Source organism: Chryseobacterium endophyticum (assembly GCF_056333165.1).
Genome location: NZ_JBWGXE010000009.1, coordinates 115,344 through 173,014 on the forward strand (window position 1 = coordinate 115,344; position 57,671 = coordinate 173,014).

Annotated in this window: 62 protein-coding genes (2 of these 62 cut by a window edge); 25 read left to right on the forward strand and 37 right to left on the reverse strand. The window is 40.9% G+C overall.

Annotation, left to right across the window (positions count from 1 at the left end; all coding sequences use genetic code 11):
* The 10 genes from AC0N32_RS17530 to AC0N32_RS17575 form a co-directional block, all read left to right on the forward strand.
* Positions 1 to 959: the 3' portion of a DUF4861 family protein gene (locus AC0N32_RS17530; protein ID WP_476395136.1), read on the forward strand. Its footprint begins 10 nt before the window's first position; the window shows 959 of its 969 coding nt (coding positions 11-969); the start codon falls outside the window, past its left edge; the stop codon is at positions 957 to 959.
* 12 nt (positions 960 to 971) lie between these two features.
* Positions 972 to 2,237, forward strand: a complete 1,266-nt coding sequence (locus AC0N32_RS17535) for a glycoside hydrolase family 88/105 protein (RefSeq protein WP_476395137.1) — start codon at positions 972 to 974, stop codon at positions 2,235 to 2,237.
* A gap of 48 nt (positions 2,238 to 2,285) precedes the next feature.
* Positions 2,286 to 3,929, forward strand: coding sequence for a glycoside hydrolase family 43 protein (locus AC0N32_RS17540; RefSeq protein WP_476395138.1), 1,644 nt, complete (start codon positions 2,286 to 2,288; stop codon positions 3,927 to 3,929).
* Between the two features lie 37 nt (positions 3,930 to 3,966).
* Positions 3,967 to 4,812 (forward strand): rhamnogalacturonan acetylesterase, encoded by an 846-nt coding sequence (locus AC0N32_RS17545; RefSeq protein ID WP_476395139.1) that lies wholly within the window; start codon positions 3,967 to 3,969, stop codon positions 4,810 to 4,812.
* Position 4,813: 1 nt separating this feature from the next.
* Positions 4,814 to 6,484, forward strand: a complete 1,671-nt coding sequence (locus AC0N32_RS17550; protein ID WP_476395140.1) for a glycoside hydrolase family 28 protein — start codon at positions 4,814 to 4,816, stop codon at positions 6,482 to 6,484.
* 103 nt (positions 6,485 to 6,587) lie between these two features.
* Entirely contained in the window at positions 6,588 to 7,526 is a 939-nt protein-coding gene (locus AC0N32_RS17555; RefSeq protein ID WP_476395141.1) for an alpha/beta hydrolase, read from the forward strand.
* Positions 7,527 to 7,642: 116 nt separating this feature from the next.
* Positions 7,643 to 8,620, forward strand: a complete 978-nt coding sequence (locus tag AC0N32_RS17560; protein WP_476395142.1) for a pectinesterase family protein — start codon at positions 7,643 to 7,645, stop codon at positions 8,618 to 8,620.
* Between the two features lies 1 nt (position 8,621).
* Positions 8,622 to 9,362, forward strand: a complete 741-nt coding sequence (locus AC0N32_RS17565) for a rhamnogalacturonan acetylesterase (RefSeq protein WP_476395143.1) — start codon at positions 8,622 to 8,624, stop codon at positions 9,360 to 9,362.
* 109 nt (positions 9,363 to 9,471) lie between these two features.
* Complete coding sequence (locus tag AC0N32_RS17570; RefSeq protein ID WP_476395144.1) at positions 9,472 to 9,813, forward strand: cupin domain-containing protein; 342 nt, start codon at positions 9,472 to 9,474, stop codon at positions 9,811 to 9,813.
* 240 nt (positions 9,814 to 10,053) lie between these two features.
* On the forward strand, positions 10,054 to 11,169 hold the full coding sequence (locus tag AC0N32_RS17575) for a pectate lyase family protein (RefSeq protein ID WP_476395145.1): 1,116 nt from the start codon (positions 10,054 to 10,056) through the stop codon (positions 11,167 to 11,169).
* A 71-nt stretch (positions 11,170 to 11,240) separates the two neighbouring features.
* Here the strand turns inward: AC0N32_RS17575 and pelA are convergent, their stop codons facing one another.
* Positions 11,241 to 12,263 (reverse strand): pectate lyase, encoded by a 1,023-nt coding sequence (gene pelA, locus AC0N32_RS17580; RefSeq protein WP_476395146.1) that lies wholly within the window; start codon positions 12,261 to 12,263, stop codon positions 11,241 to 11,243.
* A gap of 12 nt (positions 12,264 to 12,275) precedes the next feature.
* Positions 12,276 to 13,460 carry a DUF4861 family protein gene (locus AC0N32_RS17585; RefSeq protein WP_476395147.1) on the reverse strand — a complete coding sequence of 395 codons (1,185 nt, stop codon included), beginning with the start codon at positions 13,458 to 13,460 and terminating at the stop codon, positions 12,276 to 12,278.
* Between the two features lie 183 nt (positions 13,461 to 13,643).
* Here AC0N32_RS17585 and AC0N32_RS17590 point away from each other — a divergent pair, with 183 nt between their 5' ends.
* Positions 13,644 to 15,203 carry a sigma-54 interaction domain-containing protein gene (locus AC0N32_RS17590; RefSeq protein ID WP_476395148.1) on the forward strand — a complete coding sequence of 520 codons (1,560 nt, stop codon included), beginning with the start codon at positions 13,644 to 13,646 and terminating at the stop codon, positions 15,201 to 15,203.
* A gap of 40 nt (positions 15,204 to 15,243) precedes the next feature.
* Here the strand turns inward: AC0N32_RS17590 and AC0N32_RS17595 are convergent, their stop codons facing one another.
* From AC0N32_RS17595 to AC0N32_RS17665, 15 genes are all read right to left on the reverse strand, one after another.
* Complete coding sequence (locus AC0N32_RS17595) at positions 15,244 to 15,870, reverse strand: TMEM175 family protein (protein WP_476395149.1); 627 nt, start codon at positions 15,868 to 15,870, stop codon at positions 15,244 to 15,246.
* Positions 15,871 to 16,057: 187 nt separating this feature from the next.
* The gene (locus AC0N32_RS17600; RefSeq protein ID WP_476395150.1) at positions 16,058 to 17,407 is read right to left on the reverse strand and encodes a sigma-54-dependent transcriptional regulator; all 1,350 of its coding nucleotides are present in this window, start codon (positions 17,405 to 17,407) and stop codon (positions 16,058 to 16,060) included.
* A 5-nt stretch (positions 17,408 to 17,412) separates the two neighbouring features.
* Entirely contained in the window at positions 17,413 to 19,698 is a 2,286-nt protein-coding gene (locus AC0N32_RS17605; RefSeq protein WP_476395151.1) for a tetratricopeptide repeat-containing sensor histidine kinase, read from the reverse strand.
* Between the two features lie 56 nt (positions 19,699 to 19,754).
* Positions 19,755 to 21,998 (reverse strand): histidine kinase dimerization/phosphoacceptor domain -containing protein, encoded by a 2,244-nt coding sequence (locus AC0N32_RS17610; protein WP_476395152.1) that lies wholly within the window; start codon positions 21,996 to 21,998, stop codon positions 19,755 to 19,757.
* Between the two features lie 65 nt (positions 21,999 to 22,063).
* Positions 22,064 to 22,729 carry a YoaK family protein gene (locus AC0N32_RS17615; protein ID WP_476395153.1) on the reverse strand — a complete coding sequence of 222 codons (666 nt, stop codon included), beginning with the start codon at positions 22,727 to 22,729 and terminating at the stop codon, positions 22,064 to 22,066.
* 4 nt (positions 22,730 to 22,733) lie between these two features.
* Positions 22,734 to 23,207: a Dps family protein gene (locus AC0N32_RS17620; RefSeq protein ID WP_476395154.1), complete on the reverse strand. Its 474-nt coding sequence runs from the start codon at positions 23,205 to 23,207 to the stop codon at positions 22,734 to 22,736.
* 1 nt (position 23,208) lies between these two features.
* On the reverse strand, positions 23,209 to 23,634 hold the full coding sequence (locus AC0N32_RS17625) for a DoxX family protein (RefSeq protein WP_476395155.1): 426 nt from the start codon (positions 23,632 to 23,634) through the stop codon (positions 23,209 to 23,211).
* 11 nt (positions 23,635 to 23,645) lie between these two features.
* Positions 23,646 to 25,553 (reverse strand): amidohydrolase, encoded by a 1,908-nt coding sequence (locus tag AC0N32_RS17630; RefSeq protein WP_476395156.1) that lies wholly within the window; start codon positions 25,551 to 25,553, stop codon positions 23,646 to 23,648.
* Positions 25,543 to 26,286, reverse strand: a complete 744-nt coding sequence (locus AC0N32_RS17635) for a M17 family peptidase N-terminal domain-containing protein (protein ID WP_476395157.1) — start codon at positions 26,284 to 26,286, stop codon at positions 25,543 to 25,545. Before AC0N32_RS17635 ends, AC0N32_RS17630 begins: the two co-directional genes overlap by 11 nt.
* A 21-nt stretch (positions 26,287 to 26,307) precedes the next feature.
* Entirely contained in the window at positions 26,308 to 27,696 is a 1,389-nt protein-coding gene (locus AC0N32_RS17640) for an alginate export family protein (RefSeq protein WP_476395158.1), read from the reverse strand.
* Between the two features lie 19 nt (positions 27,697 to 27,715).
* A complete protein-coding gene (locus AC0N32_RS17645) occupies positions 27,716 to 28,348 on the reverse strand; it encodes a hydrolase (RefSeq protein ID WP_476395159.1) in 633 nt (210 codons plus the stop codon).
* Between the two features lie 86 nt (positions 28,349 to 28,434).
* On the reverse strand, positions 28,435 to 29,346 hold the full coding sequence (locus tag AC0N32_RS17650) for an alpha/beta fold hydrolase (RefSeq protein WP_476395160.1): 912 nt from the start codon (positions 29,344 to 29,346) through the stop codon (positions 28,435 to 28,437).
* A gap of 125 nt (positions 29,347 to 29,471) precedes the next feature.
* A complete protein-coding gene (locus tag AC0N32_RS17655; protein ID WP_476395161.1) occupies positions 29,472 to 29,960 on the reverse strand; it encodes a MaoC family dehydratase in 489 nt (162 codons plus the stop codon).
* Positions 29,961 to 30,003: 43 nt separating this feature from the next.
* The gene (locus tag AC0N32_RS17660; protein WP_476395162.1) at positions 30,004 to 30,825 is read right to left on the reverse strand and encodes an alpha/beta fold hydrolase; all 822 of its coding nucleotides are present in this window, start codon (positions 30,823 to 30,825) and stop codon (positions 30,004 to 30,006) included.
* Positions 30,826 to 31,095: 270 nt separating this feature from the next.
* Complete coding sequence (locus AC0N32_RS17665; RefSeq protein ID WP_476395163.1) at positions 31,096 to 31,446, reverse strand: nuclear transport factor 2 family protein; 351 nt, start codon at positions 31,444 to 31,446, stop codon at positions 31,096 to 31,098.
* A 268-nt stretch (positions 31,447 to 31,714) separates the two neighbouring features.
* Between AC0N32_RS17665 and AC0N32_RS17670 the strand changes: the two genes are divergently transcribed.
* From AC0N32_RS17670 to AC0N32_RS17685, 4 genes are all read left to right on the forward strand, one after another.
* The gene (locus AC0N32_RS17670) at positions 31,715 to 32,281 is read left to right on the forward strand and encodes a Crp/Fnr family transcriptional regulator (protein WP_476395164.1); all 567 of its coding nucleotides are present in this window, start codon (positions 31,715 to 31,717) and stop codon (positions 32,279 to 32,281) included.
* Between the two features lie 74 nt (positions 32,282 to 32,355).
* On the forward strand, positions 32,356 to 33,252 hold the full coding sequence (locus AC0N32_RS17675) for an NmrA family NAD(P)-binding protein (protein ID WP_476395165.1): 897 nt from the start codon (positions 32,356 to 32,358) through the stop codon (positions 33,250 to 33,252).
* Between the two features lie 6 nt (positions 33,253 to 33,258).
* Complete coding sequence (locus AC0N32_RS17680; protein ID WP_476395166.1) at positions 33,259 to 33,942, forward strand: alpha/beta fold hydrolase; 684 nt, start codon at positions 33,259 to 33,261, stop codon at positions 33,940 to 33,942.
* Between the two features lie 54 nt (positions 33,943 to 33,996).
* Complete coding sequence (locus tag AC0N32_RS17685; RefSeq protein WP_476395167.1) at positions 33,997 to 34,167, forward strand: alpha/beta fold hydrolase; 171 nt, start codon at positions 33,997 to 33,999, stop codon at positions 34,165 to 34,167.
* Positions 34,168 to 34,305: 138 nt separating this feature from the next.
* Here AC0N32_RS17685 and AC0N32_RS17690 read toward each other — a convergent pair whose 3' ends face one another.
* Positions 34,306 to 34,863, reverse strand: coding sequence for a GNAT family N-acetyltransferase (locus AC0N32_RS17690; RefSeq protein ID WP_476395168.1), 558 nt, complete (start codon positions 34,861 to 34,863; stop codon positions 34,306 to 34,308).
* 290 nt (positions 34,864 to 35,153) lie between these two features.
* On the reverse strand, positions 35,154 to 36,017 hold the full coding sequence (locus tag AC0N32_RS17695) for a lamin tail domain-containing protein (RefSeq protein WP_476395169.1): 864 nt from the start codon (positions 36,015 to 36,017) through the stop codon (positions 35,154 to 35,156).
* Positions 36,018 to 36,287: 270 nt separating this feature from the next.
* On the opposite strand from AC0N32_RS17695, the gene AC0N32_RS17700 reads away from it, so the two are divergent.
* The 3 genes from AC0N32_RS17700 (at position 36,288) to AC0N32_RS17710 (ending at position 39,540) form a co-directional block, all read left to right on the forward strand.
* Entirely contained in the window at positions 36,288 to 36,899 is a 612-nt protein-coding gene (locus AC0N32_RS17700) for a DNA alkylation repair protein (RefSeq protein WP_476395170.1), read from the forward strand.
* A gap of 125 nt (positions 36,900 to 37,024) precedes the next feature.
* On the forward strand, positions 37,025 to 38,272 hold the full coding sequence (locus tag AC0N32_RS17705) for an MFS transporter (RefSeq protein WP_476395171.1): 1,248 nt from the start codon (positions 37,025 to 37,027) through the stop codon (positions 38,270 to 38,272).
* Positions 38,273 to 38,286: 14 nt separating this feature from the next.
* Entirely contained in the window at positions 38,287 to 39,540 is a 1,254-nt protein-coding gene (locus AC0N32_RS17710; protein ID WP_476395172.1) for an arsenic transporter, read from the forward strand.
* Positions 39,541 to 39,588: 48 nt separating this feature from the next.
* Here the strand turns inward: AC0N32_RS17710 and AC0N32_RS17715 are convergent, their stop codons facing one another.
* From AC0N32_RS17715 to AC0N32_RS17775, 13 genes are all read right to left on the reverse strand, one after another.
* Positions 39,589 to 40,026, reverse strand: coding sequence for a nuclear transport factor 2 family protein (locus AC0N32_RS17715; protein WP_476395173.1), 438 nt, complete (start codon positions 40,024 to 40,026; stop codon positions 39,589 to 39,591).
* An 84-nt stretch (positions 40,027 to 40,110) separates the two neighbouring features.
* Positions 40,111 to 40,866 (reverse strand): alpha/beta hydrolase family protein, encoded by a 756-nt coding sequence (locus AC0N32_RS17720; RefSeq protein ID WP_476395174.1) that lies wholly within the window; start codon positions 40,864 to 40,866, stop codon positions 40,111 to 40,113.
* A gap of 129 nt (positions 40,867 to 40,995) precedes the next feature.
* Positions 40,996 to 41,709, reverse strand: coding sequence for a lysostaphin resistance A-like protein (locus AC0N32_RS17725; protein WP_476395175.1), 714 nt, complete (start codon positions 41,707 to 41,709; stop codon positions 40,996 to 40,998).
* A gap of 73 nt (positions 41,710 to 41,782) precedes the next feature.
* Positions 41,783 to 42,364 (reverse strand): Crp/Fnr family transcriptional regulator, encoded by a 582-nt coding sequence (locus tag AC0N32_RS17730; RefSeq protein WP_476395176.1) that lies wholly within the window; start codon positions 42,362 to 42,364, stop codon positions 41,783 to 41,785.
* 146 nt (positions 42,365 to 42,510) lie between these two features.
* On the reverse strand, positions 42,511 to 43,206 hold the full coding sequence (locus tag AC0N32_RS17735; protein WP_476395177.1) for a VIT1/CCC1 transporter family protein: 696 nt from the start codon (positions 43,204 to 43,206) through the stop codon (positions 42,511 to 42,513).
* 2 nt (positions 43,207 to 43,208) lie between these two features.
* Complete coding sequence (locus tag AC0N32_RS17740; RefSeq protein WP_476395178.1) at positions 43,209 to 43,976, reverse strand: phosphatase PAP2 family protein; 768 nt, start codon at positions 43,974 to 43,976, stop codon at positions 43,209 to 43,211.
* A 6-nt stretch (positions 43,977 to 43,982) separates the two neighbouring features.
* A complete protein-coding gene (locus AC0N32_RS17745; protein ID WP_476395179.1) occupies positions 43,983 to 45,152 on the reverse strand; it encodes a DUF3570 domain-containing protein in 1,170 nt (389 codons plus the stop codon).
* Positions 45,153 to 45,182: 30 nt separating this feature from the next.
* Complete coding sequence (locus AC0N32_RS17750) at positions 45,183 to 45,353, reverse strand: DUF4266 domain-containing protein (protein ID WP_476395180.1); 171 nt, start codon at positions 45,351 to 45,353, stop codon at positions 45,183 to 45,185.
* Between the two features lie 172 nt (positions 45,354 to 45,525).
* Positions 45,526 to 46,452: an FAD:protein FMN transferase gene (locus AC0N32_RS17755; RefSeq protein ID WP_476395181.1), complete on the reverse strand. Its 927-nt coding sequence runs from the start codon at positions 46,450 to 46,452 to the stop codon at positions 45,526 to 45,528.
* A 1-nt stretch (position 46,453) separates the two neighbouring features.
* A complete protein-coding gene (locus AC0N32_RS17760) occupies positions 46,454 to 46,900 on the reverse strand; it encodes a thioredoxin family protein (protein WP_476395182.1) in 447 nt (148 codons plus the stop codon).
* Between the two features lie 60 nt (positions 46,901 to 46,960).
* The gene (locus tag AC0N32_RS17765) at positions 46,961 to 47,356 is read right to left on the reverse strand and encodes a hypothetical protein (RefSeq protein ID WP_476395183.1); all 396 of its coding nucleotides are present in this window, start codon (positions 47,354 to 47,356) and stop codon (positions 46,961 to 46,963) included.
* A 138-nt stretch (positions 47,357 to 47,494) separates the two neighbouring features.
* A complete protein-coding gene (locus AC0N32_RS17770; RefSeq protein ID WP_476395184.1) occupies positions 47,495 to 47,710 on the reverse strand; it encodes a hypothetical protein in 216 nt (71 codons plus the stop codon).
* 62 nt (positions 47,711 to 47,772) lie between these two features.
* Positions 47,773 to 48,009 carry a hypothetical protein gene (locus tag AC0N32_RS17775; RefSeq protein WP_476395185.1) on the reverse strand — a complete coding sequence of 79 codons (237 nt, stop codon included), beginning with the start codon at positions 48,007 to 48,009 and terminating at the stop codon, positions 47,773 to 47,775.
* 161 nt (positions 48,010 to 48,170) lie between these two features.
* Between AC0N32_RS17775 and AC0N32_RS17780 the strand changes: the two genes are divergently transcribed.
* The 4 genes from AC0N32_RS17780 to AC0N32_RS17795 all read left to right on the forward strand — a co-directional run bounded on the left by AC0N32_RS17780 (position 48,171) and on the right by AC0N32_RS17795 (position 50,973).
* Complete coding sequence (locus AC0N32_RS17780) at positions 48,171 to 48,470, forward strand: hypothetical protein (protein ID WP_476395186.1); 300 nt, start codon at positions 48,171 to 48,173, stop codon at positions 48,468 to 48,470.
* A 330-nt stretch (positions 48,471 to 48,800) separates the two neighbouring features.
* Positions 48,801 to 49,862, forward strand: coding sequence for a 3-oxoacyl-ACP synthase III family protein (locus AC0N32_RS17785; protein ID WP_476395187.1), 1,062 nt, complete (start codon positions 48,801 to 48,803; stop codon positions 49,860 to 49,862).
* Between the two features lie 230 nt (positions 49,863 to 50,092).
* A complete protein-coding gene (locus AC0N32_RS17790) occupies positions 50,093 to 50,287 on the forward strand; it encodes a cold-shock protein (RefSeq protein WP_476395188.1) in 195 nt (64 codons plus the stop codon).
* A 164-nt stretch (positions 50,288 to 50,451) separates the two neighbouring features.
* A complete protein-coding gene (locus AC0N32_RS17795) occupies positions 50,452 to 50,973 on the forward strand; it encodes a hypothetical protein (protein ID WP_476395189.1) in 522 nt (173 codons plus the stop codon).
* 21 nt (positions 50,974 to 50,994) lie between these two features.
* Here the strand turns inward: AC0N32_RS17795 and AC0N32_RS17800 are convergent, their stop codons facing one another.
* The 4 genes from AC0N32_RS17800 to queG all read right to left on the reverse strand — a co-directional run bounded on the left by AC0N32_RS17800 (position 50,995) and on the right by queG (position 54,900).
* Complete coding sequence (locus AC0N32_RS17800) at positions 50,995 to 52,287, reverse strand: cryptochrome/photolyase family protein (RefSeq protein ID WP_476395223.1); 1,293 nt, start codon at positions 52,285 to 52,287, stop codon at positions 50,995 to 50,997.
* Between the two features lie 8 nt (positions 52,288 to 52,295).
* Positions 52,296 to 52,763 carry an SRPBCC family protein gene (locus AC0N32_RS17805; protein WP_476395190.1) on the reverse strand — a complete coding sequence of 156 codons (468 nt, stop codon included), beginning with the start codon at positions 52,761 to 52,763 and terminating at the stop codon, positions 52,296 to 52,298.
* Positions 52,764 to 52,922: 159 nt separating this feature from the next.
* The gene (locus AC0N32_RS17810) at positions 52,923 to 53,600 is read right to left on the reverse strand and encodes a TIGR02117 family protein (RefSeq protein WP_476395191.1); all 678 of its coding nucleotides are present in this window, start codon (positions 53,598 to 53,600) and stop codon (positions 52,923 to 52,925) included.
* Positions 53,601 to 53,952: 352 nt separating this feature from the next.
* Positions 53,953 to 54,900, reverse strand: a complete 948-nt coding sequence (gene queG / locus AC0N32_RS17815) for a tRNA epoxyqueuosine(34) reductase QueG (RefSeq protein WP_476395192.1) — start codon at positions 54,898 to 54,900, stop codon at positions 53,953 to 53,955.
* Between the two features lie 72 nt (positions 54,901 to 54,972).
* Here queG and AC0N32_RS17820 point away from each other — a divergent pair, with 72 nt between their 5' ends.
* From AC0N32_RS17820 to AC0N32_RS17830, 3 genes are all read left to right on the forward strand, one after another.
* On the forward strand, positions 54,973 to 56,187 hold the full coding sequence (locus AC0N32_RS17820; protein WP_476395193.1) for an outer membrane beta-barrel protein: 1,215 nt from the start codon (positions 54,973 to 54,975) through the stop codon (positions 56,185 to 56,187).
* A 64-nt stretch (positions 56,188 to 56,251) separates the two neighbouring features.
* A complete protein-coding gene (locus tag AC0N32_RS17825; protein WP_476395194.1) occupies positions 56,252 to 56,551 on the forward strand; it encodes a rhodanese-like domain-containing protein in 300 nt (99 codons plus the stop codon).
* A gap of 27 nt (positions 56,552 to 56,578) precedes the next feature.
* Positions 56,579 to 57,199, forward strand: a complete 621-nt coding sequence (locus tag AC0N32_RS17830) for an HD domain-containing protein (RefSeq protein WP_476395195.1) — start codon at positions 56,579 to 56,581, stop codon at positions 57,197 to 57,199.
* A gap of 9 nt (positions 57,200 to 57,208) precedes the next feature.
* Here the strand turns inward: AC0N32_RS17830 and AC0N32_RS17835 are convergent, their stop codons facing one another.
* Positions 57,209 to 57,671, reverse strand: partial view of an alpha/beta fold hydrolase gene (locus AC0N32_RS17835; RefSeq protein WP_476395196.1) — the 3' portion only. The gene runs 335 nt beyond the window's last position; only the last 463 of its 798 coding nucleotides appear in the window; its start codon lies beyond the right edge, outside the window; its stop codon occupies positions 57,209 to 57,211.

Consider the following 57,671-nt stretch of genomic DNA (forward strand, 5'->3'; position numbering starts at 1 on the left):
TCTTTGTCAATACGACATTGACGGCCCAGACTGCTGTGGTTGAAAAAATCAGGAAAAATTCTGATTCACCCTTTTCCTATGCAGAACTTTCTGTTAAAGAAGGCGGAAAATGGGAAGGAAATAAATATATAGGCGGAACTTTCAAAAACATTCAGGGACTGACGCTGCCTGCTTCCCATACCGACCATTCTACCTACATCAGGTATGAGGGAATCGGTCTGGAAAACAACCAGATTGCCTACCGGCTTTACCTCGACTGGAGAAATGCGACCGATATTTTCGGTAAAAAAGTAAAGACGCTCGTGCTCCCGGGTGTGGGCCAGGACGGCTTTGAATCTTACCATCATGAAGCGGCATGGGGACAGGACATCCTGAAATCCGGACGTACCATCGGTATCGGTTCGTATGGGCGGTATGACGATCAGAATGATTTTGTGGAAACCTTTAAAACCGTTCAGAATACCGTGGCTAAAGTTTTTAACGCAAAAGACCAGTCCTACGCCACGATAGACTACCAGGGCTGGAAAACCTGGGGAGATGCCATTGACCTGAAATCCAGGCTTACGATCTTCAGCAGAGATCGATTTGTAAAGGTTGACCTGAATGTCAGCAAACCGGTTTCCGGTTTATGTACAGGCATTGTGGCCTTTAAAAATATACCCGTCAAACAGCAAATAAGCCAAAATAAAAAATGGGCTTATGTAGCCACCTACGGAAATCAGACTGAAACCAAAAAGGACGACGCTCTGGGAATGGCCGTTTTTTACCCTGTCAAAAGCTTTGACTCCTATGTAAAGACAAAATCTACCCATACCATCGTTTTCAAAAAATCTGAAAACGTCTCCTACTATTTTATGGGAGCATGGTCTATGGAACCGGGCGGCCTTAAAACCGAGGAAGATTTTTACAGGGACCTCGACAAGAAACTTGATATCTTAGACCAAAACGATCAACTTTAAAGCTAAACCCGTATGAATTTCATTCAGAATCATATTAAAATATACGCCATAACCGCTTTATGCTCGGGAATATTTTTTTCCTGTGCCCAAAAAGTGACTGCTACGGTTTCCCCTGAAAAACAGGCAGCGACCACCTTAAGAGACAGGATTCCGGCAGATCTTCCATGGTCACAGAGAATGCTGCTCTCCGAAATGAAACGCTTTCCCGAAGCCTGGATGCTCGACTACAATAAAACTCCCAAATGGAGCTACCCCACCGCCATTGTTCTTGAAGGTGCCGAAAGAATCTACGAACTGACCGGAAACAAGGAATATTACCGTTATATTTCCACTTTTGGCGATACGATGGTAAAAGAAGACGGAACGATTGTCTCATACGATCTTTCCAAATACAATATCGATATGCTGAATTGCGGAAATGTTCTCATTTATCTTTATCAGCAGGAGAAAAAAGACAAATACCTTAAAGCCCTGAAAACCCTTCGTTCACAGATCGACGGACAGCCGAGAACTTCGGAAGGCGGTTTCTGGCACAAGAAAATATATCCCAACCAGATGTGGCTGGATGGCCTCTACATGTGCGAACCTTTCTATGCGCACTACACAAGCGTTTTCAGCAAGGGGAAAGATGCAGAAAAAGCGTATGATGATATTGTAAACCAGTTTGATTTGATCCAGAAACACCTCCTTGACAAGAAAACAGGACTGCTCTACCACGCCTGGGACGAAAGCAGGGAACAGCAGTGGGCCGACAAAAAAACCGGGCTTTCCCCTAATTTCTGGTCCAGAGCCATGGGATGGTACGGAATGGCCATGGTCGATGTACTCGATTACCTGCCGAAAAATCATCCGGGAAGAGCGAGAATATTATCTTACCTGAAATCATACTGTGACGCCGTGATTAAAGTTCAGGACCAAGAAACCGGATTATGGTACCAGGTTCTTGATAAAGGCCATGAAAAAGGAAATTATCTGGAAGCTACCGGATCATCCATGTTCGTATATACCATGATGAAATCGGTTAACAAAAAATATCTTCCCGATTTCTATAAAACTTTTGCCCAAAAAGGGTATGACGGGATCATTAAACATCTGATCACAGTAGATGAAAACGGAATGGTAAATCTCAACCGCTGCTGCGCCGTTGCAGGCCTCGGCGGAAACCCTTACCGTAGCGGTTCCTACGAATATTACGTCAATGAAGAAATCCGGTCCAACGATCCGAAAGGAACCGGCCCTTTCATCCTGGCGAGCCTTGAATTTGAAAAGCCGCGTTAAGAATTGAATTAAAATCCGTATTCACTTGAGCAAGATTAAAATTAAGGTATGAATTCAAGAATTATTTTAAATATAACAGCAGTTGCACTATTGTCGTCAGGCTCAGCATTCCTTACTGCCCAGGAAAAAGAATATGTTTCTGAGGTCTGGACTGCCGATCTGGGTAAAAGCTATAAAAACCCCGTTCTGTATGCAGATTATTCTGATCCCGATGTGATCCGGGTCGGGAATGACTATTATATGACCGCTTCGAGTTTCAACGAGGCTCCCGGGCTGCCCATCCTGCATTCGAAAGACATGGTGAACTGGAATCTGGTGAATCATGCGGTGGAGGACGTTTTGCCTGCTGATTATTTTTCAGTACCGAAACGCGGTGACGGTATCTGGGCACCCAGCATGCGTTTCCACAACGGAGAATTTTATATCTACTGGGGAGATCCTGATTTCGGGATTTACATGGTAAAAACTAAAGATCCCCTGAAAAAATGGGAAAAACCGGTCTTAATCATGGAAGGCAAAGGTCTGATTGACGCCTGTCCGTTTTGGGATGACGACGGGAAAGCCTATCTGGTTCATGGATGGGCAGGAAGCCGTGCGGGGGTAAAAAGCCTGCTCACTATCAACACCATGAATCCGGAAGGAACAAAAATCCTGGATAAAGGCATACATGTTTTCGACGGTCACGAGGCCCACCCCACCGTTGAAGGCCCGAAAATGTACAAACGAAACGACTATTATTATATTTTTGCCCCTGCGGGCGGGGTTGCGACCGGCTGGCAGCTGGCCTTAAGATCAAAAAATATTTACGGTCCTTACGAAGAAAAAATTGTCCTTGAGCAGGGTAACTCCAAAATCAACGGACCTCATCAGGGTGCCTGGGTAGATACGCCGTCGGGAGAAGACTGGTTTTATCATTTCCAGGATGTCGACGCCTATGGAAGGATCATTCACCTGCAGCCTATGAAATGGGAAAACGACTGGCCCGTCATCGGAACAGACACCAATAAAAACGGCATTGGCGAGCCGGTTCTCACCTATCGGAAACCGAATGTGGGAAAAACCTACCCTATTATCACCCCTCCCGAAACCGACGAATTTGATGATGAAAAAATCGGGATGCAATGGCAGTGGAGTGCCAATGAAAATATCATCTGGTCATCCAAAATACCGGGGCAGAAGTTTTTAAGGCTTTTCTCCATAAAAGTTCCTGAAGGAGAAAAAAACCTATGGAATGTCCCCAACCTTTTAACCCAGAAATTTCCTGCACCCAACTTTGCAGCTTCCACGAAGGTAAAGCTTGTTCCCGAAGAAGCTAAGGAAGGAAAAACGGCCGGATTACTGGTCATGGGCCTGGACCACGCTTCCCTTGTCGTGACCAACAAACCTGACGGATTTTATGTTCAATTGAGAAAAGCCGAAAAAGCAGATAAAGGCGGCGAAGAAAAAATTTTATTTGAAACCAGATTGAAAGGAAATGAAGCCTACCTCAAAGTACAGGTACAGGAACCAAACGGTCTGTGCCGGTTCAGCTACAGTGAAAACGGCCGGGATTTTACAAAAGCCGGAGAATTTTTTCAGGCCAGACCCGGAAAATGGATCGGTGCGAAAGTCGGGCTGTACAGCATCAGCGCTTCCAAAGCACCGCGAGGCGGATATGGAGACTTCGAATGGTTCAGGATCACCAAAAAATAAATGCCTTTTTAATGCACAAAGATTTTATTTAAAACTCATGACAAAAACATCATATATTTTAGTTTCTTTTTTAATCAGTCTTTTGCTGCTGTCGGGTTGCCAATCACAAAATAAAACTCAGAAGGCAGCAGCAAAACCTGATCAAAAGGTGACGCATATTTACCTCATCGGAGATTCTACCGTGGCAGACTATACCGGAGATTACGAACCCGGCAAGGACTATATGAAGGTCCGTTATCCCATCACCGGCTGGGGCCAGGTATTCCAGCCTTTTTTTACCAAAGACAGCCTGAGATTACTCAGACCCGCTATCAAAAAAGATTCTGTGAAAGTGATCGACCAGGCACATGGCGGCAGAAGTACGCGGACTTTTTTCCAGGAAGGACGGTGGCGGTATGTCTATGAGCATCTTCAGCAGGGAGATTACGTCATGATACAGTTCGGACACAATGACAGCTCCGAGAAGCACCCCGAAAGGTTTGTGAATATCCAAGGTTACAAGGAATTTTTACGTTTATTTGTAGATCAGACCCGTCAGAAAGGCGCAAATCCGGTTATTATCACGCCGGTTGCCCGCAATTATCCATGGAAAGACGGCAAGCTGGAAAATGTTCACGGTGAATACTGGCAGGCCCCGATCGATGTAGCCCGGGAAATGGACGTTCCGCTGATTGATCTCAATAAACTTTCCATGGAATATTTTACACGAAAAGGACAGGATTACACTACGAATCATTACTTTATGAATCTGCCGGAAAACGTATATGAAGCCTATCCCCAGGGACAGAAAGACAACACCCATTTTCAGCCGGAAGGTGCCCAGGCAGTTGCGTCTCTGGTCTATCAGGAATTTAAAAAAATAATGACAACTCAAAAAAAATAATATGAAGAAGTCTCTTAAAGCGATCGTTTTTGCAGCAGCCATGCTGTTTTCTAGACAGATGATACATGCGCAGAACCTGGATATTTACAAAAATATTGAGTTTAAAATGCCCCAGGTGATAGAAACATCTTTTCCGGCAAATACCGCTTCGATCATTGAATTCGGAGGAGTGGCCGGCGGAACGGTGAAAAATACGGAAGCCTTCAGAAAAGCCATCGACGCCCTCAGCAAAAAAGGCGGCGGTAAACTCGTAGTTCCGCGCGGAATGTGGCTTACAGGCCCTATTATACTCAAAAGCAACATCAACCTGCATGTGGAGGAAGGCGCTTTTGTGGTTTTCAGCAAAGATAAAAACGATTATCCGCTGGTGGACGTGAGCTTTGAGGGGCTTAATACCATACGCTGCCAGTCTCCCATTTCAGCAAAAAACGCCACCAATATCGCCATTACCGGAAAAGGAGTGATCGACGGAAGCGGTGAAGCATGGAGAGCTATTAAGAAAAGCAAAGTCTCCGAATCCGAATGGAAAGAGATCGTAAAATCCGGCGGTGTTTTATCTTCCGACGGCAAAAACTGGTACCCTTCCGAAAGCTACCGGAAAGGGCTTGAAAGCAGTTCCAATTTTAATGTTCCTGATAAAATATCGAAGGACGAGCTTAAAAATGTTAAAGATTTCCTCCGTCCTGTGATGGTCAGCCTGGTCGGTTGTGACAAAGTACTTCTGGATGGTCCTACTTTCCAGAATTCCCCGGCATGGAACCTCCATCCTTTGATGTGCACCAATGTCATTCTCAGAAACCTTACGGTAAGAAACCCATGGTTTTCCCAAAATGGCGACGGGGTCGACCTGGAATCCTGTAAAAATGTGCTGATCTACGACAATACTTTCGATGTCGGCGATGACGCGATCTGCATCAAATCGGGGAAAAATGAGGATGGCCGGAAAAGAGGAATGCCTACCGAAAACGTCATCATTAAAAACAATGTGGTGTATCACGGTCACGGCGGTTTTGTCGTAGGGAGCGAAATGTCCGGCGGCGCCAGAAACATCCAGGTTTCCGACTGCACGTTTATCGGAACGGATATCGGGCTGCGTTTTAAAACCACACGCGGGAGAGGCGGCATCGTTGAAAATATTTACATCAAAAATATCGACATGATCAATATTCCGACGCAGACGATCGGCTTCAATATGTTTTATGAAGGTGCATCCCCGGTTCTGGAAGACGGGCAGAAGCAGGAAGGCAACAAAACACCCGAAAAAGTATATTCCGTAACGGAAGAAACGCCGATTTTCAGGAATATTTTCTTTAAAAATATCAGTGCGGCAAACTCCTACGAAGCCATTACGCTATTCGGTTTAGCTGAAATGAACCTTAAAAATATCGTGATCGAAGATTCGCAGTTTGACACGAAGAAAGCATTAACCATAGGAGATGCCGACGGGATTCAATTAAAAAATGTTACCCTTAAATATTCCGAAGGGACGGGGGCAACCATTTACAACAGTAAAAACATCAACCTCTCCACGGTAAAGTTTGAATCTGACAGGAAACCCTATATCAAAGTTCTCGGCGCAAAAACCGGCGCAGTACTTTTACCGAAACAGGCAGGTGCTGATAAAAACTTTGTTTCCGTGGGATCCGATGTTGCTAAAAATGCAGTTAAATAAATTGATCGACACCTTAGAAACATCCAAAAGCATTAAAGGGTAAATGATTAATAACCAACCTTTTTTAATGTACGCTGATTTTAGGGGTTAAAAATTCTGACCGATGATCTTTAACAGAAAACATACTTATATTTCTATTTTTTTTATGGGGACAATGGCATTCGGGCAGGTAAGCCGTCCGAATGCTACTCCTTATACCAACGAAGGCACCTTCGAAAAATTAAAAAAGAAATATCCCTTCATTACCCCGATCGACAGGCCTGTTCCGAAGAATATCCTGGTCGATGAAAATGGCGAATATTCCAATATCGGCGGACTTTCATTAAAAGCCGACATCTACTACCCTTCCGACCGATCGAAAAGCTATCCCGGAATTGCCATGGTACACGGCGGCGGATGGATCTCCGGAAGTAAAGAAAATGAAAAATATATGGCGATGGAACTGGCTTCTCACGGCTATGTCGTGATCGCCATAGGCTACAGGCTTGCAGATGCAGCCAAGTTCCCCGCTGGCATTAACGATATTGAGACCGGCATCCGATGGCTGAAAAAGAACCATAAAAAATATTCCCTCGACCCGAAAACTATATTCGTTTACGGTGAATCGGCCGGTGCCCAGATGGCTACGCTGGTTGGCGTAAAACCCGAAAATAAAATCAAAGCCATCATTAATGTAGACGGAATCGTATCCTTCATTCATCCTGAGGCCGAAGAAAGCACCTATGCCGCGTACTGGCTGAACGGCGACCGGGAATCCAACCTGAAAAACTGGACGGAAGCGTCGCCACTGGAATATGTAACCCGGAAAACACCGCCCACACTCTTCATCAACAGTTCACAACCGAGGTTCCATGCCGGAAGAGACGATATGATGAAAAAGCTGGAAAGCTTCGGCACTTATACAGAATTTCACGAGATCAAAGACACTCCGCACTCTTTCTGGTCGGCGGAACCCTGGTTTTCGGAAACCCTGAAACATACCCTGGACTTTTTAAACAGGATAAAAAATAAAAGAACCCGAACCGAAGATTTTCCTCACTAGATTTTAGATCTTCTTAACCAGACTGAAAGTTTCAGATCTTTTTTAACCGAACTTCGAAGCTAAGAACCTTTGTCCCTTAATTTTAATGAAATTTATTTCAAAATAATATTCAGTTCATGAAAAAATTCTTTTTAATTCTATTTATTTCGATGGCTGGTTTTCTGTCTGCAAAAGATGATCCTTACCTCAAAATTACGGTTGCCAAAGATGGAAGCGGAGATTTCAATTCGATTCAGAAAGCCATTAATTCCATACGGGATTTAGGTCCGGCTGAAGCATTGGTTTTGATAAAATCAGGAACTTATAATGAAAAAATTGTGATCCCGTCTTCCAAACATAAAATCATCCTGCAGGGTGAAAATAAGGACACTACCATCATCACCAACAATGATTTTTCAGGAAAAACCGATGTTTTTAAGGAGAAGATGACTACATTCAACTCCTATACCTTACTGGTCATGGGAGATGATATTACAATCACTAATCTGACTATCCGGAATTCATCCTGTAATGAAGGACAGGCGGTGGCACTTCACGTCGAAGGTGACCGGTTTATCATTAAAAATTCCAGGATCTCGGGCTGCCAGGATACGGTGTACAGCGCCACCAGTCACAGTCGGCAATATTTTGAAAACTGCTTCATTGAAGGCACTACCGATTTTATTTTCGGACAGGCTACCGCGGTTTTTAAAGACTGTACAATCAAAAGCCTCGCAGATTCTTACATTACCGCTGCCGCAACAGATCAGAACCGTGCGTACGGTTTTGTTTTCCTCAATTGCAAGCTTATCGCAGAAAAAGACGTCACCAAAGTATTCCTGGGAAGGCCATGGCGGCCGTATGCCAAAACCGTTTTCATCAATACCGAAATGGGAAAACACATCGTGCCTGAAGGCTGGAACCCGTGGAAAGGGGATAAAATGTTCCCGGATAAAGAGAAGACAGCCTACTATGCAGAATACGGAAGCACAGGCGATGGCGGAAATACCTCCGGGCGCATGGACTGGTCTCATCAGCTGAGGTCTAAAGATCTTAAAAAATATACACTCACTGCCATTTTCAACGGCTGGAACCCTGAACAACCTTTAAAATAACATGATGAAAAGAAATCTCATCGCAGTCTTAATTTTCCTGTCCGGGATCGCATTCGCCCAGCAGAAGCCCACTTTATACCTCATCGGAGACTCTACCATGGCCGATAAAGAGAATCCTGACAAAAACCCGGAACATGGCTGGGGACAAATGCTGCCGGCACTGATGACCAAAGACATTGTCATACAAAATCATGCCACCAACGGACGAAGCTCCAAAAGCTTCAGAACGGAAGGCAGATGGAACAAGGTGCTACAGCAACTGAAAAAAGGTGATTTTGTCATCATCCAGTTTGGGCACAACGACCAGAAAATAAATGATTCTTCCCGTTTTACCAATCCTTACACCCAATACAGGGCCAACCTGGAGCGGTACGTGAGAGAAACCAGGGCCAAAGGGGCAACACCCGTTCTGATGACCTCTATTGTGCGGCGTAATTTCAATGAAAACGGTGTTCTTGTAGACACCCATAAAGAATACCCACTGGTGGTACGACTGGTGGCAGACGACCTTAAAGTTCCTTTTGTCGACCTTCAGTTGCTGACCGAACAGCTTGAAATATCCTACGGTCCGGAAAAATCAAGAAAACTCCATCTGCATTATAAGGAAGGAGAAGATCCCTATTATCCTAAAGGTAAGGATGATGACACCCATCTTTCAGAACTGGGCGCAACCCTCGTGGCTCAAATGGCAGCCAGGAGCCTGAAATCCCTAAAATCAGGATTGGAGAAATACATTAAATAAATCGTTGATTTATATTTTCATGGCGGAAATTGTTATTCAAAAACCGTTTTTGAATCAGCATATCGGTTCAGAATTATTTTGAACTTCATTACACTTAAAAATTTTAAAAATGAATTTTAAAAAAGACCCTTTTTTTGACGGCAATTCGGAATGGGAAGACCTCGGAGACGGGATCTCGAGGCAGTTTGTGGGCTATAACTCCCAGATCATGATGGTGATTGTACAATTTGAGAAAGATGCGGTGGGTGCTTTACATCAGCATTTTCATTCACAGATCACGTATGTGGCTTCGGGGAAATTTGAAGTGAGTGTAAACGGGGAAACAAAAATTCTGGCAAAAGGGGACGGATTTTTTGCACAGCCGAATATTCTCCATGGCGTTAAATGCCTTGAACCGGGTCAGCTTATTGATGCTTTTACGCCCTTCAGGGAAGATTTCCTGGAATCATAAGTTTAATCCGTATCAAACAATAGATATAAAAAGATCGAGCCGTATTTATTCGATAGATAATATTTGGATTCATAGAAAACCTTTGCAATATATTTTTTTTAAATATATAAAATGCAACCGGTTGAACATAAATAATATTTAACATTATAATTATATAAATATTAATTATTTAAAATATAAATTAAATTAATATAAATGATCTAATTTTGAATCCGAAACAACATCAAATAATTTACTGCTATGAAAACAAAAACAAAAGCTGCCATCCTTACGGTAGCTCTGAGCTCGCTCTTTGCCTTTACCGGCTGCGGACAGGAGGACATTAAATCGGAAATTACCGATAATCCAGGCACTTCTGCGCTTAAAAATGAAATGGTTGCCAACGCCATTATCCCTTTAGCCAACTGTCTGGCACCGGGCTGGGCCTCCCAAAACGGAGGAACGACCGGCGGAGGAACAGCCGCTGAAACCACCGTCACCAATTATGCACAGCTGAAATCCGCAATCGAGAACACCTCGGTGAAAGTCGTTAAAGTAACCGGAACGATTACCATTACCGCCAGGCTTTCACTACAGGATCAGAACGGGAAAACCATCTACGGAACCATCGGTGCCAAGCTCGTTTCCACCAATCAGACCAAGGACGGTTCAGGAATCATCAACATTAAAAGATGTAACAACATCATCGTCAGAAACCTCATTTTTGAAGGTCCCGGAGCCTATGACACCGACGGCTGGGACAATGCAATCCTGGATGACTGCCGCAATGTATGGATCGATCACTGCGAATTCCGTGACGGGGTAGACGGAAATTTCGACATCAAAAACAAATCGGATTATGTGACGGTTTCCTACACCAAATTCCATTACCTGAAAGCCCCGAAACCAGGAGGTTCCGGCGGTACGGACGACCACAGGTTCTCTAATCTTATCGGTTCCAGCGACGGTGCCACCGCAGATGCCGGAAAACTGAATGTTACTTTCGTTCGTTGCTGGTGGGCACCGGGATGCAGGGAGCGCATGCCAAGAGTTCGATACGGCAAAATCCACATCCTTAACAGCTACTTCAACAGCTCGGTGAGCAATAAATGCATTGCTGCCGGAAAACAGGCCAACATTCTCGTGGAAAGAAATGTTTTTGAGAATGTAAAAGAGCCGATCAACCTGATGAGCGGATTTACAGCCGTAACCCAGACCGGAAACAGCTTTATCAACGTTACCGGAAACACTTCGGGAAGCGGAACGGCATTCAGCACGCCTTATTCCATTAACAAGCTGAATGTTGGTGACGTAAAAGCGGATGTTGTGGCAAAAGCCGGAGCAACCTTAAGCGGAAATGTCTGCGATTCTTTTTAGGAATTTAAATACTAGTTGGATAAAAAAACCCGGACTGAGCGCACTCAGTCCGGGTTTTATCAATTTAAAGATCATTCGGAAAGACTGTTGGCCTTCAGCCATTTGGGATATTCTTTATCCAGAAGCTTTTGGGCAAAATCACCGAACCAGCTGTAGCCGTTCCTTCTTTCTTCGGAAACTTCGTTGTAATTGTACTTTACGCTTCCGTCGCGGTCTCCAAACAAAGGCCTGTTGTCGTAGATATCATAAAACCTGGCCCAGATCACGGCGTTTTTATCTTCGGCCAGCACTCTTACCGTTTTTCCGTTTTGCTTTGCAACATTGTAGCTGTATCCTTCAATATCATTTTCTCTGAACCATTGAATGGCCGATTTTACGGATCTTTCAATCTCCGGGGTTACCGGCTGCATCATCAGGAAGCGGACAATCCCCACAGATTCGGCAGTAGCCAGGGAAATCGGTTCAAAAGCACGGGCTTTATCCGGTTGAAGGGTAATTTCGTTGTACTGATCGGCCCAGATCGTCGGTTTTCCTTTCTGGAGGACCTGCGTTTTAAGAATACACTTAATTCCTTTTTGAACGGCTTCTTCTGCTTTCTCTTTTAATTTTCCGCCTATGGCAGCAAAGTCATTTTTAGCATTTGCCGTGTTATAAAGAACCGTGAGCGCGTTGATCATTGCGTTATCGTTGTAGGTAATCTGCTTTCGGTAAAGGCTTGTATTGGGATAATACTGGGGAAATCCGCCATTGTCATACTGCATGGTGAGAAGATAGCGGATTCCTTTTTCTGCCGCTTTGAGGTAGGCTTCATTTTGTGTTTCCGAATAGGCTTTCATTAAAGCGTTGATTTCCCGTGATGTGGCATTATTATCAATGGTCGCATGATCGTCGCCGGTGGCCCTGATTTTCCTTAACATATTCTTATCGACCGCCAGATTATAATTGACCACGGATTTATCCTCCAGCTGTTTGCCCCAGCCTCCTACAGGAAGCTGATACAGCAGTATTTTTTCAGCCAGGGTATCTTTTTTTACCTGTGCGGAGAAAGGGATGGCAAATAATATCACGGCGAGGGTGCAGATTTTAAATTTCATTTTTTAGAATTTTTATTTAACCTTGATGATTAAAGGATAGCGAATGATACGGGACTGCTGTTCAAGCATTTTTTCCCAATCTTCTTTTGTTTTTACGTGGCCGCTTTTCTGCCAGGCAAATCCGGCATAATAGACCAGCGTATTACGAGGCTTAGTGATTACATACAGATTGCTTTCATCAGGAAGATCCGATCTGAAAACCACGGATTTGTCAACGATCTTTGGGTCTACAACGATTCCTTCTCCTACAAAAGCGTCATCAATCTTTTCCCAATGGAGATAATATCCGGCTTTATCGTTTACTTTCGTTTCGCCTTCGTTTTTATGCAATGTAATGCCTATGGCGTAATTGGGAACCGGTTTTTGTGATTTGAAATGCGATTCGAATTTAGAAAAATTTGAGCCCAGATCCAGGGAAATCCTTTTGGTTTCCGTGACCCCAAATTCGCTCCACGGAGCGTAGGTAAGTTCAAAAACCGTACGCAGAGGACCTTCCGCAATGGTTTTAGCAGTTACAAAATTTTGCGATACCTGGATTTTTTCGTCGGTTCGTATTCCGATTCCTCCTGTTCCGCGGCTATTTCCGACGTGGTACGGATCATAGCCTTCTCCTCTTGTGTCTTTGTGATAGTACATCGGGTCCGAAAGATAGCCTTTATACCATCTATTGATTACCGGAAGCGGCGTTCTCTTGAGCCAGATATCCACACCGCTGGAGAGGGTACTGCTTTTTATGCCCTGCAATGCTTCTGCCTGTCCTTTGGGGCCATACATCCTGAAAGCCACGCGGTCGTTTTCCCAGGCATAATCATCCACCCTTTCGGGCACCAGTCTTGAATAGGTGGAAATTTCAGATTCCGGAAGCGACCGGGCAGCATCCGCTGTAATCCTGTATTGTATGGTTTCACCGGCACGGACATCGGCCTGAAACAGCAATTCTTTATCCTTTCCGTTATTTTCTCCTGCGATCCACTGGAGAGGAATTACTTTCCCTTCAGCATCAATGATCCGGAGCGAGGCTTCATCGTTTTTACTTAAAAATGATGTGAGTTCGGAAACCGGTACCGAAACGACTTCCTTTCGTGGAAATCCCAGCGTATTGGTTACCTGAATTATTTTTTGAGCTTTCATCTCTCCGGCAAATGCGCAACCGATTGCACAAATGAAGCCGGAAATGGATTTTTTAGATTTAAACATAATCGAATCAGTTCAATGAGTCTCAAAAATAAGAAAAAATAAAATACCGGGCATAAAAATAAACGATCTGCTAAATCCAACCGCTGAAGGTATCCTGAGGGCTATATTTAAGTAATGACTGCCCATCTTTTACCAGGATTTTCCTTCCGATTTCATATCTTTAACCTTTAAATATCTTATTCAATGCGTAAAGGCTCTGATCAGAACGCTGAACTTATCGACAGACTGCGGGCAATGCAGTCAGAGCTGGTTCTTGTTTCCAAATTAACGAAGGACTTATCTTCTATTTTAAGTAAAGATCAGTTAACGGCGTTCTTCCAGCGGACTTTAAAGGCTGAATTTACCTATGACGGTCTCAGTTTAATCACGAATAGCGGTGATACATATAACCTCTTTTACAGTTCAGGAAATATTCAGCATTCCGGCAGCAGCCATCCTTATTTTCAGAAATGTATAGAATCGGCAGAGCCCCGGTTTTTTGATCTGAAGGAGATTTCAGGATCCCAGCAAGATTTATTTAATTCCGCTAAAAACTCAGGGATGCGCACAGCGGTTGGGTTTTGCTTACCTGCTTTTGAGAAAAATATCAACCTGCTTTTTCTTTTTTATAAAAATTTTATCAGCCCAGATGAATTTCCCGAGAGACTTTTAAAAGGTATTTCCACCCAACTTTCCATTACGATCAGGAATATAAATTTTACCGAAAGATTTAAAAACATCCAGGAATCGGCTTTACCTCCTTCATGGGAAACAGAAAACAGGGAAATGCAAAACGCTGACCCTGGATTTTACGGAATTGTCGGTACGAGTGCGGTCATGCAGGAAATTTTCAGTCAGATTTCACAGGTTGCCCCTTCCCAATCTACTGTGATCATTTATGGCGAAACGGGAACGGGAAAAGAATTAATTGCACAGGCCGTTCATCAGCTTTCGGAATATTCGCATAAAAAAATGATCCGAATCAATTGTGCGGCCATTCCTTCCAACCTTATCGAATCGGAATTGTTCGGGCATGAAAAAGGCAGTTTTACCGGCGCTACAGAACAGCGGAAAGGAAAGTTCGAACAAGCCCATAACAGCACCATATTCCTGGATGAGATCGGTGAACTTCCCATTGAATTACAGGGAAGACTGCTCAGGGTTTTACAGGAAAGGGAAATAGAGAGAATCGGCGGAGACAGGCGCATTAAAGTCAATGCAAGAGTGATTGCAGCGACCAACCGGAATCTTGAAAAGGATGTCGCAGAGGGAAAATTCAGGAGTGATCTTTATTACCGGCTGAATGTTTTTCCCATCCATCTTCCGGCATTGCGTGAAAGAAAAGAAGACATTCCGCTGCTGGCGGAGTATTTTTTGGCGAAATTATATTTAAAGACAGGAAAGAAAATCCATGGCTTTTCCCGTAAAGTACTGCAGTCGATGCTGGAACACAGCTGGCCGGGAAACATCCGTGAGTTGGAAAATACGATTGAAAGGAGCATGCTGACTGCAAAGGATAAAACCATTAAAGAAATGGGTTTTCCGCAATTATCTCAACCATACGATGTACAAGATTTCCAGATTAAAACCCTTCAGGAATTTGAAAAAGAATACATTCTGAAAGTGCTTGAGAAATGCAACGGAAAAATTTTCGGAGAGCATGGAGCTGCAAAATTGTTGGGACTTCCACCGACAACATTAATTTCAAAAATGCAGAAACTGGGGATTGAAAAAAAACATTCTTTTAAAGATCATCCATTATAGTCTAAACATGTTCATTTCAACTGAATTAGATTTTAAAGATTTACTTTTTATTTTCACGATCCATCTCGATTTTACCGGAAGATAAAGCCCAGAAAATCCAAAGTCCCAAAATGATTAATAAAGATACAGCAGGAATCCAAAAGGAAAATGCTAAAGCAATAATATAGATCGGCAGCCCATACAGATAATTATTGTGAATTTTGAGGACGGCAGCGTCGGAAATCCCGGGACGCAGATGTTTTTTATCTTTGCTTGCCAAATACCAAAGTAAATTGAAGGCTAAATTGATTAATACGAAAATCCCGGTATACATTGCAACGACGACCGACGATGCTTCTCCGTCAAAATACTGCGCCAATAACGCCGTAGGATAAGAAACGGCCGAAACCAAAAAGAGAATGAGCCCGTTTGCAAACATAATGCCTGTGGTACGGCTGTAAATCTGCTTAAAGATTTTGTGGTGATTGACCCACATGATGAAAATACTGAAGAATGAAAGGATAAATGCGAGAAAGGTAGGCCATTGGTTTTTAATAAAGATCAGCAGATCATTTCCGTTTTTTATCGAATCTTTTTCCGGGACGTGGAGATCCAACACCAAAAGTGTGATGGCAATGGCAAAAACGCCGTCGCTGAACCCTTCAATTCTGCCTGTTTCTTTTTCCATGATTTTTTGATTTTATGTTAAATTAAAATGCGGGTTTATTTGAATTAATCCATTTTTAAATACAGAGGATATCTTCAAGACGATTGAAGATTGAGTACGAATAAATTTTGTTTAAAACCTTTAGGCGTAGTGTCAGAAAGCGGACTATAATCCGCTCCCCTTCAATAGCACTTATGATGAATAAATGTTACCTGTAGCCTTTATCAATTCCCAGCTTCTTCATTTTCGAATATAACGTCTGCGGCTGGATTTTCAGTAATTCCGCGGCACCGCCGGTTCCCGAAACTTTTCCGTTGCAGCTTTGGAGGGCATTCATGATGTGATCCCTTTCCATCTCTTCCATAGATTTCAACGGACCTGGATTTACCGTTTGTACTTCGACGGTTTTGGGAAGGTCAAAATTTTCTATCGTGTTGGTTTTGGCCAAAAGAACAGTTCTTTCCATCAGATGTTCCAATTCACGGATATTTCCGGGCCAATGATAATTTAATAATTGTTCGGATGCATGTTCGCTGATGGCCGTAATATTTCGCCTGGAAGCAGCAGCATATTTATTCATGAAAAAAGTGGCGAGCAGTTCGATATCTTCTTTTCTTTCCCTTAAAGGCGGCAATTCGATCGGGAAAACATTCAGCCGGTAATAAAGATCCAGCCTGAACCGACCTTCTGCCACTTCTTTTTCCAGCGAACGGTTGGTTGCGGCCACGATTCTCACATTGACTTTAATCGTTTTATTTCCGCCTAATCTTTCGATTTCTTTTTCCTGTAAAACTCTTAATAATTTAACCTGGGAATCTAAGGGCAGCTCTCCGATTTCATCCAGAAAGATCGTTCCTCCGTCTGCCTGCTCAAATTTTCCGATCCTTTGAGTGTTGGCTCCGGTGAAGCTTCCTTTTTCATGCCCGAACAGTTCCGATTCAATTAAAGAGTGCGGCAGTGCCGCGCAGTTTACCACTACAATGGGCTTCGATTTACGGTCTGAAAGTTCATGAACCGCATGGGCAACTTTTTCTTTTCCCGTGCCGCTTTCCCCGATCACGAGAACGGAAGTATCCGTCGGTGCCACAACTTTCACTTTTTCAATCACCTGCTGAAGGGCTTTGCTCTTTCCGACAATGCCCTCAATAGCTTCATGGCCCGGATTTTTAAGAAAATCATCCCCTTTTTCAACATCAAAACGATATCTGGCAATATCGAGCATCACGATCAGATCGCGCTCCCGAAAAGGCTTCACCATAAAACCGTAGGGCTGTGTTTCTTTTACGGCCTCCAGCGTTGTCTGGTTGGTATTGGCGGAAATATAGAGAAAAGGAAGCTTCATCTCACGGAGTTCCCACGCCAGGTCGATCCCTGTAAGATCGCCTTTCAGCATAATATCGAGAAGCACCCAATCCGGACGTTTTTCTGCAATCGATTTCCTTGCCTGCACGACAGAAGATGCAATACCGGTAATGCTGTAGCCCGCTTTTTTAAGCATGATTTTAAGATCGTTGGCTACGATAAATTCATCTTCTACAATTAAAATTTTTTCTTTCATTATGATTAAATCTCCACTTCCTGGTCGGGAGCTGCAATTTTTATATTTTTCCTAAAGGTTACGCTGATCCTCAGACCATTTTTATTTTCAATGGAGAAATTTCCGTCGAGCTGATCGGTGAGACCGCGCATGAGGTTCATTCCCAGCGAGTCGGTTTCATCAATATCAAAATCTGCTGGGAGACCCACGCCATCATCGGAAATAATCAATTCACAATTATCATTTCCTGCATTTTTAAAAGATACGAATACCTCACCTCTTCTCCCATCCGGAAAAGCATACTTTGTGGTGTTGATCACGGCTTCGTTAATAATCAGACCCATTGGGACTGCCTGTGCGACATCTAAAAACACTTTATCAATATCCAAATTAAACTTAATCTTATTATCAGAAGAATAGCATTCTTTGATATACCCGATCAATTCATAAATATACCACGACATATCGATGGTAGAAAGATTATCGGACTGGTATAGTTTCTGATGAATCAGCGACATGGCGTGCATCCTGTGCTGGCTGTTTTGGATGGCCATGAGCGCGTCCTCATTATCCAGGTAAGCCGACTGTGTATTCAGAAGGCTGATCACAATCTGCAGATTGTTTTTTACCCGGTGATGAATTTCTTTTACCAGCCATTCTTTTTCAGCAAGAAGCTTTTTGAGCTGTTCGTTCTGTTCATCGATCTGCTTACGTTTCAGTTCCAGATTTTTATTCGCATTCGTCTTTAGCCTTGAACGGTTATACAGCAAAGCAGCAAAAAGAATCAGTACCAGCAGGCTTCCGATAAATACATACCTCATGATCGTATCGTTGGCGATCCGTGTCTCCTGCAATTTGCCTTTCTGGGTGAGCAACTGTATATTTTTATCTTTTTTTTCGGTATCAAACTGAATCTGTAAACTGTTGATCTGTTTACTTTTTTCACCGTTGAAAACTGAATCTGAAAATTTCTTATACAGCTGATAATGATTAATGGCATCCAGATATTTTCCCTGCACGGAATCTGCCTTGAACCAAACGAAATAATTTTCCGAACGGAGCATATTGTTACCGCTTTTCCTGGAAAGTGAATCAAAAAGCTTCGCTTTCGGGTAAAAAGCTTTGAAATTTTTAGTCTGGTAATGATAAAATATAAAACTTCTGAGCATCGATAGCCGCTGATTGTTCTTTTCAGCATATTCCCCGTAGTAATTGACCAGTTTTTTATAATACACCTCAGCATTCTTAAACTGCTTCAGAATGGTATAGGTACTAAAGATGATGTAATCTTCTCGCTTCTCAAATTCTTTGTCATCAATCGGATAGAGCGCCTTGTATTCCTTTATCATATCAATCGCTTCCTGAAATTTCCTTTGCCTGATCAGCATGGTAGACATATTATTGGCTACCGTCCGTACGTAGCCGTTATCTTTATTTTTTTTGGCCACGTCCAGAGCTTTTTCCCAGTATCTCATGGCATCATCATTCTGCCTGAGGTAATAATAGACCATTCCCAAACTGGTGTAAATAGAGCTTAGCTGTACTGACGTATCTTTAACACTGATCGCTATTTTCTCTGCCAGGAGCGCGTACTTTAAAGCTTCTTCGTAATTAGCTTTGTCGATATAGACATTGGCAAGAGCACTGTAAACACCCTGTAATTCCCTATATTTCAAACCATTATATACAGCCAGTGACTGCTTCAGTAACTGTATGGATTTATCAGCATTGTCGTTATTCATATAAATTTCTCCCAAATCCTTCAGTACGGAGCCTTGTTTTAATTTTGCTCCCGAAGATTTATACAGCTCTAATGCCTTCTCTTTAAGCTTAATTCTTACCTCAAAATTCTTCGGATCGTTATCGTAGGTAAAAGAGAGCTCTTCATATCCTTCGCCTGCCTGTTGGGTAAATTTATTGTTTTCAAAATAAGAGATCGCTTTCCTGATCTTTGAAACCGCAATGTTTTTATTTGCTCTTTCTCTTTCAATTCTACCATCCAGAAGCATCGACTTTCCCACGTTAAGCTTATTTCCGGCCTTTATATTAATCTGTTCCGCCTGTTGATTAAAAAATGCAGCACTATCGAGATCTTTTTTAAATTCTCCGGGCTTTGTTAAATAATACTCCGCCAACTTCAATAATGTTTCGGCTTTTTCATTATCATTATGTGCTGCAGCAAGCTGTTTTCTCAGAACTCCGGAATTTTCTCTCGTTTGCCCGTTTAAACATACACTTAAAAGCATCAGAATAATTGAAAAACAAAAGCTTTTCAAAAGTTTTTTTAAGATAGAATCAGATGTAAAATTCATTTTTTAAAGATAATTTATTATCTCATATTTTAAGTTTGGTCCTTACTTTTTTATTACTACAGATCCTTATCGATCTTATTTTGACAAAAAATTACATTTATTTTCAGTCCATTGTCGTTTTCAAGAGAGAACGTTCCGTCAAGCTGCCCGGCCAATCCCTGCATAAGATTCATTCCAAGTGATTCTGATGCATCAATACGCACGTTTTCGGGAATCCCTACTCCATTATCTGCAATCTCAAGCATGTATCTGTCCTGATCGATCTGCTTAAACTGAACCTTTACTTCACCGTTTCTCTTTTCCGGAAATGCATATTTCATGGTATTGCTCACCCCTTCATTAATGATTAAGCCAATCGGCAGTGCCTGCGCAGCATCCAGAAATACCGGCTCGAGATCCAGCACAAACTGTACGTTTTTGTCTGAAGAATAACATTCTCTGATATACGAAACCAACGCATTAATATACCAGAACATATCAATAACTGAAAGATTTTCGGATTGATACAGTTTCTGATGGATCAAAGATATAGTATGCATTCTCTGCTGGCTGTTCCGGATTGCCGTCAACGCATACTCATTTTCCAGGTATGCCGACTGTGTATTCAAAAGGCTGATCACAATCTGTAAGTTGTTCTTTACCCGGTGATGGATTTCTTTGAGAAGCCATTCTTTTTCACCAAGCAGTTTTTTAAGCTGTTCGTTTTGTTCGTCAATATGTCGGCGTTTTATTTCCAATTTTATGTTTGCCCTGCTTTTTAATCTCGACCGATTATACCACAAAACAGCAAAGAGAAACAAGACCCCTAAAACTCCGGCAAATACATAGCGCATTATCTGATCATTGGCAATGCGGGTTTCCTGCAACCCGGCTTTCTGCTTCAGTAACTGTATATTTTTATCTTTCTGCTCGGTATCAAACTGAACCCGCAACCCGTTAATCTGCCGGCTTTTTTCACCGTTAAAAACAGAATCCGAATATTTTTTATATAATTGATAATGTCTGATGGCATCTTTGTATTTTCCCAATGTACTGTCTGCCTTAAACCAAATCAGATGATTTTGCGAGCGAAACAAATCGTTTCCGGTTTTAGCAGTGAGGGAATCAAACAATATTGCGCTTTTATAGAAAGATTTGTACTCTTTTTTATGAAAACGGTACATTAAAAAGCCATACAGCACGGAAATACGTTCGTTAGCATTTTCTGCATAATAGCCGTAGTAACTGACCATTTTCCTATAATATACTTCTGCATTTTTCAGCTCTCTCATTATTACGTAGGTCTTAAAAAGAACACCATCCTCATACATTTCAAACTCTTTATTTTCATGCGGATAGAGTTTTTTGTACTGTTTAATCATACTGATACCCTCATGATATTTTTGTTGCTCAATCAATGCTACCGCAATATTGGTAGCTGCTGTTCTTATAAATGAAGTATCATTGTTCCTCTTAGCAATACGTAAAGCTTTTTCGTAATAGTCTATCGCTTTATGAAAGTCTGCCAGATAGTAGTAGACAATGCCTACCTGATTATAAATTGCGCTTACATCCGGCGACTGATCGCCAACTTTTTCAGCTGTTTTCTCGGCAAGATGCGCATACCGCAACGCTTCCTTATAATCGCCTTTATCGACTTGCGCCAGAGACAAGAGCTTGTAAACCATCTGTACACTTGCATATTTTGCAGACTGAAAGGTAGCTAAAGACTGCTTCAGTACAGCAACCGCTTTGTCAGGATCTTCTTTAATGCCGTAAATCTCACCCAGATCTTTCAGAACATTTGCTTTCTTTAATACTTTATGAGAGCGTTCAAAATAATGGATGGCTTTTTCCTTCAGCTTAATTTTTTTGATAAGATTTTCATGATCGTTATTAAACATATAAGAAAGTTCGCTGTATACGTCACCTGCCTGCTCATCCATTTTATGAGCCAGAAAATAGTTCAGTGAATTTTTCATTTTCGCCGTTGCAATTCCCCATCGGGCTCTTTCTTTATCAATACGTGCATCCAGAAACATCACTTTTCCCTTGCCTAAAGGATCACCCGTGAGCATACTCAGTTTTGCAGCTTCTTTATTGCACAATTCGGCACTGTCAAGGTCTTTTTTATACTCTCCTGCTTTTGTAAGATAGTATTCTCCCAGTCTTAAAAATAAATCTGTTTTCTCTTTACTGTTACCTGAAAGTGAAATCTTCCTGAGCAACATGACCGGATTTTCTTTGGTCTGAGCATTGGCCTGCGCACTTAAAAATATAAATGCACCACAAATACAAGCCAGCTCAAACCAAGTTTTCATAAAATCACTGAAAATCAAATATTAATTAAAGATAATTCATTATGGCTGAATTATTTCTTTCTATGCTAAACTTTACGGTGATAAAAATAGCAAACCATCATCGCCAAACCCGGAAAAATTAAAGTCCAAAGCCCCAGCTGTTTCCCTGCAAAGGCGCCTAAAAAGCAACCTACCAGAAACCCGAGGATGAGAAAAAGCTGTTTTTTCAGACTCGTCAGTGCTTCAGCATCATTAAACCGGGTTTTCAGAAGAGTTCCGAAATCCAGGGAAGCCTGCGTTACATTTCCGGTCATCATGGTTGTCGGGCCGTATGTTTCTTTCGCATATAATTTACCGAAAGCATTTTGGAGGCCCATGGCAAAAACCGTCATCATAACCACAGAATACATCATGAATTTATCAAATATTCCATAATAACTGAGGACCGCCACGATAATGCCGCCCAGCAGCAGCAGCAAACCTTCCCAAAACAAGATCGTATAATGATTCAGTACTTTTCCTGCAATTCTGCCGCCTACGATTACCGCCAGGATAAAGACCGGAAAAGTGAGTAATTTTATCCACGCATTCATATCTGAACCTTTCACAAACTGGTATGCAAAAACGATAAAGTTACCCGTAACGTGAGCAGAAAATATGGAATCCGCCGCGACAAAAGTTACGGTATCGCAATATCCTGCAATTATCGTTAACAGTAAAGTGACAAAGCCAATATTATGTTTGATTTCCATATCTTTATTTTAAATGTGACCGCAGCATCCACGCCATTTTCTCATGCGTTTCCATCAATCCGGTGATGTAATCGCTGGTTCCCGCATCTTTGAATTCTACGGCAAAGTTTTCAATATTTTCACGGAGATGAATCAGGATGCTTTCATGATCAGACAGCAATTCTTTGATGTACGTCAGGCTGTCATTCGACTCCAGGTGAGATTCCGATAAATGCGTTAACGACAAATATTCTCTCAAGGTCGCCGGAGCATAGTGCCCTAACGTTCTGATTCTTTCTGCCAGGTTATCGATAATTTCGTCCAATTGTCCGTACTGTGCTTCAAAAAAGAGATGCTTGTTGTAAAAGTCTGCGCCTTCCACATTCCAGTGTGCTTTTCTGGTTTTGGTGTAGAGTACAAATTCGTCGGCTAAGGTTTTAACCAGTATTTCAGCAACTTTTGCTAAATTTTCATTTTTAATTCCAATTGAAGTTTTCATTTTAAATAAGATTTAATAAATAATAATCGAGTGAATATTTTCCTGCTCCCAAGGCAAGAATTAATAATAAAGACAGCGTGTACATATACGGAACATCGCGTACTTCTAAAGAATCTTTTCTGTGTACAACAAAATAGCCTATCGCCGTAACCCCGATGGTCGGCAACACGGCCAGTCTTGTCCCCAATCCCAAAATAATTAAAAAAGGCACCACCGTGTCGGCAAGCGAAGCAACCAAAGCATTCATTTTATCAGGAAGGCCAAGCGGATTCGGGATCACTTCCTTTTTACCGTTTTCCACTCTGAATTTCTTCAATCCATGAACGCGGAACAGTTCAATTCCCAAAAGCATCCTGAATACTAAAAATGCAGCATCATTAAATGAAGAACCCAGATCTGATGTAAGAATATGTTTTAAAATTTCCATAATTTATCTTTTTAAAAAGCAAAACAAGAGCAGCCCAATGCGCCCCAAAAGGCATGATAATTATTAACCGGAAGCGTACTCATTCTCGCATGGTCGTGATTGTGGTGATGCACATCGCAGCTTCCCGCACAGCTGTGAATTTGTGAGTTCAAAGGTGCTTTCAGCTGTGACTTTGCATTTTTCTCTATTTCTTTTTGAAAATGACCGCCGGCAGGATAATAACCGTTGTATAAATTGGTCGGTGACCAGTCCGGGAGAACAGGAATCGATGGTGGCGCAAATGAAGAAAATTCACCTTTTGCATACACTATTTTTCCATCCACAACCGTCATTTCCGCTTCAATATTTTTGATGTCTTCATCTTCAACCGTGAAATAGTCATGATTCAGAACGGCTAGGTCGGCAAACATTCCCACCTGAATGTCCCCTTTCTTCTGCTGTTCCTGAGAAAACCATGCGCTTCCTTTGGTGTATAACTCCAGAGCGGTGGCGCGGTCTAATCTGGTTTCGTGGTACAGCTGAAGTCCACCGACCGTTTTCCCGACCGTCAGCCAATACATGGAAACCCATGGATTATAGCTGCTGACTCTCGTGGCATCCGAACCACCGCCGACGGGCACTTCCATCTCGAGCATTTTTTTTATGGGCGGTGTGCTTTCCGCTGCGGCAGAACCGTAACGGTCTGTAAAATATTCGCCCTGATAAGCCATTCTGCTCTGAACTGCGATTCCGCCGCCGAGCTTTTTCACCCTTTCGATATTGTTCTCGTCTATCGTTTCGGCGTGATCGAAAATCCACGGTAAACCATTGAACGGAATATCCTGATTCACTTTTTCAAAAACATTTAAAAACCTGGTGATACTTTCGTTATACGTCGCATGAAGCCTGAAAGGCCAGCGGTTTTCCACCAATAAACGGACAACTTTTTCCAGATCGGCTTCCATATTCTCAGGCAGATCGGGTCTTGGCTGAAGGAAATCCTCAAAATCCGCCGCCGAAAACACCAGCATTTCTCCGGCTCCGTTATGTCGGTACATATCATCGCCCTGGTAGAGCTTTACCGTATCGATCCAATCGCTGAAATCTTCGAATTCGTGTTTCGGTTTTTGGGTAAATAAATTGTAAGCGATTCTTACGGTGAGCTGTTTTTTCTCATTCAGTTCATTCACCACCTGGTAATCATCGGGGAAATTCTGGAAACCTCCGCCGGCATCGATCACGCTGGTGATTCCGAAACGGTTAAGTTCGGTCATAAAATGCCTGGTAGAATTCAGCTGATGCTCATAAGAAAGTTTCGGACCCTGCGCCAATGTCGAATATAAGATCATGGCATTCGGCGTTGCTATAATTAATCCTGTGGGTTCACCGTTTGCATCTCTTTCAATATGCCCGCCAGCCGGAGCCGGCGTATTTTTGCTGAATCCGACAGCTTTCAGCGCTGCCCTGTTCATGAGCGCCCTGTCGTACAGATGCAGGATAAAAACCGGGGTTTCGGGAGCTATCGCGTTAATTTCTTCCAAAGTCGGCATTCTTCTTTCCGCAAACTGGAACTCTGACCATCCGCCAACGACACGAACCCACTGCGGAGAAGGCGTACGATCAACCTGGTCTTTCAGCATTCTCAGGGCATCGGCTAAAGACGGAACACCGTCCCATCTTAATTCAAGATTATAATTTAATCCGCCACGAATCAGGTGGATATGGGAATCATTGATGCCGGGAACGACTCTTTTTCTTTTAAGATCGATCATTTTCGTGGAGTCACCGGAAAACCGCTCGGTTATGCCCTCATTTCCCACCGCTATGATTTTGCCGTCTTTAATGGCTATTGCGGAAATATCCGGAGTTTCTTTACTGAAGCTGTGCACTTTTCCGTTATATAAAATAAGATCTGCTACCATGGTTTTGTTATTGAGCATTTAGTTTTGAGATCGCTTCTTGAATTCCGCCTCCCGCTGTGGTAAAAAATGCCGGGCCAGCCAATAAAATCAGCTTCTGCAGTTCCATTTTCTCCGATAAATGTTTTTTATCTAAATACGATTGAGCACGATAGGCATCAAAAGCTCCGAGCACCACATTTTCTGCCACCAGAGCAGTCGGAGAGTCTATCCCCGCATCCTTGAGATCGCTGGCAAAAGACACCGTTTTCACCTGTTGATTCAATGCTTCCCGCATGGCTACGCTTCCTACTTCTTTCATTAATTCAGGGTCGAAAGACTCTCTTTTCCCTAACCCGATCAGCAATAATTTTTTGGAGGATAAACTTCCTTTTGGCGGTACAATAAGCAACGTTTCCAGAGCATGGCCTTTAAATTTGCCTGTTTTCCGGATATCGGTAATGGCTCCTTTTAGAGCTTCGTCGAGGTGAACCATCCCGTTGAGTTCTTTAGGCAGCGCAGGCGCATTAAAAATATCGCCCTCCGTATATTCGAAGACACAGGCGATCTGTAAATCGGCTACCGCTGCTGAAGGCCCCTGGACAAGCCCGACTACGGAAACGCCATCTACGGTTCCCCAGACTTTTGATGTGCCAACCGCTGTTTTCATTTCGGTAGCCTGTGCTGAAACAAAGCCCGTTGATGAAGTTGCCAGGATCAATGCAGCAAACATTGCTTTGGACCAGTTGAAATATTTTGAAATTGATTTTTTCATAATAGAATGATTTAATGTTAATTAAAATTTAAAACCTAATCGAATGTTATAAAAGACCCCGCTTTTGGCATTCGGAATGATATCTTCGATGAAGGCCCCCTTATGGAAATACTGCAGCCCGCTCACCAGAGAAAAATAACGATTGAAACTATAGGTGAAATTGGTTAAATAGGCCGTTCCGATGTATCTTTTGTCTGAGGTGCTTCCGGGACGATTGAGCATTCCGCTGGGACGGTAAACCCCGTCGTTCAGGGAATATCTCCAGTTGAAGACGGCATCCATCTGTATTTTAAGTTTCCGGGTTAAATCCAGTGTGATGTAAGGATGAATATCGATCAGATTTACCGGGCCCACCTGCGGGCTGAAGCCAAAATAGCCGCCTTTGGGATAGAGAGGATTAAAGGTATTCATTTTACCGTCTCCTTTTGACCGGTCGCCGGAAATGTAATCGTTGCGCAGGTTAATGCTTGGGCTGAACTTCACATTTTCGAACAGATATCCAACGTCTATGGAGCCTGTCCATGCCCTGATATTGTCATTTCCGAAGGTTCCGAACTGATAAGCCGCTTCGAGGTTATAGATAAATCCGCCGCCGTATTTCCAGAGCCTTCCTCCGATGGTATGGCGCTTTTCTCTTGCTGTTCCTGCTTCAAATACCGATTCGTCTCTCCTGATCCCGAGATAATAGAGATCAAGATTTCCGGCCGCCGGAATAATGATTTTGGCATAAGCTCCCCAAAGATTGAGCTGTTTTGAAATCTTATTGTCAAAAATACCTGTGTTAATGCTGTCCGCCATCATCGCAAATGCATCAACGGAGACATTTCCATGAGTAAACATCACTTTGGCACCGGTAAAGGAAAGCCTTGCATTCGGTCCTTCCCTGACGGAGATCAAACGTCCCGAACCGTAATCCAGTTCCTGCCGCCCTATCCTGAACGTGAGTTTCTGATTGTTTTTGTGAATGACATCCGCATCAATAAACAAATTCTGAATGCTGAGCTGATCTTCATCAATTCCCCGTGAACCGTTTTTCCGGCCGTTTTGTAAGGCACTCCGGACCTGGGAAAATACCCTGATGTTTTTTCCTATATGCAGGTCTGCATGGAGATCGTAACGCTGAAGCAGAAAATTGTTGTGACCGATATTCTGCCTTCCCCAATCTTCGTTGTTGAAATCGACATATTCATACCGCGCTTCACCACCGAAAGACAGATAGATATTTTTCTTTTCATTAAGCGGAAGAAACTTAACCCTGTTATAAAATGTACCTGCCGAATCCTTTAAATATTCGTAATTTTCATCGTAGCGCAAAAGCTTAAAGCTCTGTGCCCGGAAAATTCCGGAAAAACAAAAGAAGGCCAGGATTATAATTTTCAGGAGCGGTATGGAATGCGAAGATTTCAACATTGAATATGGAAATTAAATATTAGTGTTTCACCATTTTATGGGCATAATGAATCCCTAAGCCATAAGAACTACCATATTTTTTCATCAGATCGGTCACCGCAACATACGTTTCCTGGCGCGCCCAGTCTCTCTGAAGCTCAAGAATATACTGAATTGAAGTCATCGGCTTTACTCCCGAATGAATCATTCTCTGTACCGCTCTTTCATGGGCTTCATCTGTCACATCCCCGCAGGCATCGGTGATCACGAATACATCGTAACCTTCTTCCATGGCTGACAATGCTGGTCCCACGATGCAAACTCCCGTCCACAAACCGGCAAGAACAAGTTTCTTTTTTTGTTTTCCGACGATGGATTTATAGGCAGCTTCATCTTCCCAGGTATTCATGCTCGTTCTGTCGATATATCCTGAAGTTGCCATAGGAAAAGCCTCTTCGATTTCCGGGAAAACAGGTCCTGAAAAGCTTTCTTCAGCCACCGTAGTGATGACCGTCGGAACATTGAAAATTTTGGAAGCTCCGCAGATGACCGCAACATTGTTACGCAATTCGTTCATTGAGATACTTTTTGTGGCAAAGGCCATCTGCCCTTCAAAATCAATTAATACCAATGCATGGTTTTCAGGAGAAAGTAAGTTGGATGATGGTTTCATAAAAGTTTATTTTAGTGGTTATTTGTAATTAATATTTAGAAATAAAGAAATGCCCGTAACCATTTGCCACAGGCATTTTAGGTTAATTATTGTTTTAGGAATTTTATTAATTCTTCATTGAATTTGTCCTTTTCTTCCAGGAACAATGCGTGTCCGCTGTTTTCGAAAGGGATGAGCTTAGAGCCTTTGATGGCTTTATTCATCTGCTCTGCCAGGGCATAGGCCACGATGCGGTCCTGTTTTGCCTGCATGATGAGCGTAGGAATTTTTATTTTCGGTAAATCTCCGCGAAGGTCTTCATCACGTAAGGCGATTAATGCCTGCTCCATGGCATAAGCAGACGATTGCATTTCAATTCCGCCTAACCAGGCTCCGATTCCCGGTGACACTGAAGTTGCGGATAAGACGAAGCGTTCACCAATCGTGTTTAATAATCCCGGTCTGTCTACGCTGACAAGGTCTACCCATTTCGTGATCTCTTCTTTGGTAAATAGCGGATAAGGATAATCCGGTTTTTTGGTATGAACCGGTGCTGCAGCGGCAAACAATGCCAGCTTGCTAACGTGTGCGGCGTTATATTTTGCCACGTAATGCAAAGCGATTGCGCCCCCCATTGAATGCCCGCCTAAAGTAGCATCTTTGATATCCAGCTTATCTAACACCGTTTTGATATCAGAAGCAAACTGGTCATAATTATATTTTCCGTAAGGTTTGTCTGACTGCCCGAAGCCCCTCAGAGTGATCCCGATAACACGGTAACCCGCTTTTACCAAAGGAAGATATTGATATTCCCAGGAAACGTCGCTCACCGGATAACCGTGGATCAATACTACCGGTTTACCTTCGCCAAGGTCGGTTATGTGGAGTTTTACATTAGGCTCCACTTCGATGTATTCTGCTCTTGCTTTTGTAGCTTTTGAGGTATTTTGCGCATTGATATTCGTCAAAAATGCGGCGGCTAATAACATCGCAGTGCCAAGAATTGATTTTAGTTTCATGATAATAATTTTAAAGGTTGATTTGGCAGATTCATTTTTAAATCTGTCGGAATTGATGGACTAATTGATGATGGAATTTTGAATCAGCCGGCTTTACATATCAAGACAGCTGATTCAAAGAAATTTTATCTTTTCAGTAAATATTTATGCTGACCTTCCAGCACAAGTTCAGATTTCTGGTTATAAACAGTTACTTTGGTCGTAACGATTCCCTTATCTCCCTGTGGTGTTAAGTCGGTAATAGTCAGTGAAGAATACAGAGTATCTCCTGAATGTACTTCTTTTAAAAAATTACAGGATAATTCTAAAAAAGCAATGAAAACATTTCCGAAATAATGGGGCAAAAGTGTGGCACCGGGTGCCGTAAAGGCCAGCACCTGTAAACCGTGGACCACAGGCGCCGCGTGGCCATATCTCTTTGCATATTCCTGATCGTAGTGAATCGGGTGATTGTCACACGACACCGTCTGGAATGCCGAAGCGTGGGCATCGGTAAGCGTCCTGCTTGGTGCCCTGAAAACTTCTCCTACGCTAAGCTCGTCAAATGTCCGGGCGGGAACAATAGAAAAATCTTCCGGGTTGAATCCCGGTTCCTGAGTTTTTGAATTTTCCATAAACTTTCTGATTTTAGAATGATACGGTTGAGTCAGGCTGACATTATTCAGTAATGAATTCCAAAAGATCTTTATTGATTGTCGGGTGCTCTGTGGTCGGCATTCCGTGAGGGAAGCCCGGATAGGTGATCAGTTTTCCGTTTTTCAGTAATTTGATGGATTTTAAGGCAGCATTGGCGATAGGAACAATCTGATCATCCTCGCCGTGCATCACCAAAACAGGAATATCAACTGCTTTCAAGTCTTCTGTAAGATCCGTTTCAGAAAAAGCTTTGATTCCGTCATAGTGGGCCACGATTCCGCCCATGAGACCCTGTCTCCACCAGTTTCTCTGAACACCGTCCTTCACATCAGCGCCTTCTCTGTTGTATCCGTAGAATGGGAACGTAAGATCATAATAGAACTGATTCCTGTTGTTCATCGTCTGGTTTCTGATGTCATCGAAAACTTCCATCGGAACACCGTCTGGATTTGTTTCGCTTTTTACCATTACCGGAGGAATGGCACTGATCAGTACGGCTTTCTTCGCTCTTCCGTTGGCATATTTGTTTACATAACGGATCACCTCGCCACCGCCTGTTGAGTGGCCGATATGCACCACGTCTTTTAAATCTAAAAATTCTACAAGTTCTGCGGCATCGGACGCATATTGCTCGATGGTATGTTTGTAGATATCCTGGCTTGAACGTCCGTGGCCTCTTCGGTCATGGGTCACCACGCGGAATCCTCTCTGTAAGAAGAAAATCACCTGTGCATCCCAATCGTCCGAAGACAATGGCCATCCGTGGTGAAACATCAATACCGGTCCTTCGCCCTGATCTTTGTAAAAAATTTCTGTTCCGTCTTTTAAGGTAAGTGTACTCATTTTGTAATACTTTTTTTGGGTTAAATTTTATTTGAGATATGAGTATAATTTCAAAAAACAACCCGAAAGCATAAAACACTTAAAACCAGTTAATTAATTAAATTCATTATTTAATTCAACTACGATATTCCGTAATTTTATGTAAGCTAAATTATTTTTATATACATTTTAATATAAAAATACAGAAGACCGACACTAAAATTTTGAAATAAAAAAGGCCTGGATAAATCCAAACCTTGTTATCTGATTATAATATGTTATAAAAATAGTTTACATTCTTTCATTCTTGGCAACAAAAGCTTTCAACTCGGCTAATTTACCATTTTCAAACCTCCATACGTCACAATACTCAAAATCTTCCCATTCTGAATGCTCATTCAATAAACTGATGGTTCCCATCGCCGTAAGATAACTCCCCTCTTCAATCATTAGTTCAACCTTCACTTTCGGTGGCTGCTGATAGGCTTTGGCCATGTATTCCCTAACTTCCTGTATTCCGTTTAAGGTCTGATCACCTACAAAATCCCATCGTGTATCGCCAGTACAATAGGATAAGAATTTCTCATGATCTCCTTCTGCGATCGCTTTGTTAGCTTCCAGTAATATTGATTTATGATCCATAACTTTAAAATTTTGAAAAAATCACATCTAAAAATATGCCGCCTCTCCTATTTAACCTGTATTCATACATGATCAATTCTATATTTAAAATGATGTCTGAGATAAATTCAGCAAAATCCACAAACTATTTAATTTAATTGATAAATTCTACCTCATCAGTTCAGCGATTATTAATGTATATGGCTGCAAAAATTATGTTATCAGGCAGATTGTCGATTAAAAAAACTAATTTTATCCTATCGTTTGAACACCTAATTGTACGTTTGATTTGAAAGAAAACCTTACAGATTTCATAAACCGGAACAGCCATCTTCTTGAAGATGAGCTTAAAATCATTACTGCAAAATTTCACCTGCAGACCGTTCCAAAAGGGCAGCTTCTTCTGAAAAGAGGACAGGCAGCCAACCGTTACTATTATATCCGGAACGGCGCTCTTCGTTTTATTTATGGTGAAAACCAGGAGCTTACCGCCTGGGTGGTACTGCCAGGTGAATTTTTCACTGAAATTTCAAGTTTTAAACATCGCACGCCGACCCGTTTTAATATCGAAGCGATTGAAGAAACCGAACTGTATTATATCGACCGCCAGGATATGGAACAGCTGTACCGGGAAATTCCGGCGTGGCAGGAATTCGGGCGCGAAATATGGGAATCGATGGCCATCAGGATGATCGACGAGATTATACGGTTTCAGACGATGACCGTAGAAGAGCGCTATCTGGAATTTTTACAGAAACCCGGATTCATGCAACGCGTGTCCGTAAGACAGCTGGCTTCTTACCTGGGAATTACGCCCAATGCTTTAAGCCGTATCCGTAAAAACTTACGGCAATAAATCATTATCTACCAAATGGTAGTTTTTCAGCCCGGGATGCTTTGTAGTTTTGATCAACAAATACGATCATTATTATGAAAACAATTGTAGTAGCCGGCGCGACCGGAAATCTTGGACAAAGAATATGTTCTGAACTGAAAGGCCTGGGGGCGGAAGTCAGGGCTTTGGTGCGTCCCGGAAGTCATGCGGATACCGTAAAAGCATTGGAAGAAAAAGGCATTATTATCGTGGAAGCAGATTTTAATTCGATGTCAGCACTGGAATCTGCCTGTAAGGGTGCATCATGTGTGGTTTCAGCTCTTGCCGGGCTGAAAGATGTTATGGTCGAGAAACAGACGATGCTTCTTGAAGCCGCGATCAATGCCGGAGTTCCGCGTTTTATTCCTTCCGATTTCTGTACCGATTACACACAACTGCCGGAAGGGTGCAACCGCAATTTTGATTTGCGAAAAAAATTTGCAGAAATTATCGATCAGCACCCCATACAAGCCACTTCTATTTTTAACGGTGCCTTTTCCTATGTTTTACAATATGACATTCCCCTTTTTAATACGAAGCATAAAACCATCGGTTATTTTGAAGGAAAATCCGACTGGAAGATTGATTTTACAGCACTTGAGGAAACTGCCGCCTTTACCGCCTGCGCTGCACTGGATGATAATGCACCACGATATCTGCGCATTGCCGGGTTCCGGATAAGTCCGGAAGAGCTGATTATTTTGGGGGAGAAAATTTACAATACCGATTTCCAACCGCAAAATCTGGGATCACAGGATGAGTTTCTGGACACCATCAACCATATCCGTCAAGAACATCCCGAAAGCGAAAACGAACTCTATCCAGCCTGGCAGCAAATGCAATATCTCTACAGTATGTTTGCCGCACATCATCAGCATATTGATAATGAAAAATACTCCGTAATTAAATGGACCGGCGCGGAAGAAGCATTGAAACAAATAATTAACGATTAAAATAAAATGGAAAACCAATATACAGACGAGGCCCTTATTGAAAACTGGGAAGGATTTACCAGCCACATGGCAGAAGTAAACGGCACAAGCATCCATTACGTACAAGGCGGAAAAGGCACTCCTTTAATCTGTCTTCCGGGATGGCCGCAGACTTTTTACTCATTTCATAAGATTGCCCCGGATCTTGCCCGGCATTTTCATGTCATCATCGTCGATATCCGGGGAATGGGCAGCTCGGCCACACCATTATCTGGGTATGATAAAAAAACGATGGCGGGTGATATTTATGCACTTGTTCTTCAGCTTTCCCTGGAAAAAGTTTTTGTACTCGGCCATGATATCGGCGGAATGGTGGCTATGAGTCTTGCCTATAATTATCCGGATGCCGTATCACGTCTGATTGTTGCAGACGGCCTGCATCCGAGTGAAGGAATGCTACAGATGCCGTTGATTCCTCCGGCCGGTACATTTGGAGAAAAAATCAATAATGAACAACCGTATACCTGGTGGATGGGTTTCAACCAGATCAGACACCTGCCCGAAAAACTGCTGGAAGGAAGATATTATCATCTGCTGGACTGGCTATTCCGCTATGTAATGGCAGACGAGACTAAAATATCCGAATTTGAGAAACAGGTATATGCGTATGCATACAACCGACCGGATAACATCCGGGCCTCTAATGCCTGATATCAGTCTTTTCATCAGGATATCGATGATGGGAAAAGCTACAGGAAACTCAGGATGCCTATCCTGGGTATTGCCAGCAATGTTTCGTACGGCTTTTATCAGTATGCACTGCCGGAAACCGCAGAAAACTATGAGCTGATCTACCTGAAAGACACAGGACACTACATGTTCGAGGAAAATCCCGAAAATGTACTTGAAGCGATTAAGAATTTTTTGATCGTTTAGTTTTAAATTATTAAATAAAAACTCCTTTCACGACAACAGAAGCTCGTCCCGGACTGCTTCTGTTGTTTTCGTCCAAAAAATATCTTGCTTACGTTTAACGAAAGTTTGGAATTTATCTACAATAAATTAGGGAAATAATCAGAATACTTTTTTGTAAAACAAGACCTCAAATCCGAAATATTTTGTGGCGTACCAGGAGAATCCCCTCTTTTCAAAATAAGGAATATTCACTAAGGTTGACGTCTCCAGACACATGGCTTCTTTAGATCTTTTATAATATTCAGTAAGATCCGTTAAAAATACCGATCCTATTCCCTGATGCTGCAACTCCGGTGCTACTGCCAAAAAGCACAAATGAATATAATCCAAATCCTTAGGATGCATTTCACGGATAATCTTTTCTTTAGTGAGAAGTTTTTTAAGTTTCATAAGTCCGAAAACCTGGAATCTCAGATCTATTAAAATGGATTCCAGTTTAAAACCTTTCTTCTCGGGATCAATCAGAATGGCACAGGCGGTATGATCATTTTTAATCCAGACATCTCCAAAAAGAAAGCCTTTGGCGATTGAATAATGAAATAGTTTCGGAAGTGATTTTTTATTCTTCAGAACATAATTTACGGATTTATCATCCTTAAAAGATGCGGTCAGTATTTCTACCAACTTCGGGATATCATTCTTGGTTGCTTTTCTCATTTTATTTTACAAAAGACTATTCGACAGTATATTATAAAACTCTTAGTGTTTTTATTTTCATAATGGCTTTACAAAGCCGATTCGAATTTACAAAAAAATATGATTTCTACTTTCAATAAAATCACGCAGCAAAAGTATTTAAAAAAAATAAGGATTTCTTTTCATATTTATTAAGGTTTATTAACAAATACAAAAAATTCGACAAATACGCTTTAGAGTTCATTGCAAGCCATTTAAACAAAAAAGCTGTCTCAAATTGAGACAGCTGTATCATCATAAAATTGTAACCGTTAATCTTTTAATATTTTCTGAGAAACCGGTTGATTATTTACCATTCCGGTTACAATATAGTTACCTTTCTGAAGGTCGGCAACATTCAATGTTTCATTGTTTCCGCCTTTAAAGGTTCTGACCAATTGCCCAGATAAACTGTACACTTTAACGTCCTTCACGTCTGCTTCAAAAACAATCTCATCATCTTTTACAAATGTATTCTTGATGAATCCCAGTTTTTTTGATGCACCCGACGCATCGGTAACCGCCAAAACTCCTGATGAGGATTGCGGCGTCGGTAATGAGATCGTAAAGTCTACGTTATTATTATTCGTATCTCCGCTGATTCTGCTGATCGAGTTAAGAATTGTCGGAGACGGCGCTGAGGCCGCACCTTCGTACTGATTGGCAAGTCCATATCCTACAAAGTCCAGAACATTAGATGCTGTAGGTCCGGTAACCTGCGTTGCATTGCTGGCGAGAGCTACCTTTCCGGAAGTAAGTGCAAGGCCAACCCCTACGCCTACAGCCGGTGAACCGTCAAAATTCAGAACAACACTTACGATAAGGTTAGGATTGATCAGATTGATCAGACCACCAAGTCCGTCTGAACCCTGCTGAATCAGAAAGGTTTGACCAGGCTGCAAAGTGATTGATGGGATCGGGTAATATTGGTTCAGTCCACCTGTTGAAGAACCAAATTGCAAGGTCGCACCACTAAGGGACTGTGTCGTACTTCCGATGTTTTTCAGCTCAACGAAGTCATTCGTAATTGCTGCGCCAAGTAGACCACCTCCGGTGTAAATTTCATTAATCACAATCTGTGCATGGGATAATGCAGTCATCGAGACAAGCCCGATTAAAGTAAATACTTTTTTCATAATTCAATATTTGTTGATTTACTTTTAAAAAACAAATCTGATACCAAAATCTCTTAAAACATGGTATATAATTCAATGATTTGCAAATATATATGTATATTTCACTATTAAAAGATGTTTATACAGGAGGTTTGGAAAGATTTATGGAAATCAAAAAAAATATTTACTTCCTAAAAACATACTTTCAATTTTATACATTTATACGGATAAATTTTAGCAGGATGGCTTATCAAATAATATAATCTTAAAAAAACCTGAAAATTAAAACTAATGACAGATTTACAATCAATCCTCGACCATATCACATCTATGGAACACGGCTTCAAACATATCATCGAAGCCGGAGATCAAATTCTTAGCGATCAAAAAGAAGATCATTTTCAACTGGCTATGGAATTTCTGAAATCAAATGATTATCAGGTGAGAATGCTGGCTACCTATATTTTGGGGCAACTTTCTCCAACCCATCCTGAAGCATTGGAATTCATGAAAGAAAAAATATCACCGGATCCCAACTGGCGTGTACAGGAAATGCTGGCCAAATCATTTGATTATTATTGCAGCGCTTCAGGCTATCAGGAAAGTCTGCCAGAAATCAGGAAGTGGCTTTCTGATCCAGATGCTAATATTAAAAGAGCCGTCATCGAAGGACTCAGAATCTGGACAGGAAGACCCTATTTTAAAGATCACCCTGAAGCAGCTATTGATCTTATCAGCAAGCACAGGGCTGACGAAAGTGAATATGTAAGAAAATCAACAGGCAATGCCCTTCGCGATATCGGTAAAAAAAACCCCGACCTCATCAACCTGGAATTATCCGGCTGGGATCTTAAGGATAAGAAAACATTATTCACTTATAAGCTGGCAAAAGGAAAAAAATAATCAGAACAAACGATTTAAAATTGAAGGCCCCTGGCTGATGCATTGGAACGGTTTTTGGGAAGCTTCAAAACAGTTGGAACCCTGTTGAATAAGATCAATAATAATTAAATGCTCCCTACTGTTTTATGAAAAATCTTACTGCTGCTAAACCGCGTTCTTTAAAAGCTTTGAAGGCGCTCAATTTTTTTATGGCAGATATGCAGGCAGGAATTGGCCCTTTCCTGGGAATCTTTCTTTTATCTAAAGGATGGCAAAGCGGGCCGATCGGTACCGTAATGTCGTTAGGAGGTATTGCAGGCATGATCATGACGACTCCTGCAGGGGCGTTAATTGATTCCACTACCCGGAAAAGGATTTTTATCATTATTCCCGGAATTTTTACCGTTATCGCCTCAGCGCTTATTTTAATTTCGCAGAATTTCTGGCTGGTCAGCCTTTCCCAGGTTGCCACCGCCATTGCCGGAGCAGCTATAGGTCCCGCAGTGGCCGGCATTACTTTGGGAATCGTAAAACAGCAGGGTTTCAACAGGCAAAACGGTCTCAACCAAGCCTTCAATCATGCTGGTAATGTCGTCGGAGCGGGATTGTCCGGTTATCTTGGTTTGAAATTCGGAATGACCGCGATTGTTCTTCTCGCAGCATTATTCGGAATTCTGAGCATCATAAGCGTTCTCCTGATCCCTGCAGACAGCATTGATCATAAAGCGGCACGAGGCCTTAAATCTGAAAAAGGGGAAACCGAAAAAGCAAGCGGCATTGATGTTCTTCTGAAATGCAAACCCTTACTTATACTCGCCGCTGCCCTCGCCTGTTTTCATCTTGGCAATGGGGCTCTTCTCCCGCTGTATGGAATGGCCGCCGCTTCTAAAATGCATGAAAATGCTTTTATGTTTGTGGCCTTAACCGTTATTATTGCCCAGCTGGTGATGATTGCGGCATCCATCGCAGGAATGAAAATTGCCGAAAAGAAAGGATACTGGATGATCATGCTGGTATCCTTCATCGCCCTTCCGGTAAGAGGCCTGATTGCTTCCCAGATGAACAGTAAAATCGGATTATATCCTGTACAGATTCTCGACGGCATCGGCGCAGGACTCCAGAGTGTTGCGGTTCCCGGACTTGTCGCGCATATTCTTAACGGGACAGGAAGAATCAATATCGGTCAGGGTGCAGTAATGACCGTACAGGGAATCGGAGCCGCATTAAGTCCCGCCATCGGAGGCTGGATTGCCCAACAGATGGGGTATGGTTCCGCTTTCGTTATTTTAGGCTGTTTCGCATTGATTTCCATATTTTTATGGTTTTTTAATTCTAAAATCATGATTAAAGAATGTACACCGGTTCACAATCAAAGTAAAGAACAAAGCTTGTAAATTTCATAAAAAGCATGGATACGGATATTTTTATTTACCTGATTGCATTTGTGGCTACCGCCGGGGTCATCATCAGGCCATACAAAATCCAGGAAGCGGTCTGGGCTGTTGGCGGCGCAATCGTTCTGCTGGTTTTCGGATTGATCTCTTTTCGTGATGCGTGGGCGGGTATTGCTAAAGGCCTGGATGTCTATCTCTTTCTGATCGGGATGATGACCCTTGCAGAATCGGCACGCCGGGAAGGCTTATTCGACTGGCTGGCTTCGTATGCGATACGCCTGTCTGCCGGATCTCCCGTAAGACTTTTCGTACTCATTTATTTAATTGGAATTCTTGTCACCACCTTCATGTCAAATGATGCTACGGCAGTGGTTCTCACTCCGGCAGTGGCAGCGGCCGTCACAAGGGCAAAGGTTAAAAAACCTCTCCCATACCTGTTGATATGTGCTTTTATTGCTAATGCAGCATCGTTTGTTTTGCCCATCTCCAATCCGGCCAATCTTGTAATTTATGGTCCTGATATGCCGTCTTTAACATCCTGGCTAAGCACCTATCTTTTACCATCCGTCTTCAGCATCGGTATTACATTCCTGCTTCTGTTACTCACTCAGAAAAAATTCATAAAGGCTAATTTAATTTCCGATCATGAGGAGCAAACTTTAAGCAGAGGCGGAAAAATGGCACTGGCGGGAATTCTGCTGACGACACTTGTATTGTTAGCCGCTTCTTTTGAGCATTGGGATCTTGGTCTTCCAACCGCTATTGCCGGGGTAAGCACCGCAATAGTTATTTCTTTGGCAGGCAGAAAAAATCCTGTCGCCTTTATGCGTGATATTTCATGGTCTGTCATTCCACTGGTTGCAGGACTTTTTATTTTGGTGGAAGCTGTTCAGCAAACAGGAATCATCGACGTATTATCACGAAAACTTTCTGAAGAAGCTTCTGGTTCGACAGGCACTACAGCCTGGTTAGCCGGAACGATCGTGGCAGTAGGAAGCAATCTCATCAATAATTTACCGGCCGGACTTATTGCAGGAACAGCACTATCGGATATTCATCTACCTGAAATGGTGAGAAGTGCGATCCTCATCGGTGTTGATTTGGGGCCTAATCTTTCGGTCACCGGATCTTTGGCCACCATTCTTTGGCTGAAAGAACTCAGAAGAAACGGATACGATATAAGCGCATGGGATTTTCTGAAACTGGGAATCATGATGATGATACCCGCGCTTCTTGCATCCCTTCTTGCTTTACAAATCTTTGGTTAGAACTGAATTATATTTAATGTCAAAGGTGGCTGAAATTAACAAAAAACTTTACTCGAAATTGTCAAAGTAGGTAAAATCTTTAATAATTTTTCCTTTTTCCAGGGTAAAAACCGTACAGACCGTTAACTCAAATTTTGTGTTGTCGGGTGCCGTACCGGTTGAAACAAATTCAACGATAACATGATGATCTCCTGAAGTGTAGATCTGTATTATTTTATCTTTCACATCAGGAAACATCTGGCCTAGATCGGTGTACTTTTCAACAATCTGTTGTCTTGATTGCCTGATAATGCCTTTACCAAGACCTGGATCTTTAAACTCAGCTGTTTCCGAATACATATCGGCCATTCTTTTCCAGTCGTGCCGATTGAAATAATCGAAATATTTCCTGATGAGCTTTTCATTTTCGGTAAGCGCAGATTCTTTCCGGTCACTGCATCCGGCAAATACAAAAGAGAGCAAAATCAGTATCCATAAGTGCTTCATGAGATTTGGTTTTATGTTAATGTAAATAACTTCATCATCAGCATCCACAATGTAACAATTTACAATATTTTATTTATTGTTTATTTAATCTTTCAAAAATTCCAGTATATATGTCTGCATCTCTTTCCTTTGCAAGGCAGTAGCATGATCGTCCATGTCATTATGCTTCACATCTGATAGTTTTACCATAGTGATCCCAAACTTTTCGATCTCCGGATCTGTCGGTAAAACTCCGTCATCAGCGGGCTGATCGCTTGACCGTAACGTATATACTTTAAGACTTTTATCTCTCGGAAGCGCCATTCTGCGATTGTCTAAAGTAATAATTTTATGTACGATATTGGAATACCTCTGAGGAAACAATGCTGTCATATCCGCACCGTTTGAATGGCCTATGAGAGTAATTTTCTTAAAATTAAGCGTGGGATAATCTTTTCTGAGTTGACAGATCACAAATAAAATATTATCCGTACCCCTTTCCCAGAAAGGTTTTCTTACGATCTGAGGAACGCCTTTTGAAGGGATCAATTCATCCGTTGGCAGCTCGTGCTGTATGCTGGCCACAAAGTATCCTTTCGAAGCCAGAAAATTGGTCAGGTACGAATAAGCTAAATAAGTCCCTTTTCTATTTTGCCCGTATCCGTGGCTGAAAATAACGATATCAGGGCTTTCGGATCCGGGATCGTAGAAAGCGACAGGAATTTTTCGGTTTCTGGCCTCGTCTGATAAAGTGACAGTATCGAATTTTACGTCAGCCTTCTCAGTGCTTTCTGCTTTTCTATGGAGGTTACAGCTGCAACAGAATAAAACAATAACGGTAAATAAAACATATTTTTTCATATAATTTTTAATTACTTATTTAAAACAGCTGATTTTTCAGTATCCGACATCCTTTTTGGTTCACAGCCCGCAATTGAAGCACAAAACATGACCGCCAGTAATTTTTTCATCTGTTAAATTTTAAAAGTATTATGATCGATTCTCATTATTTTGTAATCTCTGCAGATGGAAAGAGGAATTATATTTTCTTTTGTAATAGACCATAAAACCAATCCATACCACCAGCAATACAGCGATGAGAATCAGTTCAGTTTCATGAATCCCGTTTCGGAAGAAATTATTTAAAGAGTGAAATCCTGCAACGGCCAGCAATGAATACGTGCTGTTGTAGACCTTTCCGATTCCCCAGGTTCCTAACATCAAAATTCCCAGAAAAACCATGTTGGAAGTCGTAAATTCAGAATTCAGATGCCAGACAAACCATAAAACAGCAATTATAGCGATACTCCAAAGTTTAGGCAGGCCTTTCAATTGCTCCTGTAAAAATCCGCGCCACCCGATTTCTTCCAGTAATCCGTAAACCAAAACCGTCACAATGAGGATAACCGGGAAGTTTCCCTGTTGAAGATATGTCACCGTCCCGATCAGAATGACAGGAAAAATCCAGAAAACAACCAACGGCAAAAGCAGGCTACGATAATTCCCTTTAAGAGAAAGCCTGAAAGGAAAATTGAATAAAGCCATAGAAATAAACGCCCCTACCGCCGGACCTATTCCGCGGAGCAGTATGCGTATGAATTCGTTGTCGGTAAAATCGAGTATCCGGGTTTTAACGGCGAGAAAGCGAAATGTTATGGCAATAATATAAAAAACGACGATGCCTGCTATCTGTTTTTTTGTCATGGGTTTTGTTTTTGAATATGAATATCCAAAACTAATGATAAGAAATTGAAATAAAATTGACGATGGGTAAGTTTTACTTCTCGATAACTCTTTTTCTGAGGCGGCTCAGGCTTTCTGCCGTCAGTCCGAGGTAAGAAGCGATTATTTTCAAAGGAGTTCGCTGGAAAATTTCCGGGCGCTGACTGATAAGGTTGAGGTAACGCTCTTTTGGACTCAGCGTCAGTAAATTAATCTGTTCCTGCTGTTTTCGGAGAAACAATATTTCGGAAATGGCTTTTCCGATTCTTAAACCTGTTTCGTTGCGTGAATACAGCTCATTAAGATCTGGATAACTGATCGACCAAAGAGTACAGTCTTCCAGCGCCAGTGTTTTAATCCCGGAAGGCTGTTGTTTCAGAAATGAGAAATAATCACTCATAAAGCTCTGTTCGTACAGCAGATTGATACAGATATCTTTTTTACCGTTCCACACAAATAAGCCCACTGATCCGGCAGCAACTATATTTAAATACTTCTCAACCGACTCATAATCTTTGATGGTCTCATTTTTCTGAAACTGCCGCAGCTGAATTTTCTCTGAAAACCTCTCCCAGATATTGTTTTCAGCATGATAAAAAGGAGAAAATATTTGTTGAATTTCTTGTGGAGTCGGCATTATTCTGATTTAAAATTTACTGGTAAGACTACAGTACCACGAAAATAGCAAAATATCCAATATCAGGGAAACAAAGAAATTTATATTCTTTAAACTAAAAAATATAAGTAAATGAGCTGCCGGCTGACAGCTCATTTATTTTTTATTTAAGAAACACTTACGCCGAAAAGGTGTCCGATCAATGCCGTAACGCCCATGGCCACCGTTCCCCAGAAACAGATGCGCATGACAGCAATCCCTGTTTTTGAACCGCCGGTTCTGGCCGATATTGCTCCCAGGGTCATCAGGAAAACAATGGAAAAACCATATTGGAAATACACCATCTGCTTAATCGGAGCCACAAGTGAAACAATAAACGGCAACAAAGCTCCCAAAGCAAAAGAACCGAATGAAGCGATGGCAGCCTGAAAAGGTTTTGCCTGCGTAATTTCATTGATTCCCAGCTCGTCGTGGGCGTGGGCAGCCAAGGCATCATGTTCGGTAAGTTCCGTGGCAACGCGCAAAGCAGTTTCTTTACTCACCCCGCGCTTTTCGTAGATTTTGGCAAGCTCCTGAAGTTCGATCTCCGGCATCTCTTCAAGTTCTCTTTTTTCCCTCAGAAGATCAGCTTTTTCAGTGTCTTCCTGTGAGCTTACGGAAACATATTCTCCGGCTGCCATAGACATGGCCCCCGCTATCATACCGGCAAGAGCAGCAAGAATAATTGTATTTCTGTCCGGTGAAGCTGCAGCCACTCCTATCACAATACTCGTGGTAGAAAGTAAACCGTCGTTTGCGCCTAAAACTGCTGCCCGGAGCCAGCCTACTCTATTCACATAATGTTTTTCTAATTGATGATGCATAATTAAAAGTTTAAAACCAGTCCGGCTCCATAATTTTTAGAATCCAGGACAGGATAGATAAAAGTAAAACTTTTGGAATCTTTCTTATTAAAAAGCCTGTTGACCCAAGGGAACATCCAGTAGGCGAGTTCGGTGCTCAAAATCCCGAATCCGGCACCCGCAACCACATCTCCGACCCAGTGCTTATCATTCAGTGTCCTGTAAACTCCTGTAAAAACGGCAATGGGATAACCCGAAATAGCGAGCCACAAATTCTCATCCTTATATTCTCTGAACAGAAAATGAGCTGATGAAAAAGCGGTTGCCGTGTGGCCCGAAGGAAATGACAGATTATTTGAGCCATCGGGACGTTCTTCCTTTATTAGATGTTTAAGAGGAAGGACAAACGCCGCCGAAATGAGTTGTGAAGTTCCGTAAATAATGGTTCTGTCCCTAAAATTATGTTTGCTTTGTATGCCTGCAAGATTGTAGCCATACACCATGGCGGCGGGAAGATACTGGGTGTAATTATCCAGCTTAATCTGCCTGGGCTGATGTTCTCCGATTTCATATTTCGTAGATCTGTTCAGGTCTTTCAACGCATCCGAGGTAAGACTTACCACGCCATATCCGATCAGAACGGTTGGGATGATGATCTTCTTGTAACCCGGCTTATAAGCATGATCCTGATAGTCAAGCTTTTTAAAAGATACGGTAGAATCTGCCCTGATCTGCCCATTCAGAGAACAGGAAAAGATCAGAGCAGTTATGAGTGTGGTTAATATTTTCATCGGTTATTACTTGAACCTTAAATTTAAGGAAATAATATCAGATTTCATACCCACAGATTTTGTATAATGCCCATACCTGATTTCCAGCATATTAAGCCGCTCTACCCCGAATAACCCGTTTTTCGGACTGATCCGTATTCCTGCGCCGTAGAAATGGCTGTCGAATTTGGATAAATCGTAATTGCTGGTATAAAAATCGTCAAAAGCCGTATGCTGCTGATAAGGGGCAAAATACTTCGCGGCCGCCTGAGAATAATACCTGTAAAAAGGACTTACTGAGACAAAAGGCGAAATCTTCACCGGTGTTTCGAGGCTGAATGTATTCGATTTTAAGCCCCAGTCATCGGTATAGTACCGGTAATAAGCACGCAAAATCACTTTGTCGCCAAGAAAATAATTAGCCCTCAATCCCACAGGAATTTTAAACCTTTTGTCCGGCAAAATTTCCTGGTGCACGGAATTATCATTAAAATAAACCCTGTGAAACGGCAGACTCAGGTAGCCCGTCTGCTGAACGGCATCTCCCAAAAGCTCTATCTGAAAATTCCGGTTAATGATCTGGGAATATGCCAGAGAAAGAGCGAACGTATTTCTGCCACTGGTGCCATAGTCATCATTTGCTCTCAGCTCGATCGGAGCAATCAGTTTTACCTGATCCAGATACGTCTGGAATTTTGCGGTAAATTCTCCCATCCGGTTTGCGGTTTTCTGAGAAAAACCAATGTTTGCGCCGTAAGACTGATAATCAAATTCTGTTGAAAACATCACTCCTCCCGTCAGCGTTGTTCCTTTGCTTTCATTTTCACGGCTCCAGCTCAGTGACGGGTAGATTCTGTTGTCTGCATGAGAGGCTGAAGAATTGGCTTTCAGGTCGATCATATCCGAAGAAGCAGAAGTGTAATGATCAATTCCCACGCTGAAATTGAACTTGTTTTTCCGGTCTTTCTTATCATATTTCACCATGGTCACATCAATCGTATTGGAGATATCCGTAAGTTTTTCCGTTCCGACACCGCCAGTTACGGCAGAATTATTTCCATCCTGATGGTAATAACTTGAAACAAGATTAGCTTCATCGAGGGTCAGTTTTTTAGATTGTCCGCTGTTTGTATTTTCCTGTGCTTTTGCATTCAGCATTCCGAGTAAGGCAAGAGCACTTATTATTATTTTTTTCATTTAGATCACCGTTAAATTTTACGATACTTTTTAATTACACCCACATCCGCCGCCAACTTTTCCTGCATTGGCGCCTGAAGAACCTTCTCGGTAGGATTGGAAGCTAAGCTCCGTTTTTTCGATCATCCGGTTTCCAAGAACCATCTCTGAATCGTTGAGTTTATTTTTTTCGTATTCTTTTACCGTGGTGCATGATTGCATCGACAATATTGTGATCAACAAGCAAATTGCTGTGATTATTTTTATGAAATTTTTCATTTTTGATTTCTTTTTAGAAAAGCTTCCTGTCTTTAATTTTACCATATCCTGTAATCCGGATGAAGAAGATTCATCCCGCATGAAGATTCAGTATTACCGGAGCATGAAGAGCTTTTTATTTTAAATTAATGTTTTGGGAAGAATAGATCCTGTCTGAATCGTCAATAATAATACACTCGAGATGATTAATCTGATTGACCAGATCAAGCGCTGCCTGAATCCCCATAATACTTACCGGTGTTGCCATTGCGTCGGCAATTTCTGCATTGGGACAGAAAACCGTAACACTTTTAATCCCGGAAACGGGCATGCCGGTTTTGGGATTAATGGTATGGGAATATTTTTTACCGTTGATGATGACAAATTTTTCATAATTCCCTGAGGTGGCGATCGCCATATCCGTTATGTTCATGTAGGAAAACGGCTGCCCGGCATTATCGGGATCAGCAATTCCTACCGTCCAGGGCTTTCCGTCTGCCTGGTGTCCCCAGGTCGTGAGATCACCGGAAGCATTCACAATTCCGGAATGGACGCCTCTTTTCAGGAGAATCCTTTTTGCCATTTCCGCAGCGTATCCTTTCCCGATTCCGCCAAAGCCGATCCGCATTCCTTTTTCTTTAAGGAAGACTGTTTGGCTGTCACGATTAAGGATAATATTCTGAAAATTAACGAGCTTCAGTTGTCTTTTAATAAGTTCAGGATCAGGCAGCGCTTTCATTTCGCGGTCGAAATTCCAGAAGCTTTTATCAATTCCACCATAGGAAATATCAAAATAACCGTCTGTAATACTGCTGATCCTCAAACTCCTTTCAATGAGATCGAAAATTTCCCTGTCTACCTGTACCGGCTTAATCCCTGCATTTCTGTTGATGAGATTGGTCTGACTTTCTTCATTGAATGTGGTAAGGAGCTTTTCAATCCTGCGGATCTCATTTATGGCTGCGTCAATATGATCGTGAGCCACTTTTTCATTATCGCTTAAGACGGTAATTTCAAAAGCATTCCCCATCAGTTTCTGAGGCCTTTTGAATTCCTTTGCCATATTAATTATTTTGGCTTTCCCTGAACTCCCTGATTTCTTTACTGAATGCCAGAGCATTTTCAGAAGGCAGGCCTTCCCAGCTTTTCAGAACTTTTCCTTCCGCATTTAACAATAAAGTGTATGGAAATAATCCTTTTTCATTGTATTCATCGGCTAAGGAAGCATTTTCTTTTTTAAGTTCCTCAGAAAGCTGATTCTTTTTATTTCTCGGAAAATCTGCATTGATGTAGACAATCACATGATCTGATTCCAGCTTCTTAAATTCATCGGTTTCAATGATATTTTTATGAAGTTTTATGCATGGAATACACCAGTCGGATCCGGAAAAATTAAGGAGAATAAGTTCTTTATTTTCGGCTGCCGTTTTTTTTGCGTTTTCCAGTCTGCTTTGGGCATGGAGAACAAGGGAAAATACAACCATTAATATGGCTGAAAATAGTGTTTTCATTATTTTGAATTTTAATGACTGATAATAATGTTGGTTTTGACTTGTCTTTAAGCCAGATAATTAAATAAAAGAAAACACATTTCTTGGAGGTTCCCAGACCGATCCCGTGAAGCCCTTTAAACAAAAGTCTTCGTCCTTTGAAGGTATTTTATCAGGTTTTAACAGTGTAAAATGAATTCTTGGCGCTTCAAAACTGAATCCCGGATTTACCGTAAAAACCAGAGCCAAAGGCGCCGAATGAATAATGAAAGGAAGTTTCTGATCTTTTCCATAGTCCCCGTCCTTCACCGGATGATCGTAATGCGCTTTGATGAATGCCGAAAAAGGCATATCCGGATTAAGCTTTTTGTGCTCCCAGTAGTGTTCGATCAGTGTCGGCATTTTGAAAAGCTGATACAATTCGGTCGTAGAAACCAAATATAATAACAGGAACAGTATGGAAATCAACTTTTTCACTGTTCAAAATTATGAAATGTTTTATTAAGAATGACTTTAAATTAAACCTTTAATAATTTTTTAATTTTTTGATTATTCGAAAAAAATCGTCCACCTGCACAGAGATATCATCTCTTTCTGAAATTCAACCTTCCCAATCTACAAAGGGGAATTATTTTCATTCGGCTTCCCCGTTGAAACCTGCGGATCTGATTTCGGAATCGAGAAGGTGCTGAGGAAAGTAATACTTGTTCTGTTTCCGTGTTCGTCAATCTTTAAGATGATGGATTTGCAGCATGGAGATGCCTTGAAATAATTTTCGTATCGTGTTCCGCACTGGAAGCACTCGGTGATTACCGTTTTATTTTTTTCCATAGTTATTGTGTTAGTGTCTTTACCGGTTCCGATAAAGCTTGTTATTTTTTTCAATTCATTTTTTAGCAAAGATCATCTTTTTGCAGCTTATTAAAAATTGACAGTTTGTAAAGGGCATCAATGACCTGATCGTCATGTATTTTCCTGTTTTTTACTTTTCTGATGTAGGCCGGATCTTTGGGTTCATTTTTCAGCAGTATATTCACTGAGGCGGTATATTGTACCGGAAGCCACTGCCCGATAAAATGAAATTTTTCATCGGATTTCTCTTTGTAATTGGGATATATTGATTTGCTCATACAAATGAATACATATTCGTTAAACCTTTTTTCGTAATTTTGTGTTTGTCTCAACAGACAATAATAAAAACAAATATACAATTTTAAATTTAAACACAATAATATATTGAAATTTCAACAACTTATTATTGCAAATTTTAACATAAAGAAGCTACTCAAATATGAAAATTTACGAAAAGATCCGTGAGTACAGCAAGAAGCGAGGAGAAACCATGAAACAGGTTGCAACGGGATACGGTGTTACCCCGCAGGCCATTCAACTTTATTTTTCAGGAAAAAATGCAATGCCCCTGAGTTTTCTGGTATGGTATATCGAGACTCATCCGGACATAGACTTATATGCACTGTTCAGCAAAGATCACGACCAGATTGTTTCCGAACCCAGAGCAGATTATCATAAAAAATACAGAAAGCAGAGCGTTATCGACCGTGTCGTGAAGATCCTGGAAGATGAATTGTAGACACCGGGTACAAGATTATTATTTCGTCAAAACCTGTCTGCTAATGTTAAATTTTACCAATTTAAATCTTACATAGCATTATTTATATTTAATGAACTACCTTTATATGGATATAGAATTGAAAATATAATTTATTTGAATATTTACATCTATTGTTTTGTGAATCCAACAGATAATCAAATGATTTTCAATAATTTTCACATTTTGAGCAACATTTCACAAAATACCCTTATAAAAACTTCATGAATGATCACGGAGTTCTACGGGGCGAAGGCTGAACAATTGTTTGGCTGATTTTATTTTATTTAAGGATTAGTATTATTTTTTAGTATGACAAGCAAAATCACAGGTGTAGGAAATTATATACCATCAGAGACCATCAATAATTTATTTTTCGACCAACACGTATTCATGAACCAGGATGGTCATCTTTTACAGGACAGCAACGCCTCCATCACAAAAAAGCTCCAGAAAATTACTGGTATCGAAGAGAGAAGATATGCCGGCAGCACGCAAGTTGCTTCCGATCTGGGTTTCATTGCCGCAAAGGCAGCCATAGAAGATTCAAAGATAGATCCTGAAACGCTGGACTATATCATATTTGCGCATAATTTTGGTGATGTCCGTTTTGGCACGGTACAGTCCGACACAGTACCCAGCCTGGCGTCAAGGGTGAAACATGCATTACAGATCAAAAATAATTTCTGCGTTGCGTACGACGTGCTTTTCGGATGTCCCGGATGGATAGAAGGCGTTATCCAGGCACATTCTTTCATAAAATCGGGAATGGCTAAAAAATGTCTTATCATCGGTGCGGAAACATTATCGAGAGTCGTGGACATTCATGACAGGGACAGTATGATCTATGCAGACGGAGCCGGTGCCGTCATTCTCGAAGCCAACGAAATAGAGGATTCAGGAATAAAATCTCATCTATCGGCTTCTTATACACTTAATGAAAAAGATTTTCTGTATTTCGGGAAATCTTACAACAATGAGAGCTGTCCGGACACGAAATATATTAAAATGGACGGAAGGAAAATTTATGAATTTGCCTTATCAAGAGTTCCTGAAGCCATGAAAAAATGTTTTGACAGCAGCGGTTATGCCATAGATGATCTAAGTAAAATTATTATTCACCAGGCGAATGAGAAAATGGATGAGGCCATCGTAGAAAGATTCTACCATCTTTATGGAAAAGAAGTTCCTTCCGGGATCATGCCCATGGTAATCAGTAAATTGGGAAACAGCAGCGTTGCAACAATACCTACCCTACTTACGATGATCCTGAAAGAGGAACTGGAATCCCACACGATCAATAAAGGAGATATTATCTTGTTTGCATCCGTAGGTGCCGGGATGAATATCAATGCTATGGTTTATCAATTTTAAAAGGGATGAATATTCTGCTTTATAAAATACAAATATATTTTTGACAACCAATCATTTAATACAAATATATTTATTGTATATTTGCTCAATATAACAGGCTACTGCCTTTGCTATTCTGTAAAGTCACTTCATCTTTTCTTTCAGTTTACTTTTTCAGCTGCCACTTTTGGTTATAATTGAGTCATGGCACAAGGCTTTTGACTTACTCTAATTTTTTTAATAATATTACCATGCAAGAAGGCACAGTAAAATTTTTCAATGAAGCAAAAGGCTTCGGTTTCATTACTCCGGCAGACGGAAGTAGAGATGTTTTTGTTCATTCATCAGGATTAGTTTCTAACAGCATCCGTGAGAATGACAAAGTAACTTTCGAGGTACAACAAGGTCAGAAAGGCCTGAATGCAGTGAATGTAAAGCTGGCATAAGCCTGAAAAGACAGAACTTATAGAGATCTCTATATATCTCACAAGCCTCTCACACCATGTGAGAGGCTTATTTTTTGTAAAAAGAACATGATTAAGATTAAAATAGTTTTACAGTTTTAACAATTTATTTATCTTCGTTTTTTGAACTGAAACATTTTATCATTTTGTCTACAGAAACAGCACATATTCCACCCGGTTCCGCTCACAAACTGATCCCAATGACCGATTTTGTCATCGAGTATTATTCCCATGAAGGATATGCAGATCTTCAGACCCTGAAGCTCATGAATAATTATGCCAACTTCCTTAAAAAACCTCTGACCCTGGGAATGTTTGTACCAGTTGATATCAAAGGGAATATCCTCAAAGAACCCAGAAACTACACTTCCTGGAAATCCCTGGAACACAACAGGAAAGCAAATTCAAACAAAATAGAAAATACAATGTTTGAGGAATACAAAACCTACCAGAAGGCAGAAAAAAAATGTCTTTTTGAAGGCTTCAAAATTGCCTACAATGGCTACTCGGTGGTAAGAATTACCGCTGAATATAATGATTCAATAGAGCTTTCGTTTAATAAAAATGAGAAAACCTTTCAGAATTTTCCTGATGTAGAATCCCTGACTTATTTTCCCGAAATTTTCCTTAATTCAAACGCTTTGAAAAAACTGGGACTGCGTAAGTAAAATTTAAATCTAAAAAATCCATCAGCCTTTTACCGCTTTACCATACACTTCGAGAGCTCTTTTTCTGGCAAAAGTATGTTCAACCATCGGTTCGGCGTTGATTTCCTCTTCGGAAAGCCATTGCTTTACATATTTCTGGTCTTTATCAAATTTTTTAGACTGCTCCGAAGGATTGAAAACCCTGAAGTACGGAGCAGCATCGCAGCCGCAACCCGCCGCCCACTGCCAGTTGCCGTTATTAGACGATAGCTCATAATCCAGCAGTTTTTCGGCAAAATAAGCTTCGCCCCACCTCCAGTCGATCAGCAGATGTTTGGTCAGAAAACTTGCAACGACCATTCTTACCCGATTGTGCATGAATCCCGTTTCGTTAAGCTGGCGCATTCCTGCATCAACAATAGGATATCCCGTTTTTCCTTTGCACCACAGCTCAAATTCGTTCTCGTTATTCCGCCACTGTATATTTTCATATTTTTCTTTAAATGCATGATTTACAACTTTTGGAAAATGATAGAGAATCTGCATAAAAAACTCACGCCATATCAACTCATTAAGCCAGGTTTCATTGTGCTCCAGAGCAAACCGGACACATTCCCGTACAGAGATTGTCCCGAAACGTAAAGCAACTCCCAAATGCGTCGTGTGATCCATTCCCGGAAAATCCCTGTATTCGCCGTAATGATCAATAATTGATTTCTTAAGCGAAGGCGCCGTAAATTTTACCTCTGTTTCTTTAAAGCCAATATCAGAAAGTTCGGGAAATTTCTCAGCCTTGTATTGTAAAAAATTCAAAAAACCGGTTTTATATTTTTCAATTTCAGTTTCATTCAGAAGCTCTTTCCATTTCCTTGAATAGGGCGTATAAACCGTATAAGGAGTACCGTCTTTTTTTAAAATTTCATCTTTTTCAAAAATCAACTGATCTTTAAAACTTTTAAAAGCAACATTATTTTTTTTCAGAAATTCCTCCACTTCCTTATCGCGTTTGATGGTGGCCGGCTCATAATCGGAATTACAGAATACGGTATCGATTTCAAAAACACCGATCAATTTTTTGAATGCATCAAGCGGTGTATCATGAAAAACAGTTATTCCGCTTTTGTGTTCTAAAAGTCCCTGATGAATCTCTTTCAGTGCCTGATAAAAATAATCAACTCTTTTATCCGATTTATTTTCAAGTTTTCCTAAAATGTCTTTATCAAAAACAAAAACCGGCAGTACTTTCTTGTCATGTTTTAATGCTTGAAAGAGACCACAGTTATCCTCCAATCGCAAGTCTCTCCGAAACCAGAAAACATTTATTTTATCTTTTATTTCAGGCATTACGGTGTATTTTTATTAAATCGGTTTTCAAGTACTTTAAATCGGTAATCAAAAATATGCTTCAGCTTATTTTTAACGAAAAGCGTGTGGGCAATTTCGCCCAGAAAACCAAAAGGAAGTTTATAAACGACCGTATCTTTCATCAGAACACCATTTTCATTTTCTATAAATTCATGATGGTGATGCCAGAGTTTGTAGGGCCCTTTTTTCTGAAAATCGGTAAAACTCTTTCTGAAATCGACCTGGGTAATCTCCGTTTTCCATTTCATCCTGATACCGAACAATGGTGACACAAAATAATCGATGGTCATCCCTTCATAAATTTCGTCGTTTTCAAATGTGGTCAGAACAGTAAAGTTCATGTCTTCCGGAGTAATTTTGGAAAGATTGTTAGCAGAAGAAAAGAATTTCCATGCCGTATCGATGTCACACTTCAGCTGTTGTTCACGAAAGAGTCTGTGCTTCATTTTTTTTTCCAAATGGCAATGCAATAAAGATACCACAGGCCGGGAAGAAGATTCATCAAATGAAGAACCGCCTCATAAAAGCGGTTCTTACTATTTTTCTCCGTGGCAGTTTTAAACTAATTCCTCTTTAAGTTTAAAAACCTATTAAGTATTTCCGAACTACTTGTAGTGCAGAAAAATTCCATAGTCGGTAGGTGTCCAGAATGCAGCTTTCTGTCCGGCAGCCTTTAAGGCATCATTTGCCCAGGTATTGCAGGTATTCAGAAAACTGTATTTTCCTTTGGCATCATAGAAGGCATCATTATTACCGTATACGGCATCGGTAGGAATCAGTATGAAATTTCCGTTTTTATCTTTATCGAACTTATTTTGCACAAATTCGACGAGTTGTTTATATTGGTTTTTACTGATCATCATCATTTTACAGTCGTCTCCTTCCTTCATTTTCTGATAATATGTACAGTGCATCGCAGATTCACTAAGCCAGAAAGCCGCTTTAAAAGCCGTTGAAAATTTAAGATCTGCCCAGGTAGGCGTATCGAGATAAAAGCCTTTATCACCCCAGCCGATTCCCACATAATTATAGTCTGATCTTTTTGATTTTGTATTGGAAAAAGGGATTTTAGAGCTCCAGTCGTAAATCTCGTTTTTCACAGGCATCACAATATCCGTATGTACTCCGTTGGTATAGATGTAAATCGGAATTTCTTTTTTTTGTCCGTCATCCTGTGCAGAAACTTCTATAAATGGCAGCAAATACCCTAAGGCAACATACAGTACAACAATTCCGATAATAACGCCCAGGGCTTTAAGTATAATAAATAACATTTTTTTCACAGCCATTCTTAAAATAAGGTTAATAAAATTTAATAATATTTTTTTTTCAAAAGTATTTGTTTTAAATGATTTTTTATTTAAATTTAAGTACAAATTGTTCACAAATATGCAGAAAAACACTAAATCAAACAAAAGATTTAAAATCAGAGTAAAAGTTGCCCCAAAAAGAGTGCAAAAAAAACGTTGATTTTTGGCGAGATATCATTCTCCCGAAGATCATTTTTTTTTGAGTTATAAAAAACTCTTACCTGTAAAAATCTTCCCTCTTTAAATGTAAAATTTAAGGAATGGCTGTTTACCCTTTTTATTTTGGAACTCAGAAAATTCCAGACGGGAATGTATCCCTAAAATTTCATCGAAATTTATCTGCAGATTTTTCCAGAAACTCGATATTCCGCTTCAGACCTGCAAATTTTGTCCGTTTAACAGGAGATTTTCTGAATATTTCCGAAAACAGTTCCTGAGTAAGCTCTCTCCACTCTCCTTTTTTAAAGTTTTTCAATGCTTCATTCGGTGAGAATTTTCTTTGCTGCGTCGGTGCCGAAAATCTGTTCCAGGGACAGACATCCTGGCAAATATCGCAACCAAACATCCAGTCATTCATTTTATCCTGAAAATAATCGGGAATATCATTTTTAAGTTCGATGGTTGCGTAGGAAATGCATTTGCTTCCATCGATGAGTTTCTCAGACACAATAGCCTCAGTCGGGCAGGCATCAATACATTTCCTGCATGTTCCGCAATGATCTGTGGTCTCATGATCAGGAATTAATTCCAGATCACAGATGATTTCAGCCAGAAAATAAAATGAGCCATTCTGCTTTGTAATAAGATTAGCATTTTTTCCTACCCATCCGATCCCCGACTTGCGGGCCCAGCTTCTTTCGAGAACCGGCGCAGAGTCTACAAAAACCCGAAAACCAAATTCCCCGATTTCTTCCTGTAAGCCGGCCACCATTTCCCGGAGGATATCTTTAATGACTTCATGATAATCCTCGGCATAAGCATATTTTGAAATCTTAAAATTGTCGAAGGCAGAAATCTTTTCTTCGGGAAAATAGTTATAAGAAAGAGAAATCACTGATTTTGAACCTTCTACAAGCAATCTCGGATCCAACCTCTTATCAAAATGATTTTCCATGTATTTCATTTCGCCATGAAAATTATTCTTCAGCCACTCTTCAAGTGGCCTGGCATCTTCTTCAAGGAAATCGGCTCTGGAAATCCCACAGCTCTGAAAGCCAAAACTTTCTGCTCTGGCTTTGATCAACTGCGAGTATTTTTCAGGGTTTGAATTCATAATAACATTGCAAAACTAGTATTATTTTATAAATTTGCCGCTGAATTTATATAATTTAGAAATTACGTAACCATGAAAAAAATCTTTTTGTTGGCTGTTTTTGGATCAGCAAGTCTTTTCAAAGCACAGATCACATTTGAAAAAGGATACTTTATATCCAATTCCGGTAAAAGAGAGGAAGTTTTAATAAGAAATATCGACTGGAAAAATAATCCGACAGAGTTTGAATATAAAACAGCTGAATCGAGTCCCGTTAAAAAAGAAACCATCAACAATATCAAAGAGTTCGGTGTTGATAACGACAGCAGATTTATAAGAAAAAAAGTATTGATTGACACTTCTTCCGATGAACTGAATGCAATGTCTTATGATAGAAAACCTGAATTCAAAGAAGAAACCGTATTCCTAAAATATGTCGTGGACGGGAAAGCAGATCTTCTGTATTATGAAGACAATGACATCAGAAAATTTTTCTTCAGCGTTGATGATTTAGATCCGAAACAGTTGATCTATAAACCTTATTATATTGACAACAGCCAAATCACTTATAATGAAGATTATAAGAAGCAGCTTACAGAAATTCTTACCTGTGGCGTAGAATCAAAAAAAATCAGAGCAGCCCGATATGACAGAAAAAATCTGGCAGACCTGTTCATGAATTTTAATTCCTGTAGTGAAGGTAATACTGCCGTAAATTACAGCCAACCCAAAGAAAAGACAGATCTTTTCAACCTGAACATCAGACCGGGAATAAATTTATCTTCGCTTGAAGTTACCAGTCCGACCTATACATCGAGAGAAACTACGAAATTTGGCAATAAAATGTCATTCAGGATCGGTATAGAAGCAGAATTTATTCTTCCTTTCAACAAAAACAAGTGGGCTTTATTTGCAGAACCAACCTACCAGTATTACAAAGACGAAAAGGAATCTATTGCCTTTGCCGGACAATATTTTGAAATGAAATCGACAAGAAGTGTTGATTATAAGTCCCTGGAGGTTCCTATTGGGGTGAGATATTACCTGTTCCTTAATAAAAAATCAAAGATTTTTTTCAATGTTGCTTATCTTATGGATTTCGAATTTAAGTCTAATGTCAAACTTGATTTTTCAGAAATTAAGACTGATTCCGGTTCTAATATTGCATTTGGTGCGGGATATAAGTATAATGATAAATTTTTAATAGAGTTACGAGCAACAACACAAAGAAATCTTTTACAAAACTATGTTACCCTGGATTCTAACTATCATACCTTATCTCTTATCCTAGGCTATACATTATTCTAGAACACAATGATTAATTATCATTATTTTTACGTATTTTCGTTACGTATTAATTAATCACATTACTATGTCTTTAGCAGAAGTTTTAAAATCAGGAAATTACGAATTAATCGACGTTCGCGAGCCTATGGAGCTTGAAATGGACGGACATATAGAAGGAGCTAAAAATATTCCTTTGGGTGAGGTGGAAGACAGACAAGATGAGATTTTGTCTATTGAGAAACCGGTAGTTATTTTCTGCAGAAGCGGAAACCGAAGCGGAAAGGCTCTGGAATATCTGAACACTCAAGGTCTGAAAGAAGGTTACAACGGCGGAGGCTGGGCAGAACTGAAACAGGCTATAGAAGCAAATCAGGGAACTTTTTAAGTTCCCTTTTTCATTTAAAAATCTCATATGGATCTTAAAGAAAGATTTTTAAGTACATGCTCTCTTTTCACCAGTGATTTAAAACTTATTGATAATCTGTGGATCGAAGTAGACAAAAAATATACTGAAAAGGGCAGGCATTATCACAACTTCGAGCATCTAGAACATATGTTTTCCGAGCTCGATAATATCAAAGATACAGTTGAAAATTATACAGCAATTTCATTTTCAGTGTTTTATCATGATGTAATTTATAATGCCACTTCCAAATCTAATGAAGAGAAAAGTGCGGAATTAGCCATAAAATGCCTTCACAAAGTAGGCGCTGATTTGAATTTTACAGAAAAACTTTCAGAACAGATTATGGCGACAAAACTTCATCAACAGTCTGACGATAATGATATCAATTATCTCTTGGACGCAGACCTTTTAATTCTCGGAAGTGAGCCTGGTAAATATTTAGATTATACTCAAAAAATAAGAAAAGAATACTCAATATATCCTGATCTGTTGTATAAACCAGGGAGAAGAAAGGCCCTACTTCATTTCCTTGAAGCGGAAAATATCTTTAAAACCGATTATTTTAAACAAAAGTATGAAACTCAGGCAAGGAATAATATGCTGTCTGAAATTGAATATTTAACATAGATAAACATTTCATTTTTGCAAAATGTTTTGTTTGATTAGTACTGTTTCGGCGATAAACCCGGCTGATTTTTTTAAAACGAATTCCGAAACTTCTTTATGAGGCGTATGTCCAACACCTTCGATAATACATTTCTGAGAGATTCCCCCAACCTGGGAAATTGTCTGGTCAACCTGATCCAAAGTTCCATATTCATCATTTTCACCCTGGATAAATAAGAGCGGAGAGACTATGTCTTTCAGCAGATATTCAATATTCCAGCTCCGGAAGCGGTCGCTTAACCATATTTCAGTCCATGCTTTGATGATCATTTCAACTTTAACACCATGATATTTCTTCAGGCGTTCCGGAAGATCAGTGGTATGATAAGCATAAAGAGCATCCCGAATACCTTTTATGGTAATACTTTCAACGAAAATATATCCGGCTTCACAGATAGTAGCCGTTACTTTTTCGGGGTATTTTGAGGCCGTG

Coding starts and splice junctions, on each gene's coding strand:
- AC0N32_RS17680 (WP_476395166.1), top strand. CDS start 33,259: ATGGAAAACCAATATACAGACGAGGCCCTTATTGAAAACTGGGAAGGA.
- AC0N32_RS17650 (WP_476395160.1), bottom strand. CDS start 29,346: ATGAAACTAAAATCAATTCTTGGCACTGCGATGTTATTAGCCGCCGCA.
- AC0N32_RS17540 (WP_476395138.1), top strand. CDS start 2,286: ATGAATTCAAGAATTATTTTAAATATAACAGCAGTTGCACTATTGTCG.
- AC0N32_RS17535 (WP_476395137.1), top strand. CDS start 972: ATGAATTTCATTCAGAATCATATTAAAATATACGCCATAACCGCTTTA.
- AC0N32_RS17575 (WP_476395145.1), top strand. CDS start 10,054: ATGAAAACAAAAACAAAAGCTGCCATCCTTACGGTAGCTCTGAGCTCG.
- AC0N32_RS17715 (WP_476395173.1), bottom strand. CDS start 40,026: ATGAAGCACTTATGGATACTGATTTTGCTCTCTTTTGTATTTGCCGGA.
- AC0N32_RS17770 (WP_476395184.1), bottom strand. CDS start 47,710: ATGGAAAAAAATAAAACGGTAATCACCGAGTGCTTCCAGTGCGGAACA.
- AC0N32_RS17585 (WP_476395147.1), bottom strand. CDS start 13,460: ATGTTTAAATCTAAAAAATCCATTTCCGGCTTCATTTGTGCAATCGGT.
- AC0N32_RS17780 (WP_476395186.1), top strand. CDS start 48,171: ATGAAAATTTACGAAAAGATCCGTGAGTACAGCAAGAAGCGAGGAGAA.
- AC0N32_RS17790 (WP_476395188.1), top strand. CDS start 50,093: ATGCAAGAAGGCACAGTAAAATTTTTCAATGAAGCAAAAGGCTTCGGT.
- AC0N32_RS17735 (WP_476395177.1), bottom strand. CDS start 43,206: ATGCATCATCAATTAGAAAAACATTATGTGAATAGAGTAGGCTGGCTC.
- AC0N32_RS17700 (WP_476395170.1), top strand. CDS start 36,288: ATGACAGATTTACAATCAATCCTCGACCATATCACATCTATGGAACAC.
- AC0N32_RS17785 (WP_476395187.1), top strand. CDS start 48,801: ATGACAAGCAAAATCACAGGTGTAGGAAATTATATACCATCAGAGACC.
- AC0N32_RS17775 (WP_476395185.1), bottom strand. CDS start 48,009: ATGAGCAAATCAATATATCCCAATTACAAAGAGAAATCCGATGAAAAA.
- queG (WP_476395192.1), bottom strand. CDS start 54,900: ATGAATTCAAACCCTGAAAAATACTCGCAGTTGATCAAAGCCAGAGCA.
- AC0N32_RS17760 (WP_476395182.1), bottom strand. CDS start 46,900: ATGAAAACACTATTTTCAGCCATATTAATGGTTGTATTTTCCCTTGTT.
- AC0N32_RS17610 (WP_476395152.1), bottom strand. CDS start 21,998: ATGAAAACTTGGTTTGAGCTGGCTTGTATTTGTGGTGCATTTATATTT.
- AC0N32_RS17710 (WP_476395172.1), top strand. CDS start 38,287: ATGGATACGGATATTTTTATTTACCTGATTGCATTTGTGGCTACCGCC.
- AC0N32_RS17820 (WP_476395193.1), top strand. CDS start 54,973: ATGAAAAAAATCTTTTTGTTGGCTGTTTTTGGATCAGCAAGTCTTTTC.
- AC0N32_RS17625 (WP_476395155.1), bottom strand. CDS start 23,634: ATGGAAATTTTAAAACATATTCTTACATCAGATCTGGGTTCTTCATTT.
- AC0N32_RS17705 (WP_476395171.1), top strand. CDS start 37,025: ATGAAAAATCTTACTGCTGCTAAACCGCGTTCTTTAAAAGCTTTGAAG.
- AC0N32_RS17755 (WP_476395181.1), bottom strand. CDS start 46,452: ATGGCAAAGGAATTCAAAAGGCCTCAGAAACTGATGGGGAATGCTTTT.
- AC0N32_RS17570 (WP_476395144.1), top strand. CDS start 9,472: ATGAATTTTAAAAAAGACCCTTTTTTTGACGGCAATTCGGAATGGGAA.
- AC0N32_RS17830 (WP_476395195.1), top strand. CDS start 56,579: ATGGATCTTAAAGAAAGATTTTTAAGTACATGCTCTCTTTTCACCAGT.
- AC0N32_RS17635 (WP_476395157.1), bottom strand. CDS start 26,286: ATGAAAAAATCAATTTCAAAATATTTCAACTGGTCCAAAGCAATGTTT.
- AC0N32_RS17590 (WP_476395148.1), top strand. CDS start 13,644: ATGCGTAAAGGCTCTGATCAGAACGCTGAACTTATCGACAGACTGCGG.
- AC0N32_RS17725 (WP_476395175.1), bottom strand. CDS start 41,709: ATGACAAAAAAACAGATAGCAGGCATCGTCGTTTTTTATATTATTGCC.
- AC0N32_RS17605 (WP_476395151.1), bottom strand. CDS start 19,698: ATGAATTTTACATCTGATTCTATCTTAAAAAAACTTTTGAAAAGCTTT.
- AC0N32_RS17645 (WP_476395159.1), bottom strand. CDS start 28,348: ATGAAACCATCATCCAACTTACTTTCTCCTGAAAACCATGCATTGGTA.
- AC0N32_RS17695 (WP_476395169.1), bottom strand. CDS start 36,017: ATGAAAAAAGTATTTACTTTAATCGGGCTTGTCTCGATGACTGCATTA.
- AC0N32_RS17665 (WP_476395163.1), bottom strand. CDS start 31,446: ATGGATCATAAATCAATATTACTGGAAGCTAACAAAGCGATCGCAGAA.
- AC0N32_RS17675 (WP_476395165.1), top strand. CDS start 32,356: ATGAAAACAATTGTAGTAGCCGGCGCGACCGGAAATCTTGGACAAAGA.
- AC0N32_RS17825 (WP_476395194.1), top strand. CDS start 56,252: ATGTCTTTAGCAGAAGTTTTAAAATCAGGAAATTACGAATTAATCGAC.
- AC0N32_RS17740 (WP_476395178.1), bottom strand. CDS start 43,976: ATGAAAATATTAACCACACTCATAACTGCTCTGATCTTTTCCTGTTCT.
- AC0N32_RS17595 (WP_476395149.1), bottom strand. CDS start 15,870: ATGGAAAAAGAAACAGGCAGAATTGAAGGGTTCAGCGACGGCGTTTTT.
- AC0N32_RS17565 (WP_476395143.1), top strand. CDS start 8,622: ATGATGAAAAGAAATCTCATCGCAGTCTTAATTTTCCTGTCCGGGATC.
- AC0N32_RS17655 (WP_476395161.1), bottom strand. CDS start 29,960: ATGGAAAATTCAAAAACTCAGGAACCGGGATTCAACCCGGAAGATTTT.
- AC0N32_RS17555 (WP_476395141.1), top strand. CDS start 6,588: ATGATCTTTAACAGAAAACATACTTATATTTCTATTTTTTTTATGGGG.
- AC0N32_RS17615 (WP_476395153.1), bottom strand. CDS start 22,729: ATGGAAATCAAACATAATATTGGCTTTGTCACTTTACTGTTAACGATA.
- AC0N32_RS17550 (WP_476395140.1), top strand. CDS start 4,814: ATGAAGAAGTCTCTTAAAGCGATCGTTTTTGCAGCAGCCATGCTGTTT.
- AC0N32_RS17660 (WP_476395162.1), bottom strand. CDS start 30,825: ATGAGTACACTTACCTTAAAAGACGGAACAGAAATTTTTTACAAAGAT.
- AC0N32_RS17745 (WP_476395179.1), bottom strand. CDS start 45,152: ATGAAAAAAATAATAATAAGTGCTCTTGCCTTACTCGGAATGCTGAAT.
- AC0N32_RS17720 (WP_476395174.1), bottom strand. CDS start 40,866: ATGAAAAAATATGTTTTATTTACCGTTATTGTTTTATTCTGTTGCAGC.
- AC0N32_RS17545 (WP_476395139.1), top strand. CDS start 3,967: ATGACAAAAACATCATATATTTTAGTTTCTTTTTTAATCAGTCTTTTG.
- AC0N32_RS17730 (WP_476395176.1), bottom strand. CDS start 42,364: ATGCCGACTCCACAAGAAATTCAACAAATATTTTCTCCTTTTTATCAT.
- AC0N32_RS17620 (WP_476395154.1), bottom strand. CDS start 23,207: ATGAAAACTTCAATTGGAATTAAAAATGAAAATTTAGCAAAAGTTGCT.
- AC0N32_RS17805 (WP_476395190.1), bottom strand. CDS start 52,763: ATGAAGCACAGACTCTTTCGTGAACAACAGCTGAAGTGTGACATCGAT.
- AC0N32_RS17640 (WP_476395158.1), bottom strand. CDS start 27,696: ATGTTGAAATCTTCGCATTCCATACCGCTCCTGAAAATTATAATCCTG.
- AC0N32_RS17750 (WP_476395180.1), bottom strand. CDS start 45,353: ATGCAATCATGCACCACGGTAAAAGAATACGAAAAAAATAAACTCAAC.
- AC0N32_RS17685 (WP_476395167.1), top strand. CDS start 33,997: ATGCCTATCCTGGGTATTGCCAGCAATGTTTCGTACGGCTTTTATCAG.
- AC0N32_RS17690 (WP_476395168.1), bottom strand. CDS start 34,863: ATGAGAAAAGCAACCAAGAATGATATCCCGAAGTTGGTAGAAATACTG.
- pelA (WP_476395146.1), bottom strand. CDS start 12,263: ATGAAATTTAAAATCTGCACCCTCGCCGTGATATTATTTGCCATCCCT.
- AC0N32_RS17630 (WP_476395156.1), bottom strand. CDS start 25,553: ATGCTCAATAACAAAACCATGGTAGCAGATCTTATTTTATATAACGGA.
- AC0N32_RS17560 (WP_476395142.1), top strand. CDS start 7,643: ATGAAAAAATTCTTTTTAATTCTATTTATTTCGATGGCTGGTTTTCTG.
- AC0N32_RS17600 (WP_476395150.1), bottom strand. CDS start 17,407: ATGAAAGAAAAAATTTTAATTGTAGAAGATGAATTTATCGTAGCCAAC.